The sequence below is a fragment of the Bacillus sp. FJAT-29790 genome, assembly GCF_019039215.1.
Lineage (GTDB): Bacteria > Bacillota > Bacilli > Bacillales > Cytobacillaceae > Cytobacillus.
This window is the reverse complement of the sequence record NZ_JAHNZZ010000003.1, coordinates 343,967-393,169: the sequence shown is the minus strand read 5'-3', so window position 1 is coordinate 393,169 and position 49,203 is coordinate 343,967. Positions and strand designations below refer to the sequence as shown.

The following is a 49,203-nucleotide window of genomic DNA, read 5'->3' as shown; positions in this document are numbered from 1 at the left end:
TGGTTAGAGCGCACGCCTGATAAGCGTGAGGTCGGTGGTTCGAGTCCACTTAGGCCCACCATATATAAATAATTTCTTTTGTTCTGCAATAGATTGCGGAAGCTTGCAGTCCAAAGCATTACATCCCCGAATAAAGCTGTAGTAATCTGCAACAAATCACTCAGGGATTTGCAGCACAGTTTGACCACAACCAATCTTAAAAATTACACTAAATATCCGTAAATAATACTAACTATTCCGCAGTAGCTCAGTGGTAGAGCAATCGGCTGTTAACCGATCGGTCGTAGGTTCGAATCCTACCTGCGGAGCCATTTTTATGTTTATGGGGAAGTACTCAAGAGGCTGAAGAGGCGCCCCTGCTAAGGGTATTGGTCGTGTAAACGGCGCGACGGTTCAAATCCCTCCTCCTCCGTACATATAATGTAATGCGCCTTTAGCTCAGCAGGATAGAGCAACGGCCTTCTAAGCCGTCGGTCAGAGGTTCGAATCCTCTAAGGCGCGTAAAAAATTTAAAATATAACGATTATCAAGCATCCTTCGGGATGCTTGTTTATTTGCAGGAAATCATATCCTTTTATCGAATAGTAGTGGTAATAAGGAGATGAGAATATGGAGTACGTTGAGGAATCTATTACAGTTCAGCAATGGCAATGCTCTAAATGCAAGCAAGTAATTATGGATGAGAATGAGTATATTGATAACAAAGGTGTTTGTGATGATTGTTACAGCATACCTATAAAAAAGCGAATTGGTAAGGTTAGATGGTAATCAAAAGCTATGCGTCATTGCAAAGAAGGAATCAACATTTCTAAGAAGAAACGTTGATTCCTTCTTTTATGTTATATCTAAAATATCCTTTCCCACATTCTGCCGATCTAGTAGGCCAAAGGGTGATAGTTTTCACTTCGTATTCAGATACGCACTCTGATTGCTGATTGTTTTTAACTTTATTCAAAGATGATCACCAATTTCGAAAGTAGAGCTGCAAGTGATTCGGAAGTGATCTCCCGACTTACTTGGGAGGAGGTTCACGGTGATATGGTGATTGCAGGTGGTTTTCCTGCAATGTTCAGCAGCCGAATGACTTGAGCGTTCCACTTTCAAAGACACACGGTGTTATTTTCATGAGCAAAAATGGATAATCGTCCTGAAGGCAATAGATTATGGTCTTAGGGCATCTTTTTGTTCCTATAAATATTCTTCATAACTCGTCCCCTTTTTTCATATATTGAATTAGGCAAAGGCATCTCTAAATTGCGGGATGTTTTTTTGGTTTCTAAGAGGAAAATAAAGTAAGTTGAAGAAGTAATAGATACCGGTGTACAGCGGGTAGAAAGGAAGATGCAGATGAGCAGGAAATGGATTCCCCTGTTAATGACCGGTTCTCTGCTAGCCGGTGCTGGTGGCACTTATGCAGGAATGCAATGGGTAAATGACAGTGCGCCGGCCCAAACAGAAGCAGGAAAATTACCTGTTACGACAAGAGACGGAGAATTAGTAAAGGTTGAACAGGCATACAGACTCATTTTAAACAGTTATGTTGAAGCAGTGGAAGAAAATCAGTTAGTCGAGGGTGCTATTCAAGGAATGCTTGCTACTCTTGCTGATCCCTATTCAGTATACATGGATAAAGACACAGTTAAACAATTTAATGAAACGCTGGAATCCACTTTTGAGGGAATTGGGGCAGAAGTGGGCAAGGTGGATGGGAAAATTGTGATCATTTCACCGTTTAAAGATTCGCCTGCCGAAAAAGCAGGTCTAAAGCCAAGAGATCAGATTCTTAAGGTGGATGGTGAAAATGTTGAAGGTTTAGATTTATTAGAGGCGACCTTAAAAATCAGAGGGAAAAAAGGAACGAAGGTGAAACTTGAAATAGCTCGTCACGGTTTGACCGCTCCGCTTACTGTTGAAGTTAAACGGGATGAAATTCCCCAAATTACCGTTTACTCTGATTTGAAAAGAACGAGCGGGAAGGCAATCGGCTATATAGAGGTTACTTCTTTTTCAGAAGATACAGCCAATGAATTTAAGGGGCAACTGACCGCATTGGAGAAAAAAGGGATGGAAGGCTTGGTGATCGACGTCCGTGGAAATCCTGGAGGATTCCTCTTATCCGTCGAAGAAATCTTGAAGGAATTTGTCACGAATGAAAAGCCTTATATACAAATTGAAAAGCGAAATGGAGAAAAGAAAAGACATTTTTCTAGTTTGACGAAAACGAAGGGATACCCGATAGTAGTTCTCATTGATAATGGAAGTGCATCTGCTTCCGAGATCTTGGCTGGTGCCTTAAATGAAGCGCAGGGGTATACACTTATCGGAGAGAAGACCTTTGGAAAAGGGACGGTTCAGCAGCCAGTGCCGATGGGCGATGGCAGCAATATTAAATTGACCTTGTACAAATGGCTGACACCAGATGGGAATTGGATTCATAAAGAGGGCATTAAACCGACGATTGAAGTTAAACAGCCTGCAATCTATCGAACTCATCCGCTTCAAATTGAAAAGGTATTAGTGAAAGATATGAATAGCGAACAGGTGAAAAATGCCCAGGATATCCTAGACGGGTTAGGCTATTCACCAGGGCGGACTGACGGCTATTTCAGTGAATCAACGACGATCGCAGTAAGAGCTTTCCAACAGCAAAATGGGCTCAATCCAAGTGGAGAAATTGATCAAAAAACGGCATCCTTTCTCGAACAGGAAATCCTAGCCGAAATGAAAAAAGAAGAAAACGATATCCAACTGCAAACTGCCTTACGCTTTCTCGCTCGGTGACACAGACCCCACTCGAATTTAGTCGAATTATCGGGGTGATACAAATCTCACTCATGATGCCTGTCCCCAAAAATAAGCAGTGAATCTATGGATTCTCTGCTATTTTTTATTTTCAAAAATATAGCAATAGGTTTTGGGTGGCGGTTTTGGTAAAATAAAGAGTAATAGATTGTAATATGAAGAATAGGGCGATTTTACATATTAAAGATAGTCCAAACGTTCGCGAATAGATCATTCGCTTGCTCCATATTCGGTTGGTTCGGTTTTGAAGCTGAATCATTAATAGAAAATAGTAGTATAAATACGCGGTTTTCGTTTTTTAAGATTCATAATTTCTAATGAAACTTTATTGATAGAGGGTTGGTGGCTAAAGTGGCTTACGATTGGTTGTTTGAATTTTTAAAGGGAACGGGTAAGTTTTTCCTCCATCCGGTGTTCTATTATCTCTTCTTTATCGTTGCCGTATTGGGTGTTTCCCGTGTGAAACGGGAGAGAAGTCATTTCCATGTCCGGGCAGAGAATGCTTACTTTGAACTGCGACAGTTACTCCCGCTCGGAATACTAATTGGGTTAAGCCTGTCTCTTATTTCAATCGCGGCAGGACTTGTTATTCCGATGGAAACGATCCTGTTCACCGCAATCTTTACATTTTTATGGAGTTTAACGACGAGAATCCGATTAATGTCACCGGTTTATACACTAGGCTTTGCCTTTTTTGCGACCATATTTGCCATCGAGCAAAAGTGGCCGTTGCCTGCCTTTCTGAAAACGGTATCCACATCGGAACAAACGATATTTCCTTCGATCGCAGTTTTGCTTGGGCTGTTAGTAATTGGTGAGGGCATACTTATTTTCCGAAATGGAAGAAAGGGAACTTCCCCGAAATTGGTCAAAAGTAAGCGTGGGCAAAATATAGGCGTACACGAAGTGAAACGGCTGTGGATGCTCCCGTTGTTTTTAATTATTCCAGGAGAAGTCTTGCAGACTCCTTTTGAATGGTGGCCTGTTTTCTCGATGGCTGGAAACAAATATTCGATCATACTTGTCCCTTTTTCCGTTGGCTTTTACCAGCAGATCCAAGGAAAACTGCCGAAAGAAGCAGTGGAAACGGTGGGGCAAAGGGTAATCGGACTGGGGATTTTGGTTTTACTTCTGTCTGTTTCAAGTTATTGGTACCCGCTTGCATCCATTGCAGTAATCACAATCGCCATTATCGGCAGAGAGATCATTACTTTTAGGCAAAGCCTGGCAGACGAGAATCTTCCTTTTTATTTTTCGAAAAGAAACGAGGGGGTCATGATTTTGGGTGTCATCCCAGATTCCCCGGCAAGCGGCATGGCCTTACAGGTTGGTGAACTTATTACAAAAGTAAATGGCATGAATGTCCATAATAAAAAGAGCTTCTATGAGGCACTCCTAAAAAATCGGGCTCATTGCAAACTTGAGGTAATTGATGTAAATAACCAAATTCGCTTTACACAAAGAGCTCTGTACGAAGGAGATCACCATGAACTTGGTATCCTTTTTGTTCAGGATGAGAGAAAGAAGGATAGTGAGGCAGTGTGATGTAAATTTTTATAAACATCTAGAATAGCACCAAAATCTTACGGAAGGCTATTCGAAATTATCCGGAATCAAATTATTATTTTTTTGGAATTAAAACTTCATTGATGAGCGGAATTAAAAAGGAGGGATGATAAATCTCTTCTTTTTTCTTTGTGCCCCAGTTTTCATTAACATATATGTCAAATATCATTTGAATTATTTCTGCTTCTTCGGGAACTATTATTTCATTCATTACATGCGACCTTCGACTGGATTTCTAAATATTATAGTAAAAAAATATTTTTTAATAAATAGAAGTTCTTCTATCCTGTTTCAGTATATTTAGAATAATGAAGTATAATGCTCGTTTAAATTAATTTATTTTGATTGTTTATTTGGCAAAACATTGCTGCTACAGTGCTTGAATACTATTTCGTGACTTTAGGACCGTTGCTAATCTCGTAGTTTTTGTTGCTGCTCTGTAATTAACAGTTAATACTCCGTAATTAACGGATAATACTAGTGTAATAGTTTTTCTCTATACTAATAAACCTAATAGTTAGTAAGGGAGAGATAAGATGATAAAACGAATTAGTTCAATTTTTTTGACAGCAACGATCTCCATGTCTACGTTAGTAATTCCTGCTAATGCGATGAACGGTGGAACGGAAGGGACTAGACCCTGGATGAACACCCAGCTCCCTGCTGAGGAGCGCACCGAGATGCTTCTCGATGAGATGACGATGGAACAGAAGATCCAGCAAATCGCTATCTCGCGTTTCAATGAGAATGACACCGGTGAGACGTTCGTCATGAAATATGGCGGTAATAACAAGTACATGAGTGGCGAATTCGCGCCCCAGGGTACCCTGCCCGGGTGTGAGTATCAGGACACCGGCCGGCAGATCCGTGGGATCGAGGATCTGGGCATCCCCACAATCCGCATGACCAACGGTGGTACGGGTGTGAAGGGCGGATCGTGTGGCAAGGACCCGGAGGCGACGGGCTTGCCGTCCACACTGTCCATGGCCGCGACCTTCAACCGCGAGCTGAACCATGAGGCCGGCCGGATCCTCGGCGAGGAGACCCGGGCCTTCGCACATCACGTGCTGCTCGGACCAGGCTTAAACCTCGTGCGTCACCCGTACAATGGCCGGAACTATGAGTACTTCAGCGAGGACCCTTACCTGACGGGTACCCTTGCGACTGAGCAAGTCAAGGGCATCCAAGAGCAAGGGGTCCAGGCCCAGCTTAAGCACCTTGCCGGCAATGAGCAGGAGACCGAGCGCTGGACGATGGGTGTCCAGGTTCCCTCAAAGGCCATGAACGAGCTGTACATGCTGCCGTTCGAGATGACCGTAAAGGATGCTTACCCGGCCTCCGTGATGTGCTCGTTCCCGGATGTCAACGGTACCTTTGCCTGTGACAGCTCTGAACTGCTCCAAGAAGCTCTGCGGAACAAGTGGGGCTTCGATGGTTACGTCATGAGTGACCGTCGCGCGATTCACGACACGGTCTCTGCCATTAAGGCGGGTACGAATGTCGAGCTCGACTGGGCACCACAGTACTACACCCAGAAGAAGATCCAGGAGGCCCTCGACTCGGGTCAGGTGACCGAGGACGATATCGACAATCTGCTTCGTCCGCGGTACGTTAAGATGATCGAGTTCGGCCAAATGGATAAGCCTTACGACAAGTTCTTGCCGGAGATTGTCGATCCGATGGTCAACGGTGCCAACGCACGGAAAATGGCCGAGGAAGGCTCCGTGCTGTTGAAGAACAGTGACGGCTTCCTGCCGCTGAACGGCAAGACGAAGTCGATCGCGCTGATCGGCGTAGATTGGTTCGCCGGTAAGGCCAAGATGTCCCCGCGCTCCATTCGGGACAACAATGAGAACGTCGTGACTAAATACACGGTCACTCCGCAGAAGGGCTTAGAGAATGTCATCAAGGAGCTAGGCTACGACACAAAAGTGACTTACAACGATGGCCGTGACCCAGAGGCTGCAGCCAAGCTGGCCGCTGAGTCCGACGTCGTACTACTCATGGTCGGCGACAACCCACATGAGACCGTGGACCGCAAGACTCTCGGCTTCCCGGCCATCGACCTCGACCCGGATCCGGTCCGAACGAAATGGGTGGAGCAGGAGCCGCTGATCGACGCGGTTATGAAGGCCAACGCGAAGAACACCGCTGTGGTCCTGAAGACCTCCGGTATGGTGCTCATGCCGTGGCTGGATAAGGTCCCTGCCGTCCTAGAGGCATGGTTCCCGGGCATGGAGGATGGCAATGCCGTCGCTAATCTGCTCTACGGGAAGGTCAATCCTTCCGGCAAGCTGCCTATGACGTTCGGTGCCACGGAGCATGAGGCCGCCTTTGCGACCAAGGAGCAGTACCCTGGAACCCGTCAAGACACTGGCAAGCCAGGTGGCCCGGGCCCGTACGGTAACGGTTCCGACCAGCTAATCGCCAAGTACTCCGAGGGCCTAGAGATGGGCTACCGCTGGTACGAGGCCAACAATGTGAAGCCGGTCTTCCCATTCGGGTACGGCCTGTCGTACACGACCTTCAAGTATGACGACCTGAAGGTGAAGAAGATCCAGAACAAAGGCTCGTTGTCTGGTATTGACGTGTCCTTCACCATCACGAACACCGGTGACGTTGCCGGCGCCGAAGCGGCACAGGTCTACCTGACCCTGCCGAACGAGGCGGGAGAGCCGACCAAGCGACTCGTCAACTTCGATAAGGTTTACCTTGAGCCAGGTGAGAGCAAGCAGGTGACACTAAAGATTAACCAGGCCGACTCCAACCACCCGTTCTCCTATTTCATTCCGGAAGACCCGGACAACCTGGAGAACTGGGCTCATGGCGATTGGGCAACCGTTGACGGAAAGTACCGCGTGCATGTCGGTGGTTCCTCGGCAGACACCCCGCTGGAAAAGGACGTCCCGTTGAACTTCAAACTCAGCAAGGGCAACGGAAACAACGGGAATAACGGAAACAATGGAAACAATGGAAACAACGGGAACAACAACTCCCAACGTTAGGCCTTAGGGCCATGGGATGACATCGGCAACCCGGTAGGGGTCGTCAGGCATCCCGAAAGTAGTGAGCCCGCGGGCTCGGTGAAATAAGCCGAGGCCTGCGGGCTCACTGCTTTTCTCGACGCCTCCAAGGGTGACGAGAGTGACGGAAAGAGTCAAGGAAGGACGTGAGAAGTCTGATGAAGGGATTCGTTCGGAACAGCCGGCGAGGTCCGGCGCATTCGTGGTGGGTGGCCCTTGGCCTGGTGGTCCTCTTGACCGCATGCACTGTCGAGGAATCCGACGGGCCGGTCGGGAGCGATGACGTCGTGGAACCCGCCCCGTCCGGGCACGGCGACTGGCAGGTCCCGGGCTTGGTGGATCGGTCCGGCGCGCCGATCGAGGTACCGGCGCCGGGTCCGACCACGGGCAGGACCTTGGACGTCACGGACTTCGGGGCAGATCCGGATCCGAACTCACACGACGACGCACCAGCCATCCGGGCGGCCCTGGACGCGGCCAAACCAGGTGACGAGGTCGTGCTGCCGGCCGGCACGTATGACCTGCGCTCCACTGATCCGGCCGACGAGTCGGCGAACATCGTGTTGCGCAGCGGCGTGAATCTGCGCGGCGAGGGCCAGGAGCGCACCGTACTGCTGACCTCCCTCGACGGCGAGGATGACAGCCGGGTGATCCGCGGCTCCGGCGTCCACGACGTCATCGTCGCTGACTTCACCATCACCTCCCGTCATAAGGGTCCACTTGGCGACGCGACTGGCGGCCCGATGTACGGGATCTACCTCGGAGCCAACGAAGGGCAGGCTAGCTCCCGGGTCCTGGTGAAGAACCTGGGTATCCGCAGGTTCGAGCGCCACGGCATCTCCGTCAAGGCCAGCCGTGAAGTGACCCTCTCTGGAAACTACATCAGTGAGGCAACTGCCGTCGGTCCCGGCGGACAGGGCTACGGCATCGCTATCGAGGGCTCAGCGGACCAGCACGACCCGGATGCCACCAACGATTCCCGGCACAACCTCGTCATCGGCAATACCTTCGATGGCAGGCATCTGCGGCACGCCATTCTGCTGCAGTTCCCCACGCACAACAATCTCGTGGCAGAGAACACCATCGTCGGCAGCCTTCTCGACGCCATCGACTTGCATGGCGAGGGTGAATACCTAAACGAGATCCGGGACAACACGGTTATCGGCGGGCAGCAGGCGGGCATCGCGCTGGGCAATCCTGGCGGATCCAAGAATAAGCACGACGCCTCAGGACGTGGAAACTGGGTGCATTCCAACGACCTGATTGGAAACCGTCAGGGAGTACTCGTCATCCTGGGAACTCCTGACACCCTCATCGAGGACAACTGGATCAACGCCGGGGAGGATTCGAAGGCCGGCATCGAGGTTCGCAATGCGCCGGGCACAGAGTTGCACGGTAACTACATCACTGGAGGGACTGACGGGTTCTGGGCCATCCGGCTCAGTGAGGACCGCGGTACTGACGGACGGGGCACAGGAATCCCCTCAGGCATCAGGATCGAGTACAACGTTATTCGACAGGCCGCTAACGGCATCAGGATTGATGCCGGGGAGGACTTCAGCGTGGTTGAAAACGTCATCGACGGAGCCGAGCTGAGGGTGGCTGACGGGATAGAGGTGAGCCACATTAGATGATTTAATATTCTATCCACATTTGGGATTTATCCTATCAACTCAGATAAAGGAAAACTAAATGAGTTTCTATACAATAAGTTAGAAATTGAAAGCTATATAAATAAAAATCAAAGGACAATAAAATAATGTAAAATCCTTTTTTTAATAGGCATTCTCTTTTGGAGTACCGGCATAGGAAAAATCAAATTTAAAAAGAAGCATAAAGCAGTGGATTTCACAACCGAAATCTCACTGCTTTTAACATTTTCTTAAGTGAATATATGGCAAATTCATACGGGCATATTCAACTAAACCAATTAATAGAAGCTCTGCTGTTATTCAATTTAAGGGCCAGTTTGTTGAGTAAGGCTTCATTGGTATTTTACAAAGAAACTTTGAATTCCCTTTTCTCATTTAATAAATATGTTTATTTCCCAATTTAGTTGGAGCTGTTAAATTTAGTAAATAATCAAAACCTGAGGTGAATTTATTAACATGCTAGATGACTAAACGATTGAAATTGTTCAATCAACAGTACCTGTACTGAAGGAGCATAGTAAACCAATAGGAAAAAGATTTTATGAATTACTTTTTTCGAAAGCTCCTGATTTGTACAATCTTTTTAATCAAACCAACCAAAAGAGAGGAATTCAGCAGGAAGCATTGGGCTATGCTGTCTATGCCACAGGTGAACATATTACGAATCTAGAAGCGATTATGCCAGTAATTACAAGAATTACCGAGAAACATCGTGCCATAGGGATCGTTCCTGAACAGTATCCGATTGTAGGAGAAACGCTACTTCAAGCAGTGAAAGATGTGCTTGGTGATGCAGCTACTGATGAGATTATAGATGCATGGGGAAAGGCATATGGTTATATCGCGGACGCCTTTATTGACATTGAAAAGAAACTCTATGCTGAAGCAGAGCATCAAGCTGGTGGTTGGGAAGGTTACCGAAGCTTTACCATCGATAAAAAGGTAGAAGAAAGTGATGTTGTTACTTCTTTTTATTTGAAACCGAAAGATAATAAAAACATTTCTTCCTATCAAGCAGGACAATATTTAACACTAAATGCTGAAATTCCAGGAGAGAAATATACACATATTCGTCACTACAGTCTATCGGATTCACCAGGAAAAGACTACTACCGAATTAGTGTTAAACGGGAAGATGCACATGGTGATGCTCCCCCTGGAATTGTCTCTAACTTTTTACATCAACAAATGAAAACTGGAGATACCCTTAAATTTTCTGCTCCGGCAGGTGACTTCGTACTTGATAACACAGATATGCCTGTCGTTCTTATTAGTGGGGGAATTGGAGTTACTCCATTACTAAGCATGTTAAATACCATAGCGGAAAAGCAGCCACAGCGACAGGTTGCGTTTATCCATGCAACGACCAACAGTCAAACACACGCTTTTAAAGAGCATGTGAAATAATTAGCTAATAATCATGAAAATATAAAATCATTTGTTGTCTATGATGCACCAACCGAAGCTGATCGAAGCTCTCGACACTTCGATAAAGAAGGATATGTAGATTTAGACTTCCTTCAATCTAAAATTCCATCAAAAGAAGCCAATTTTTATTTCTGCGGACCTATTCCTTTTATGGAAGCAATCAATAAGGCCTTAAGTCAATGGGGTGTTTCAAAAGACCATATCCATTACGAGGTATTTAGTCCAGTCGCTATTTTAGGAGAAAAATAAGGAGACTAAAGGCGTGAATACAGCCATAAATCTAATATTCTTTGCCTAAGCCTCACGGATAGGTACGTTCTGCCGCAGCTAACGTAATAATTTAATACCATATAAAATATTGTTGAACGGGTTCTTCAATAAGTGTGAACCGTTTTCAACACACTTTGATCTTCCACTAACGGACGCATTTCTTTAATAAAGAATGCGTCTAGTTTCATTCATGGGTAAGATTGTTGAACAACGCATTTAAATAAAATTGGATATTATATGTATAAAATATTGACTCAAATCCAGAATGTAACTTATTAAATTTTTATATGATCAACCATTATCTCCATATTCATAAAAAAGAAGTCTAGGCATTATTCCTAGACCGCTTTTTAAAATAGATTATTTTTTATTTATTTAATTAATCTAGTTGGATGGTTAAGGCTGAATTTCACTCGTAATATGCTACTGCCATACCCTATGAATCCTCCAATAATAGCAGGAATAATCCACCCTAGTCCGACGTCGTACATAGGAAGAATTGCATTAAAGAAATTATTAATAGATGAAAGGTGTATACCAGCTCCGTTTAATCCATCAAAGAAACTAATAATAAATGTTAAAAGTAAGCTTCCTTGATAAACTTCAGCTTTCCCTTTAAATAAAGAATGAAAAAATGTTAAGAAAATTAATACAATAGCTAATGGGTAAATAGCTGTTAATACAGGTACAGAAATAGCAATTAACTGTGTTAGTCCAATATTAGCAACTATTGCACTAAAAATAGTTAAACTAATAGCAATTGTTTTGTAAGGAACTTTTGGAAGTAGTTTATTGAAGAATGAAGAACAAGCTGTAACAAGCCCTATGCTCGTTGTTAAACAAGCTACTGTAATCATTAATCCTAATAATATCCCACCATAAGTTCCAAAATAGTATTCCGAGACTTTTGCTAAGAAAATACCTCCATTATCTAAGTGTCCAAGTTTTTCTACACTTGAAGCACCCATGTAAGAAAGAGCTGTATAAATGATTGCAAGGATAACGGCAGCAATTCCAGCTGCTTTTCCACAAACAATCATAATTTGCTTTTTTGTTTTTGCACCTTTTTCTTTAATAGCGTTAATGATAATGATGCCAAAAACAAAAGATGCAAGCGTATCCATTGTTAAATAACCTTCTCTAAACCCATTAAAAAATGGTTGAATTGTATAATTCTTAACAGGTGCTTGCAAATCACCAATTGGATGAATAAAAGCAACTACTATTAGGATTCCAATAAACGTTAACTTGATTGGAGTTAATATTTTCCCTACAATTTCGACAATTTTCGCGGGGTTTAGCGAAAAAAGGCACGTAATGCTAAAAAAGATGATTGAAAAAATAAGTAAAGGTATAGAGCCGGAATTTTCGGATAAAAAAGGTTTGACACCAATCTCAAAAGAAACGTTTCCTGTTCTTGGTATAGCAAATAAAGGACCAATTGCTAAATAAAGAACGGTTGTGAATACAATACCAAAAACAGGATGTACACGACTTGCTAACGACTGTAAATCATCTTTCCCCGAAAAACCAAGTGCTAACACACCAAGTAACGGTAATCCAACTCCTGTTACTAAAAACCCTGCATTAGCTGACCAGATATTCATACCTGCCGATTGACCAAGCATTGGTGGAAAAATTAAATTTCCTGCCCCAAAGAATAGAGCAAATAGCATTAAACCAATAACTACTATAAATGAAAACGGTACTTTATTAGACAAGTTTAAACCTCCATAAAATAACTAAAATTTACTATTTTAGAAAAGCGTTAAATCTTCAGAAAATTATGCAAGAGTTAAATATCTATGATGCCAACATATTATAACTAGATAAAATTATTATATCAATATAAATTTTTAGTTTTTATTATACATCTTAATGACTAGATCCGAATTTCAATCTACCCTCATCTTATCAAAACGCTCTTACCTCTTTTCATCTAACAGCAACCTACCATTCGGTTTTAAATCTTGCGGATAAGCGGGTATGCGTGAGCGTTATCTCTTAAACTGAGGGAGTTTAAGAGTTTGTACCAGAACAATTGGGTATGTGAATAGACTTCAGAAAAGAATATTTGAATTATTATTCGGGAATTGATTCGGTCTTTTTGTTTTGGTTAAAAATCAATAAATCAGTGTTATTGGAACTCAAATTATGACGAATGGAGGAAATCCCATATACAAATAATAAAAAGGATTAAATTTGGAAGGAGTAGTTTTTATGAAAAAATTATTATTGATGGGATTTATTTTGTTATTTCCGCTAAACATGTTGGTTGGATCAATTAGTGTTGTCGCTGAAACACAAGAACATCGTATTAGCCAATCTGAGGTAAAGTTTGAAAATGAATTCAGGAGACTTTGGATTGATCATGTATTGTGGACAAGTAATTATATTACAAGTGCAACAACAGCAGGAGCAAAAGACCAAAAACAGGTGTTATCAAGACTTCTGAAAAATCAAGAGGATATTGGTAATGCTGTGAAGCCATTATACGGAGAGAAAGCTGGGAACAAACTAACAGATTTGCTTAAGGAACATATAATTCTTGCCGGCAAGATTGTAGATGCGGCTAAAACGGGAAAGAAAGCCTTGGTGAATCAGCTAAACAAAAAATGGTATAGAAATGCTGATGATATAGCTGCGCTCCTTAGTAGTGCCAACCCTTATTTGAAAAATGAAAATCTAAAAAAATTGCTTTATATACACTTGAAATTTGTGACAAATGATTTATCTTCAAGCTTAGCAAAAGATTGGAATGCAAGAATTGTTTCGATTGATGATGGGATCTCACATATAATTAGAATGGCAGATACTATCTCTACGGGAGTTGTAAAGCAATTTCCTGAGAAGTTTAATAAATAATCTAAAGGGGCTGTCCAAAAAGTCAGACTAACTGACTTTTTGGAGTCCCTTCTTTATTTATAATTAAAAAATCATACAAAAAAAATCGTCCTATCTAGTAAAATGTAAGTGGCCAAACCAAGAAATGGTTGAAGCTGTGCCGGATGAACAATTATTTTCTCATTTATAAAGGAGTGTACGAGCGAATTCGAGAAACTCATTTATTGTCAGTGGGGTCTCTTCAACCTGATAGGGATTTTTTAAGTGGGAAAATTAATTTTGAAAAATTCCCCTGATGAAAAAAGTACCAATCATTCTAATTAATTTTGAAAAATATATAATGATTAAGGTTGATAAGTCAACATCCTATTCTAGCTAATTATGAATAGTCACAGATGTGAATTTTAATCATTTAGGGGTTGGGAGGGGTAATTGTAAACTCCTAATTTTTTGAATTGCTATAATAAAATTTTAATAAATTAATCTCAATTCATAAAAAAGCTTTTTATATATTGCGATAGAACTCGACATCGTGCCCGTTTTCCGCTTATACTTAGTACAATTTTACCTTTATTCAGCAGAAGTCTCTAAACGATATAAGTTGCGAGATTTAATTCAAACAGTTATCCAATTCAGTGGGGTTCAAACCCCAGCTGAATAAAGTTAAGCCTCCGGCGGATGTCTCAGATTTTTTAAAGGAATTTATCGAGCAAGCTAAGGAGAAAATCTGGGAGTAAATACGCCAAGGCGAATTTGATTTGAATAAGGAGGTTTAATAATTGCAATTTGAAGGATTCGATCAATCGGATTTTGAGACGTTCACAATAGAAGGACTTGACGCAAGAATGGAAGCGATACAAGAACGGATTCGTCCGAAGTTTCAAGCAATCGGCGATAAGTTGACGGGGGAACTTTCTATATTAGCAGGAAATGAATTGTTTTTGCATATTGCAAAACACGCTCGTCGAACCGTTAATGCCCCGAAAGATACTTGGCTTGCAATAGCGGCAAGCAAACGGGGATACAAAATGCTTCCGCACTTTCAAGTCGGCCTATTTGATGACCATGTTTTTATTTGGCTTGCATTCATTTATGAATTGCCAGATAAGAAGGAAATTGCAAAGAATTTCCTTGAAGAAATTGACAATGTATGGAAGCTGATTCCAAGTGATTTTGTCATTTCACTTGACCACATGAAAAAGGAATCCGAATCCATCGAAAGTTTAGGTAAAGAAGGATTGAAAAAAGCGCTTGAACGCTTCCGTGACGTGAAAAAGGCAGAGTTTCTTGTCGGTCGTCATGTTCACTCAAATGATCCAATATTAAAAGACGGTGACAAGTTCCTTTCATTTGTCGAAGATACGTTCAAGGCGTTATTTCCGCTTTACAAATTATCGTATCAGCAAAAAGTGTCAAAGTAATGATGAGATGATCCGGTTTTCCTGGCACTTCCCCAAAATAAACTCATATTATTGAGATAAAGGGCACAAGAAGAACTAGTTGAACACACAGACAGTTGGGCTCAAGTACAACTAATAGCTTAGGGCTAGTATGCATAGGCTGGATCCTGCGTTTCAAAAGGTGCAGTCATAGTGAATAATCGTTTTAAAAATTCCACAATCGCGCGTGATTGTGGAATTTTTATTTTTTTAACTAATTTGGCTAAAACTAAGGTGTGTATAACGTTTTTATTTTGTTCTTAAAGACATTTTTAGGAAACACTATTGTTTTTGCAATAGAATTAATCATTTTGAAAAAAGGTTATTAAAAGGGGTTATTAGTACCCGAAAGCTCCCGAAAAGTTGAAACCGTTCACGCAAGGGGCTCATGGTACTTAAAATCTCTCTTCAGGTAACACATAGTAAGGAGCAATTTTTAAAAAATACAAAGTTCCAAAGGAGGATCATATGAAAGTCACAGACGTGCTTGTTCAATACTTGGAAAATGAAGGGGTTGAGTATGTGTTTGGAATCATGGGGAAAGAAACCCTAGATCTTGTTGATTCCTTAGAGAAATCGGAGCAAATCCAGTTTGTCAATGTCCGCCACGAGCAAGGGGCAGCTTTTATGGCAGATGTTTATGGAAGATTATCGAATAAGGCAGGCGTATGTTTAGCGACATTGGGGCCTGGGGCGACGAATTTATTGACGGGCATAGCAAGTTCGAAGCTGGATCATTCACCGGTTGTAGCGTTTACGGGACAGGCTGGATTTGAGCGGCAGCATAAAGAATCACATCAATATTTGGACATTGTGAAAATATTTGAACCGGCAACGAAATGGTGCGTGCAAATCAAAGATTCACAAACGATGGCAGAGATTATTCGCAAAGCATTTAGAGTGGCGAAAATGGAGAAGCCGGGATCTGTTTTAATCGAGTTACCGGAAAATTTAGCTGCACAAATGATTCCGGCTCACCCGCTGCAGGTCACGCCAATGCCAATAAGTGTCCCTGAAGGTGCTGCACTCCAGGCCGCACATACTCTAATTAGCAAATGCAGCAAGCCGTTTATCATTGTCGGCAATGGGGCAGTCAGAGAAGAGGCGGCAGAAGCGCTCCAAACGTTTATTGAGCAGCTGCAATCACCTGTTATCCATAGTTTCAAGGCCAAAGGCATCTTGCCGAAAGACCACCGGCTTAACTTTTTCACGTTTGGGTTCAATAAGGAAGATGAGGTATTACCAGGAATCAACGAATCCGACCTGCTCATTGTCATTGGATTTGATTTTGTTGAAAAATTGCCAAAGGAATGGAACCGTAAGAAAGTTCCCGTTCTGCATATTGATGCGGCTCCGGCGGAAGCTGATGAATATTACCCCGTCCAAATCGAGTTGGTAGGAAGTATTAATAGGTCTTTGCAAATGCTCAATAAACTAGATATACCTGTAAAACCATGGGCCCCTTCAGGGAATCTGAAAGCACAGATCGAACATGCTTATCAAATAAATGAAGGAAATAGCGGCAATTTAGCAATCACACCTATTTTGCATAGCATTGAAAAGCTTTCTACCAATCAAACAATTGTAATCTCTGATGTTGGCGCTCATAAGGTTTCGATTGCCCGTACGTATCAGCCGAAACAACCGAATAGACTTATTATGTCAAACGGACTTGCCTCAATGGGAATTGCTTTGCCAGGCGCAGTTGGGGCCAAATTGGCTTGCCCGAATGACCCGGTTATTTGTATTACAGGGGATGGAGGGGCTTTAATGAACATCGCTGAAATAGAGACTGCGAACCGGTTAGGGCTCTCGTTTGTCATGATTATCCTAAATGATTCTAAGTTGAAATTGGAAGAAGAAATGATGATGACGGAGTTTGGAAAAAGCTATGGAACAGCTTTTGGAAACCCTGACTTTGTCCAGCTTGCGAAAAGCTTTGGTATACGTGGCGTGAAACCTGCAAATTTACTTGAATTCGAAGGAATGCTGGAAGATGCGCTAAATCATCCAAATAAAATGACGCTTATTGACGTTCAGCTTGAAGAATAAGAATGGCCAGCCTGTCATTATGACGACCCCTCATAGAATATATAAGAAGAGAACCTAAAACATTTACTAATGAGGGGGACTGCATGGCACGACCTGAAACATTCAAGCGAAAAACGAACTCGGAAGGATCAGTCTTCAACTAGGTTATCAGATAGAAGTTTTTGCAGAAGGATTAACGACACCGATCAATACCATTTTACGGATGATGGAGAAATGCTGATTGCTGATGCGGGAATTACAACTGGGAATGGCAGGGTATTAATGCTCACTAGATCTAGATTAAAAGTAGTAGCAGAGGGGCGGAAAATCTATTCCGAATATCGGTCACCGTGTGTCAATAATCAATGTCGAAAATCGCACCATCCGAACATTCGTTGTCAATAAAACAAGGAAGCCTGCTTCAGCTACGGACGGGGGCAGACTTGAAAGACCGATTGATATTACTTTTGGCAAGCAAAATGAAATGTATATCACTGATTTTAGGGTAGAGAATCTTATCTCGAAACGGGCGTCATCTGGAAAGTAATTAAAAGATAAATTTGACGAATCTTTTTATCAGAATTTTGCTTAATCCAACCCAAAGCCAACTGTAAAAAATAGAGAATACGAACACACACACGACAACAGAAAAACTCAAGGTTTGAGATACAGTAGGACCTAACACCGGAAAATTAAAACCATATAGTAAAACGTAAATACCAATGGCTAATCCCACGCCACCACTCACAATAATACTCAATTTTTTGTGCAGCAGATGAAAAGAAACACCAATAGCTAACCCTAAAAGCCCTGTTGTAAAAGGAAAAACAATCAGTTCACTCGGCTGTAAAATCAAAAGTAGGAGGGCTGTTAACACATAGGCGAAAAAGCCAAATCGAATCGAGAAAATCGCACAAACGATTATTGGGGCGGTTGACAAAGGGCTAATAAAATAGCCGACCCCTGGTAAAAAGCCCCCTGCCGATTGAAATAAAGCTGCCAAACTGCTTAAGAGAGCAACATACACAATCTTTTTCGCATTAGGCAAATTCCCAAAACCGACTTTCATTTGTTTCATTTTATTATCAAACGGATCATTATGATTCATTTGCATTCCTCCATTTTAGACCTCAATCCCATCGATGAGGCCACAATCCGCGAAAAGATAAAAAACTCAAACTCATATACTATATGCAAAGGAAAATTTTATTATTAGTACCATCCCAATCAAGCGCTTTTCCCCTAGGATTCCGTTTAGCGCCAATATTTAACATTATCATGCGAACGTTCAAATGTTCTTACTTGATTAGTACGCTGTCACTCATTTTTGTGGTAGGCTAAAGGTGATTGTTTTTGATTAAAAGGAAAAAGTAGGTGTAGTCTTTGTTGTTAAAATACTTATCGGCTCTACTGATTCCTGGTTTGTTGGTAGTGCTGTTTACGAGAGTGGCTTACAATCGAGTGATAGGTCTTGTTTTGACGGTAGCCTTAATTGCAGCTTCTGTTTATAAAGGCTATACAGATTCGATATGGCTTATTATTGTGGATGCTTTTTCATTAACAGTTGGCTTTTGGTACGCTCAAGGAATGAAACAGAAATCACAGCAAGTTCACGAAAAATAGATCAGATAATTAGAATTGATAATGTTGTCCCGTTCTGTGAATAATTCACTGATAAAGTAGGAAGTCGCTGATAAACACTGAAAGTGGCTGATATATCTGAAATGTCGCCGATAAAACGCCGATATATTTAAAAGTGAACGATACGGAGTCTACAGATTTAATAGGAGGGTGGTAATTTCCTTTTTTTCTTGGCTCCGTTAGTGATAATGTTGATAAACTAAGACTAGCGGGGCGATTTTGCCTGGTCGACAAAAACGCCACGTCCTGTGGCATTGTCGACACTAGCACGTCCTGTGCGTCGGAGAGAACCTTTTGAGCGATAGCGAGAACCGCTTCTCGGAAGGTAAATCGAACCAGCGTGTCTATCAACAACATTGTTTAACAAAGCCTTTTCTTAATAAGGCATCAGCAAAATCAATCAAACGTTTGATTAATGAGTGAAAATACTAAAAAAAGGCGTCTCTTCTTAAGTAGAAGAAACGCCTTTTTTATATGATTAGAATTTTTCCTTCACTTGCGGATTAGAATAGCTTCCTTTTTTTAACATACTTAAAGGATATCCTAGCAAACCACCGACGATTGCTGGCACGACCCAGCCTAATCCTACTGAATATAGTGGAAGTGCTGTGAATAGGTCATTGATTGCTTGGACCTGAATGCCTGCTGCACCTAATCCGTCAAATAAACTGACAACAAAGGTAAGTAATAAACTAATTTGATAAACCTCTGATTTCCCTTTAAATAGAGGATGCAAGAATGTTAAAAACATTAAACAAATAGCAAGTGGATAAATGGCGACTAAAACAGGAATTGAAATAGCTATTAATGTTGTTAAGCCAAAGTTTGCAAACACTGTGCTAAAAATAGAGAAAATGATCGCCCATTTTGTGTAAGAAATGCTTGGAAAAAGCTTGTTGAAATAGGCAGCACATGAAGTAATTAGCCCAATACTTGTTGTTAAACAAGCAGCGATAACAATTAGTGCAAGTAAAACCTTGCCATATGATCCGAAATAATAATCAGACACCGCAGCAAGAATTTGACCGCCATTTTCTAAATGACCAAGTCCAGCAACACTCGAAGCCCCAATATAGCCAAGTGCTGTGTAAATGACAGCTAAAAGTCCTGCAGCAATAAGCCCAACCTTCATACTTGAAGCCATAATTTGTTTCTTAGTTGTTGCTCCTCTATCTTTCATTGCGTTGATAATAAGAATTCCAAATACGAATGCAGCGAGTGCATCCATTGTTAAGTAACCCTCTTGGAACCCTTTGAAAAATGAATCATTTACATAGCTTTCAGTAGGTGCTTGAATTTGTCCAATCGGATTAACAAACGCTGTTACAATAAGAATACCGATAAAAATTAACAATAATGGCGTTAATACTTTTCCAACAATATCGACAAGTTTCGAAGACTTTAATGAAAAAAATAATGTAACTCCGAAAAAGATTAACGTAAAGACGAGCAACGGCAAAAAGCTATTTGTTTCACCTAAGAATGGTTTAAGTCCAATTTCATAAGAAACTGTGCCCGTTCTAGGAATCGCAAATAAAGGGCCAATTGCTAAATAAAGTGCAACTGTAAAGACAACACCAAAAACTGGATGGACCCGGCTTGCTAATGATTGTAAATCACTTTTACCTGAAAATCCTAATGCTAAAATCCCGAGTAATGGAAGTCCGACTCCAGTTACGATAAATCCGGCATTGGCGGCCCAAATATTCGTTCCAGCCGTTTGCCCAAGCATAACTGGGAAAATTAAGTTACCAGCTCCAAAGAATAGGGCGAATAACATAAAACCTACTGCAATGGTATATGAAAATGAACCTTTCGACGACATAATAAATCCCTCCAAAAATTATTCTGCTTAATATGTGTTATTTCTTCTATATTTCTACCATTCTAGAAATATATGGAATAATCAGAAGATTAACTATAATAAAATAATAAAAGCGCCTTTTTCTAAAGCTACCTCCTCTAAACATAAATAATATTAATATAATTTTTAGAATTAACTTAAATTATAAGTATGCAATATATTACTAAGTTAAAAGTACCATAGTAATTATATTTATGCAATATATTTCTGAAAATAAAGTTATATGGAAATATTATTAAAATAATAATTCACAATAATAAATATATTGTGGTAAAATGCAATATATTGCGATTATTATATTGAAACAATATAATAAATTCATTATCAAACAAAATGTTGTTGTATCGTTACCGGTTCAAGGATTCTTAATCGGAAAACAAGTATACATATTACAGGAGGTCAGATAATGCCCGTACCTTCCAATTTTTCAACACCAACTCGTATGAGTGCAAAGAAACGTGCTTTTTCACAAATTCTCGAATGGATCATTGACGGCACCCTTCATCCGAAGGAAAAGCTGAATGATGCGGATCTTGCCCAAGCCTTAGGAGTAAGTCGGACACCTATTAGGGAGGCTTTGCAATTACTTAATTTCCAAGGCTTTGTTGAAATGTATCCAGGCGTGGGTACTCAAGTTACTTCTATAAAAAAAGAGGATATTTCCAAAATCTTGCCGCCGCTAGGTGCATTACAAGCATTGGCTGCAGAACTTGCCACACCGATCATTAGCCAAGAAACGATTGATTCGCTGCGGGAACTTAACTCGAAATTTGCCCAAGCTATTAAGAATGGCGATTCTTATTTATCTTTAAAGCTAGATGAGGAATTCCATCAAAACATTGTAGACATTATTCAGAACCCATATATCGCAAATACAGTTTCAACACTTCAATCGCATGTTCGCCGGCTTAATTTTCATAACTCAATCATTATGACGCCGGATTCAATAGAAGAACACGAGGCAATTCTCCAGGCATTTGAGGAAAAAAATAAAGAAAAAGCAGCGAGTATTTCACGAACGAATTGGCTTCGAGCGATTGAATTATTCTATGCCGAACAAGGACTAGAAAAAAATTAGTAATCGCTTCTCTATATTTAAGGCTGTTTGCGCAAATTATTGTTGTTTTAGCCTTGAAATTTTGCCCGTTGATTTGCGCTGCGGGACTTGCTTCCGCGGGGAGGGACGGGAGCCTCCTCGGCGTTAACTGCCTGTGGGGTCTCCCGCTTCCCTCTATTCCCGCAGGAGTCAAGTGCCCTCCGCTCCAATCAACTCAGATTATTAAATAAAAATCACATTATAAAAGCAAAACACTTTACGAAAATACCCATATTTAATTACAAAAGACATGAGATAAAAAACCTGCCGAGCGATTCGACAGGTTTTTTTCATGCAATTACAGAAATAGCTGCTTCCGTAAGGATTCAATCAAACGTTTAATTAACAATATTCGACTAGATTCCCTTTCTTACATTACAAAAGCGCAATTTAATTACAATTTTCAACATAGGCCCATTTGAAAATGTTTGTAAATTAGATTCACTGAAAAAACAAAACGAATACTCGTTCGCATATTAGTGGTTTGTTTTATTGTCTTTGTGGTAGAATGGTAATAAGGATTTAAGTTAAAAACTTACAAATCAGCATCCTTCTGGTCATGATATTACAGTCTTTGCTGATTGATCATATAGGGAAAAATTGAACGGGAGGCTTTTCAGTGAACGACCAATTTAAACTAGTCTCAAAGTACACACCTCAGGGTGATCAGCCTGAGGCAATTAGACAAATTGTTGAGGGGATTCAATCCGGTAAGCGGCATCAAACGCTTTTGGGCGCGACGGGAACTGGGAAGACCTTCACGATCTCAAACGTAATAAAAGAAGTGAATCGGCCGACACTTGTCATTGCCCATAATAAAACGCTTGCCGGCCAGCTTTACAGCGAGTTTAAAGACTTTTTTCCGGATAATGCGGTCGAATACTTTGTGAGTTATTATGACTACTACCAGCCGGAAGCCTATGTTCCTTCTACAGATACATTTATTGAAAAAGATGCAAGTATTAATGATGAGATCGATAAGCTTCGCCACTCGGCAACGTCCTCATTGTTTGAACGCAATGATGTCATTATTATTGCCAGTGTTTCATGTATATATGGGTTGGGTTCTCCAGAGGAATACAGGGAGCTTGTTTTATCCCTTAGAACAGGAATGGAAATGGAAAGAAACCAATTGCTTCATAGACTAGTTGATATTCAATATGAGCGAAATGATATTGATTTTCAGCGTGGTACATTCCGGGTTCGGGGAGATGTCGTAGAAATTATCCCTGCTTCACGGGATGAACGCTGTATACGTGTGGAATTTTTCGGGGATGAAATTGACCGTATTCGAGAGGTAGATTCACTTACTGGTGAAATTATCGGGGATCGTGATCATGTAGCCATTTTTCCGAGATCCCACTTCGTTACACGTGAAGAAAAGATGCTTGTGGCCATTCAAAACATTGAAAAAGAACTGGAAGTACAACTGACGGAATTAAGATCCCAAAATAAGCTTCTAGAGGCCCAGCGCCTGGAACAGCGGACCCGTTATGATCTGGAAATGATGAGGGAAATGGGCTTTTGCTCGGGGATTGAAAATTACTCAAGGCATTTAACATTAAGACCTGCAGGCTCTACTCCGTATACACTTATGGACTTTTTCCCTGAGGATTTCCTTATTGTTATTGATGAGTCCCATGCTACATTGCCGCAAATACGCGGAATGTATAATGGTGACCAAGCGAGGAAAGCGGTCCTTGTTGACCATGGATTCCGTCTGCCTTCTGCATTAGATAATCGGCCACTAACGTTCCCAGAATTTGAAAAGCATATTAATCAAATTGTCTACGTTTCCGCAACCCCTGGTCCATATGAGTTAGAGCATACGCCAGAGACGGTTCAACAAATCATTCGTCCGACAGGGCTGCTTGATCCGACCATTGAAGTCCGACCAATTGAAGGACAAATTGATGATTTGATCGGTGAAATTCAAGATCGGATTAAGAAAAATGAACGGGTGCTTGTCACGACCTTAACAAAAAAAATGTCTGAGGATTTGACGGATTATTTAAAGGAAATCGGCATTAAAGTTCAATATTTACATTCTGAGGTTAAAACACTGGAGCGAATTGAAATTATCCGTGAGTTGCGCATGGGTACATACGATGTGTTAATCGGGATCAATCTTTTAAGAGAAGGGCTTGATATTCCTGAAGTATCACTCGTGACGATTCTTGATGCGGATAAGGAAGGGTTTCTTCGCTCGGAACGGTCACTAATTCAGACAATTGGGCGTGCTGCAAGAAACGCGAACGGTCATGTGATTTTATACGCTGATCGGATGACCAATTCAATGGAATTGGCGATAAGTGAGACGAAACGCCGCCGCACCATTCAGGAAGAGTACAATCAAAAACATGGTATTACGCCACAAACGATCCAAAAAGAAATTCGCGATGTCATACGTGCTACGCATGCAGCAGAGGAACAGGAAGAATACAAGACTTCTTTCAAGATTGGCAAGCTGAACAAGAAAGAACGCGAAAAGCTGATCGGCAATATGGAAAAAGAAATGAAGGAAGCGGCAAAAGCGCTCAATTTCGAACGGGCGGCCGAGCTGCGTGACTTAATTTTAGAGTTGAAAGCGGAAGGATGACGAACAAATGGCGATGGATAAATTAATTGTAAAAGGCGCCAGAGCCCATAATTTAAAGAATATTGATGTCACCATTCCGAGGGATAAGCTCGTTGTGCTGACGGGTCTTTCCGGCTCAGGAAAATCATCGCTTGCCTTTGACACGATCTATGCTGAAGGACAACGAAGATATGTAGAATCTTTATCTGCATATGCTCGCCAATTCCTTGGCCAAATGGATAAGCCGGATGTGGATGCGATCGAAGGCTTATCTCCAGCGATCTCGATTGACCAAAAAACAACGAGCCGAAATCCCCGTTCCACAGTAGGAACAGTGACGGAAATATACGATTATTTGCGACTATTATTCGCTAGAGTCGGGCGACCAACATGCCCTATTCATCATATTGAGATTACATCGCAAACGATTGAGCAAATGGTCGATCGAATTCTCGAATACCCTGAACGGACAAAGCTGCAAGTGCTCGCGCCGCTCGTTTCTGGAAGAAAGGGAACGCATGTAAAAGTTCTTGAGGATATAAAAAAACAAGGGTATGTGCGTGTCCGAATAGATGGAGAAATGCATGATCTTGGAGAAGAAATCGAGCTTGAAAAGAATAAAAAGCACTCCATAGAAGTGATCGTCGACCGGATTGTTGTCAAAGAAGGCGCCGCTTCACGCCTGGCAGATTCAATGGAAACAGCCTTGAAGCTTGGGAATGGAAAAGTACTTGTTGACGTAATTGGCGAGGAGGAGCTGCTTTTCAGTGAAAATCATGCCTGTCCACATTGTGGTTTTTCCATAGGGGAGCTCGAGCCGAGGATGTTTTCATTTAATAGTCCATTCGGTGCCTGTCCGGATTGTGATGGACTTGGCTCTAAATTGGAAGTGGACGTGGATTTAGTGATTCCAAATTACGACCTTTCGTTAAAGGAGCACGCCATTGCTCCATGGGAGCCAACTAGTTCCCAATATTATCCTCAGCTTCTAGAGGCAGTTTGCAGCCATTATGGGATTGATATGGATGTTCCCGTTAAAGACATACCAGAGCATTTCCTCGACAAAATTTTATACGGTTCAAAAGGAGAAAAAATCTTCTTCCATTATGAAAATGATTTCGGTCAAGTAAGGGAGAACTTGATTGAATTCGAAGGCGTTATTCGAAATGTAGAGCGCCGTTATAAGGAAACAAGCTCTGACTATATTCGCGAGCAAATGGAAAAGTATATGGCCCAGCAGCCATGCCCTGCATGTAAAGGCTATAGGCTCAAAACGGAAAGCCTCGCTGTTTTAGTATCAGGTCAGCATATCGGGAGGGTGACCGCTTTATCGATTGCTGAAGCCCATCAATTTTTTGATGACCTTTCTTTATCTGAAAAAGAGATGCAAATCGCGAATCTTATTTTTCGTGAAATAAAAGAGCGGCTAGGCTTCTTAGTGAATGTTGGGCTTGATTATTTAACATTAAGCCGTGCGGCTGGAACGCTTTCTGGAGGGGAAGCGCAGCGCATTCGGCTTGCGACCCAGATTGGTTCCAGGCTGACAGGCGTTCTTTATATTCTTGACGAGCCATCGATTGGCCTGCATCAACGGGACAATGACCGCTTAATTGAAACGCTAAAGAATATGCGTGAGATCGGAAATACGCTCATTGTTGTTGAACATGACGAAGATACGATGCTTGCTGCTGATTATTTAATTGATATTGGTCCTGGAGCTGGTGTGCATGGCGGTGAAATTGTCTCGGCAGGCACTCCAAAGGAAGTAATGGATGACCCGAATTCTTTAACGGGGCAATATCTTTCTGGGAAAAAGTTTATTCCGTTGCCAATTGAACGCAGAAAAAATGACGGTCGTTTTATTGAAATTAAAGGAGCAAAGGAAAATAACCTGAAAAATGTGAGTGCAAAATTCCCGCTTGGTACTTTCATTTCCGTCACAGGGGTTTCCGGATCAGGTAAAAGCACTTTAATTAATGAAATTCTCCATAAAGCCTTAGCGCAAAAACTTTATAAATCAAAAAGCAGGCCTGGGGAGCATAAAGAGATAAAGGGGATTGAGTATTTAGATAAAGTCATCGATATTGATCAGTCCCCGATCGGAAGGACGCCGCGTTCTAACCCTGCTACTTATACGGGGGTGTTTGATGATATTCGCGATGTCTTTGCGTCGACGAATGAAGCGAAGGTGCGCGGTTACAAAAAGGGCCGCTTCAGTTTTAACGTAAAGGGCGGGCGCTGTGAAGCATGCCGTGGAGATGGAATTATCAAAATTGAAATGCACTTTTTGCCAGACGTTTATGTCCCGTGTGAAGTGTGTCATGGAAAACGCTATAACAGAGAAACCCTTGAAGTTAAATATAAAGGAAAAAACATTGCTGACATTCTCGATATGACCGTAGAGGACGCGGTGGAGTATTTCGAAAACATCCCAAAAATTAGCCGTAAGCTTCAGACGATTTTTGATGTCGGACTTGGGTATATCAAGCTAGGGCAACCGGCTACAACCCTATCTGGCGGAGAAGCGCAGCGTGTGAAGCTTGCCTCTGAGCTACACCGGCGTTCGAATGGCCGCTCGCTCTATATTTTGGATGAGCCGACTACTGGATTACATGTTGATGATATATCAAGATTACTTATCGTCCTTCAGCGGCTCGTGGAAAATGGGGATACTGTTTTAGTCATCGAACATAATCTGGATGTCATTAAGGCCTCAGACTATATCGTTGACCTCGGCCCTGAAGGCGGGGATAAAGGCGGAATGATCATCGCTGCCGGCACCCCTGAAAAAATCGCCGAAGTGCCTGAATCCTACACAGGAAAATATTTGAAACCAATATTAGAGCGCGACCGCCTGCGCATGCAAAAGCATATTGAAGAAAAAGAGGCTAGTGTAGCGAATACTTAACTAGCTTGGAAGCAGTGCCGATCGGTGCTGCTTCCTTTTTTTTTCGCTAAAATTCTAATTTTTTCACTTGGTAATGAAAATCCCTGTTAGGGTATCCCCCTTTATGCGTTGTAAAAGCAATGAAAACACATTGTAACTTTATAGAAACCTAGGTGTAAACCAAGTAAGCTATAATGTCGCAAAGGACCGTTTGTTTTTGGTGTAGCAATCGAGTTAAGGAGGCTCAAATGGAAGCATATTTAGAAAAGTCTTTGGAAGAATGGAAAGAGGATATTTCAGAAGTCCTTGCCCAGATCAATCATGAATATGAAGAAGTGGCGCGGGAATTAAAGGTTTATACATATAAATACGGAATAACAAAGCAAGTGATCCAATCGACAGTGAATGAAGAAATCATCGAAAATATTCGGGAAATGTATCATAAGCCATTTGAAGAAAAGTATACGGACCTGAAAGAGTACATACGCGATCTTGATGAAAAAAGAAAAGTGTTTCAAATGTTCGTAAATAAGATTGATGAAGTAAAAAGAAAAGAATCTCCAAGGACTAGCCTTGCGGATGACTTTAAGTAAACTGAATGAAACTTTAACAAATGCCGTCTATATAAAAAGACGGTTTTTTTGTATTAAAAATTGAAACCTTATCGCTCCTTCTCCGTAAATAAAGCTAAAGGAGCCGATGGAAATGGAAACAAGTAAGGTGCTTTCAGCTTTAAGCTATTTTAGTATTTTGTTTGCGGGATTTATTTTTCCATTAGTGGTTTTCCTTGTGACAGAGGATAAAGTAACAAAGGATCATGCGAAAAAGGCATTCTTGTCGCATCTGATTCCACTCTTTTCAGTTCCGTTTGTTTTCATTCCATTTATTTTTCAAAATGGAATGAATCACAGAGAAATACCGATCTTTTTTATCGTCGGCATTGTCCTTTATATTCTTTTAAGCTTATTTGTGCTAATTTGGAATATTATAAAAGGAGTCAAAGTCCTCGCGAAAGAATCAAATTAATTTTATCTGGAGGGATTAGAATGAAGGATGAACGTAAACGGATCCTTAAAATGGTTGAAGACGGGAAGCTGACTGTGGACGAAGCCTTGTTATTAATGGAGGAGCTCGATAAAACAAGTAAGACAGTAGAAGAGAAGCAGCAAGAACTGATCCAAGAGCTTTCAACGGCTGTCCATTTTGAAGAGGCAAAAAAGGAAGAACCTTTTAACTATAAATTTCAATCCGCAAAAGATAAAATCATTGATTTTGTTGATTCTGCTTTAAAAAAAATAAAGGATTTCGATTTGGATCTCAATTTTGGCAAATCCGTTGAGATCTCACATATTTTCCAACATGCAGATGTGTATATGAGAGATATTGATATTGATGTGGCTAATGGGGCGGTTAAAGTTCTTCCATGGGACCAAAAGGACGTCCGAATTGAATGCCAGGCAAAGATTTTTCGAGTTGAAACACAGGAAGAGGCAAGGAGCCAATTTTTAAAGGATGTTATACTCACAATTGAGGGTCCGAAGCTTCGATTTGCTACACAGCAAAAATGGATGAAGCTCGAGGCAGTCATTTATATTCCACAAACGGAATATGAAAATGTGAAAATTCGTATGTTTAACGGCTCGATTGAAAGTAAAGGCTTAATGATAGAAAGCTATAAAGCGAAAACAGCCAATGGAAAGATCACTTTTCAGGATATAAGAAGCAAATATGTGGAAGTGGAAACAGCGAATGGGCAAATCACTATTCAAAAAAGCATGATCGATAATCTTGAAGCAGAGACGCTTAACGGTGCCATTACTGTTGATGGGGATTATCGAAAAATAGATCTTCAGTCTTTTAATGGGGATGTTTTCTGCGCTGTCAGCGGGGATAGATGCGAATTCTTGGAAACAAAAGCAGCTACCGGTGGGATCGAGTTACAGTTACCGCATTATGTGGCTGTTAATGGTGAGCTTAAAACAAATCTTGGCGGGTTTAATGTAGAGCTTGATGGAATTCAAATCTTAGAAGAAAAAAGTGAAGTGATTCAAAAGGTGCTTCGCTTTAAATCTGTGAAAGATGCAGACAAAGGACTAAGGCTTATTGCGGATACGAAGACGGGGACTATCCATGTAGGTAAAGGAAAATCGGTGTCATTTTAAGGAGGAAAGCTAAGTAAAAAAGCTTGCTCTTGTGACAAGGCGGTATCGCCCAATAATCGGAATCGAATGTTGATATATTTGTTGTACGAAAAGAAGAGGTGTCTCGAAAATGAGATGGATAATCGGAATATTAATCAATGCAATCTTGTTCGTCGCAATTGCCGGCTTCTTTGGAGATGCCTTTTATATATCGGGCTTCGGAGCAGCCGTGGGGGCAAGTGCGATTCTTTCGATATTAAACATCCTTGTTAGGCCGATATTAATTATCCTCACACTGCCGATCACTTTAGTGACGTTGGGCTTATTTTTGTTCGTCATTAATGCGATTACGTTATTAATTACGGATCGAATGATGGGGAGTTCTTTTGAAATTGCAGGATTCGGTACAGCTTTTCTTGTGGCGATCATTTTGTCTTTTGGTAACATGATCATTCAGAAAGCAGTTTTTGAACCGGCAAAGAAAAAATAATCTACACAGAAAAGCGAGCCAGCACATCTTATAGGGCCCGCTTTTTTGCTATTCAAAATGAATAAATGCATCATATCCAAGCGATTTTAGGGCATTAGCCAGATTTTCTGCACTTTTTCTATCATTAAATGCACCTACTTGGACTTTGTAAAGCCCTTTCTTTGAAAGTGGTTGTGAGGTTGAATTGGAAGGCATCGTTTCTGGATTTGTATTTTTTCTAATTAGTTTGTATTGATCGACAATCGCTTTAACAATGGCTTCAGCGCATGTTTTTTGGAAAGTATCTGACCGCATAAGCTTTGCTTCATTGGGATTTGTCATAAAGCCGCATTCAGCCAATACAGCTGTCATGCGCGTTTCCCTTAAAACGTGGAAATCAGCGGTCTTGACTCCGCGATCACTTAAACCTGTTGAAATAACTAAGTTTTTTTGGATTTTTTGGGCAAGCTCGTAGGCTTCCTTTGGTTTTGGAGGGTGTACATAGGTTTCGATTCCGCCGGCATTGTTCCAGCCTGAACCGTAGGCGTTTGCATGGATGGACACATAACAGTCGACCTTAAGCTGATTCGCTTTGTCTGTTCGTTCTTTCAAAGGGACGTCCCGTTCATCTGAATGTGCAAAATACACAGTTACGTTTTGATAGTTTTCAAGAAAATTCTTTGCGTAATTTGCAGCACCCCTGTTAAATTCGTATTCAGGCATGCCATCCGGGGTACGCTTCCCTGCTGTATTGTACCCGTGTCCAGCGTCCAGCATGATTTTCATACTTCCACTCCTTTCGAAAATAATGTTGTCTATTTCCGCCTCATTAAATTGGATAAAAAATTGTTCCCGTGTTTTTTATTAAACAGCGGTGAAATTTCGACGAAAATTCTATTCATTTTTTATCATATGAGCGGAGCTTCAAAAAGGACATGGACACGGGGAAAAAAGAGAAGGCTGTATAATCTATGATTTGGCTTTTTTTTAGATGTTTTCATGGATTTTTCCATTTTGGATTTCTACAATTATTATAGCAGCTACATAAGCGGATGGGCGGTTGACCATCTTCCGAAAGAGGGGAGGTGGGAAAAATGACGTTAAGTACTTGTAAATGAACTAGCACCTGCTGTTCTCATCGTCAAAGAAACAGAAAAAAGTAACCGCCGCCTCCAACCGAAGAGTAAGGTAGTTACTGTTTTTAAAACATGATCAGCCGCACTTCATGCGGCATGTAGTTGCTTTGATCGAGTGTTCCCGCACTCGATCATTTTTTTATTATATAAACAATTATACGGTATTTTACCATAATTTGCGAAGTTTTAAGCGCGAAAGAAAAGATGACACCTCCTAGTCCTGGTTCAGAACGATCCTTTAGTTTTTCTTAGAAATTTGGTTCTGGCTTAAAAAGTGCTAAAATAAAGTGAAACTTATTTTGAGAGGTATTTTCTTCTGAAAATCAATATACTTCCATGGCCGCCATAATAATTTATGAAGTGTTTCCAATAGTGTTAAGCTTTAAGAATAGGCAGTTCCCGTATAAAAGGAGGAAATGAAGTTGGCTAAGGTACGCACGAAAGACATTTTGGAAAAATTTGATCTGGAGCTTGTCAGCGGAGAGGATGGCATTAACCGCCCGATTATTACTAGTGATATTTCTAGACCAGGGATTGAATTGGCGGGCTTTTTTGATTATTATCCGGCTGAAAGAATTCAGTTAATCGGAAAAACAGAGCTTACATTTACAGAGAAATTAAACGACATCGATCGGCAAATCCGACTTGAACGCTTATGTTCAGATATTACTCCTGGAATTATTATTACAAGGGGTTTGGAAGTTCCATATGAATTAATCGAGGCTTCAGAAAGAGAAGCAGTTCCAGTTATAAGAACGAAGCAAAAAACAACCCGTTTTTCGAGTTTGTTAACGAACTTTCTTGAAAGCAAGCTTGCGCCAACAACAGCCGTCCATGGCGTGCTTGTTGATATTTATGGGGTAGGGGTGCTGATTACAGGAAAAAGCGGCGTCGGTAAAAGTGAGGCAGCTTTAGAGCTTGTGAAGCGTGGGCATCGGTTAGTTGCCGATGATTGTGTAGAAATAAGACAAGAAGATGAAAATACTCTTGTCGGAACTTCACCAGAACTGATCGAGCATTTATTAGAGATTCGCGGTTTAGGGATCATCAATGTGATGACATTGTTCGGTGCTGGTGCTATTCGCAGCTTTAAGCGGATTTCTATTGTCATGAATTTGGAGCTATGGGATCAGAACAAGCAATATGACCGACTTGGACTTGATGAAGAAAAGATGAGGATTATCGATACGGATATAACAAAGCTGACAATTCCGGTTCGTCCAGGCCGGAACTTGGCTGTCATTATTGAAGTAGCGGCCATGAATTTCCGCTTGAAAAAAATGGGCATGAATGCAGCTGAGCAATTTTCGAGCCGTCTCTCTGATGTCATCGAGGATGGGGACCACGAAGATCGGTAAAAATTGTTGAAAAAAGAGAAAAAGAAGGAGCAGTGATTATGGAATCGACTATTCAGCCGCTTAACCCGATTGCCATTGCCCTCGGCCCGATCGAAATCCGGTGGTATGGGTTAATTATCGGTATTGGCATTGCTTTAGCATTGATGCTTGTTATGCGGGAAGCAGAAAGACGGGGACTTGAAAAGGATTTATTTGCTGATTTGATGCTTTGGGCCATTCCGATCGCGATTATCTCAGCCCGAATTTATTATGTTATTTTTCAATGGGACTATTATTCACAAAACCCAATGGAGATTCCGAAAATATGGGAAGGCGGAATTGCCATTCATGGCGCCTTGATCGGTTCTGTGATCACCACTTATGTATTTGCGAAAAAGAAAAACGTTTCTTTCTGGAAAATGGCAGATATCGCGGCCCCAAGTATTATATTAGGGCAGGCAATTGGCAGATGGGGGAACTTTATGAATCAGGAAGCGCACGGCGGGGAAGTAAGTCGAGCGTTTTTAGAGAATCTACATCTTCCAGAGTTCATTATTAATCAGATGTATATCAATGGAACTTATTATCATCCTACGTTTTTATATGAATCCATCTGGAATATCGTTGGTTTTTTCATTCTGATTTTATTAAGAAGGGTAAATTTACGTCGTGGCGAGATGTTCCTTACGTACGTGATTTGGTATTCTGTGGGCCGCTTTTTCGTTGAGGGGCTGCGGACAGATAGCTTAATGCTGACTGAACACCTAAGAGTTGCCCAGACGATTTCGATCGTGCTGATTATTGGAGCGTTGATTCTTCTTGCTGTAAGAAGGATGAAGGGCTATGCAGATATACGTTACTTAGATAGAAGTGTTTAACTTTTAGGCAATTTTCGTATATATTGTCATTATCCTTCAAAGTTTGCCCGTTGTTTCCGCTACGGGCACTTGATTTCCGCGGGGAGGGACGGGAGCCTCCTCGGCGTTACCGTCTGTGGGGTCTCCCGCTTCCCTCTTTTTCCCGGGAGTCAAGTGCCCTCCGCTCCAATCAACTCAGATTGTTATATAAAATCACACTAAAAAAGAAACTTAACGAAAATAGTCAAATTTTTTACAAAGGGAGAAAGAAAAATGTTGTTAGAATCGTCAAAGAGGGGGATCATGGTTGGCTTAAAAACGACTTGGGCGCTCGGAAAAATTATATTCCCTGTGACGCTAATCGTTGCCATGCTTCAACATACACCTGTGCTGCCATGGGTTATCAATTTAATCACTCCGCTTATGAATTTAATTGGCTTGTCAGGGGATGCGGCCATCCCGATTGTATTAGGGAATTTCCTAAATATATATGCAGCAATCGGAGCGATATTATCGCTTGACTTGACTGTAAAAGAAGTTTTCATTACCGCGGTCATGCTTTCATTCTCGCATAACTTGTTAATTGAATCGAGTGTGGCTGTAAAAGTTGGTGTTAAGATTTGGATCATTCTCGCAGTAAGAATCGGTTTGGCTGTTATTTCTGCCGCTATTATTAATCTTGTTTGGCATGGTGGTTCTGAAATTGCGAAGTATGGGATTATTCCAGCAAAAGTGGAAGAGGTTACGGGCTGGACCCCTATTTTAATAAACGCCTTGCAAAAAGCGGGACTTGGCATTTTTCAGCTAGCGATCATCGTTATTCCACTAATGATCGTGATTCAGATCCTAAAGGATTTGAAATGGCTGGCTGTTTTTTCAAAATGGATGGCGCCGGTGACAAGAGTTTTAGGGATGAAAGAGAACACTTCCACGACTCTGGCGGCAGGTTTATTATTTGGCTTGGCATTCGGCGCAGGGGTTATGATTCAGGCTGTGAAAGAGGACGGGGTCAGCAAAAAAGATGTGACCATTGCTTTTATTTTTCTCGTGGCATGCCATGCGGTTGTTGAAGATACACTGATATTTGTCCCATTAGGTATTCCGGTTCTTCCGCTGCTACTGATCCGTTTAGGCGTAGCGATTCTGCTGACACTGATTGTCGCATTTATTTGGAACCGGATTGATTTTGGTAAAAGAAAGGAAGCAGCTTATGAGCACTCAAATTAATACGTTTTTATTCGATTTAGATGGCACGTTAATAGATACAAATGAATTGATTATTTCTTCATTTTTACACACATTTGATAGTTACTGTCCTAATCGCTACAAACGGGAGGATATTCTGCCTTTTATGGGTCCGACTCTTACTGAAACATTTGAGTCAATTGATCCGGAAAAGGTAAACGAAATGATTGCGACTTACCGAAAATTCAATATTGAAAATCATGATCTTCTTGTGACGGAATTTGAGGGTGTTTTTGAAACGGTTCGTACATTAAAGGAATCTGGTTATAAAATAGGCATTGTGACGACGAAGGTTTCTCATGTTACTGAGATGGGATTGAAGCTGACAAAGCTGGATCAATTTTTTGATGTCGTTGTCACCTTGGATGATGTTCAGAAACCGAAGCCAGATCCGGAACCAATTTTTAAAGCATTGGAGCTTTTGGGATCAAAGCCTGAAGAAGCGATTATGGTCGGCGATAATTCACATGATATTCTCGGCGGCAGAAATGCGGGTACGAAAACAGCGGGTGTTGCTTGGAGTGCGAAAGGAAAAGAGTTTTTACTGGGCTTTGAGCCGGATTATATGCTTGAGAACATGGCTGACTTGCTTGATATCTTCAAGGTTGAAGGAAAATGAGGAATACCGAGCGATTTCCGGTAGAAGGGGGCAATTCTCTCTGGCATGTGTACAAAACTGTTCCCTTCTGGAAAGTGGTGAAGAATTTCGCTGTTATTCAAATGGCTCGGTATACCCCATTTCTAGGGATGAAAAATTGGCTGTACCGGACTTTTTTAGGTATGAAGGTTGGGGAGCGAACATCTTTTGCGCTTATGGTTATGCTTGATGTCATGTTTCCTGAAAAAATTAGCGTTGGACGTAATACGGTCATTGGCTATAATACAACGATTCTTGCACATGAATACTTAATTAAGGAGTATCGGCTTGGAAAAGTGGAAATTGGCAGTGAAGTGATGATTGGTGCCAACTCCACGATCTTGCCTGGGGTGTCGATCGGGGACGGTGCGATTGTGTCTGCGGGTACGCTCGTTCATAAAAATGTTCAGCCTGGAGCCTTTGTTGGCGGCAACCCGATGAAGGTAATCTATACAAAAGAAGAAATGGCTGAACGCTGGGCAGATGACCCGATTTATGGCGTAATCAAGGAATAGCGATTGAAGCTCTGTTTGCATTTTGCAGACGGAGCTTTTTTGGATTCAATTTTCGTCAGAGTGAAAACAGAATTGTGTTAAAATTCCAATGGATTGAACGGAAATCTCAATAGCGTACAGTCTGTTACCATTTGAAATAACCAATTCCGTAAAAGGACACACTAAATAAAATACCTTCTACCTATTATTTTCGGCATCTTTTTTGTTGACGAAATTTAAGATGCGCGTTAAACTACATATATCTTTAATTTACTACCATATTAGCGAACTAAAGGATTCGGAACTTTTAGTTATGAGGTGAATTTCATTGAGCCGTTTATTTATGTTTGAAAAGCCGTTAGGCATGAGGGATACATTACCAGACTTATTTGAAATGAAAAGCACGGTCAGGTCTTTGATTGAAGGAGAGATGAAGCTGTGGGGATATCAGTTTATTGAGACACCTACACTTGAATATTACGAAACGATTGGTACAGCATCAGCGATTTTAGATCAGAAATTATTTAAGCTGCTTGATCAGCAAGGGAAAACGCTTGTGCTGCGCCCTGATATGACTGCGCCGATTGCCCGGGTGGCGGCTTCGCACTTGTTAAAGGATGAATTACCGCTAAGGCTAGCTTATTCCGCAAAAGTATACCGCGCCCAGCAAAGGGAAGGTGGGCGTCCGGCTGAATTTGAACAGATCGGAGTCGAATGCATTGGCGATCATACGATTAGTGCTGATGGCGAAGGAATCGCTTTAATGATTTCTTCTTTAAAAGAAGCAGGACTGGAAGATTTTCAGCTTTCAGTAGGGCATATTGGATTTGTCCGTGAATTTTTCCTGCATGTTCTTGGAACGGAAGAAAGAGTCGATGCCCTGACAAGATATCTATATGAAAAGAACTATGTAGGCTACCGAGAGCATGTTAAGAGTCTAGCCCTTTCCTCTATTGATAAGCAGCGCCTTCTAGATTTTCTAAAGCTTCGTGGCGGGGAAGAAATCATAGGCCAGGCCTATAGTCTATTAGAAAACGGTTTAGGAAAAGAGGCGTTGATTCAGCTGCAGCAACTTTGGGAAATTATGACTGATTATGGGCAAGAGGAAAAGGTGAAATTTGATTTAACACTCGTGAGTCATATGAGCTACTATACAGGGATTTTATTTGAAGTATATGCAGGCAATGTAGGCTTTCCGATTGGAAACGGAGGCAGGTATGACTTATTGCTTGAGAAGTTCGGTAAATCAGCGGCGGCAACTGGATTTGCGATCCGGGTTGACCGCCTTCTAGAAGCACTCGGGGATATAGGGGAAAATGAGCCATCTTATTGTATTTTATTTAGCCAGGAGCGAAGACAAGAAGCATTCCGATATGCAATAGAGCAGCGGAAATCCGGTAAAAAGGTTGTCCTCCAGGATATTAGCGGGGTTAAGGATATTGATGCTTGTACGAGCCAATACGAAGATATCGTCTTTTTAGTCGGCAAAGCTGGAAAGGAGCCTGTCAGATGAATGGTTTAATAACGATCGCTATGCCAAAGGGGCGTATATTTAATGAAGCGGCCGATTTACTTCGCAAAGCAGGCTTTCAATTGCCGCCCGAATTCGATGATTCAAGAAAGTTAATTATTGATGTTCCAGAAGAAAAGTTCCAGTTTATTTTAGCGAAGCCAATGGATGTTCCGACATATGTCGAACATGGCGTTGCTGACCTTGGAATTGCCGGAAAGGACGTCATGCTTGAGGAAGAGCGGGATGTATATGAATTACTGGATTTAAAAATAAGTGCCTGTTATCTTGCAGTTGCGGGCTTGCCTAATACAAAAATGAACGATGTGGCTCCAAAGGTTGCATCAAAATATCCAAATGTCGCGGCAGCTTATTTTCGGGAGCAAGGAGAGCAGGTCGAAATTATTAAGCTAAATGGTTCAATTGAGCTAGCTCCTTTAATCGGCCTTGCAGACCGAATTGTTGATATTGTTTCGACTGGACGAACATTAAAAGAGAACGGTTTAATCGAATACGAACAAATTGCGGAGATCACGTCAAGATTGATCGTAAATCCTGTCAGCTACAGGATGAAGGATGAGCGCATTAGTGAACTTGTCGATCGCCTAAGCGAAGTAATAAATGCTGGGGTTACGATAGAGCCTTAATGCTTTTGAGAGGGTGAACAGCGGGTGAGGATTTTAAAAATAAGTGATCAGATTTCGATTAAGCGATCGGTTGATAACGGCACGGAAGAGCAGCGGATCGTTGTTAAAAAGATCATTGAGACTGTCCGCCGTGACGGCGATCAGGCTGTAAAAGACTATACGGAAAAATTTGATGGAATTTCTTTAGTCGATTTAGCCGTAACAGCTGAAGAAATAAAAGAAGCCTATCAAGAAATTGATGATGAAATACAATCTGTGATCAAGGAGGCGGCAGATAATATTCGCTTTTTCCATGAAAAACAGCTTCGTCCTTCATGGATGACAACAGATGAGAACGGTACAATTCTTGGTCAAAAGGTAACACCGCTTGATTCAGTAGGACTGTATGTGCCGGGGGGAACGGCTGCTTATCCTTCATCGGTTTTAATGAATGTGATTCCTGCTAAAGTAGCAGGGGTCAAAAGAATTGTGATTACTTCCCCAGTTGATAAAAAGACAGGAAAAATCCCTCCCGCTGTTTTAGTGGCGGCCAATGAAGCTGGTGCTAAAGAAATCTACAAGGTCGGCGGTGCCCAGGCGATCGCCGCACTTGCATATGGAACAGAATCAATTGCTCCTGTTGATAAAATTACAGGTCCCGGAAATATTTATGTTGCACTCGCAAAACGGGAAGTTTTCGGTGATGTTGATATTGATATGATTGCAGGACCAAGTGAAATAGCTATTTTAGCAGATGAAACGGCAAAGCCGGATGAGGTCGCGGCAGATCTATTATCTCAGGCTGAACATGACACGATGGCAAGCAGTGTCCTTGTCACTCCTTCAGAGGAATTGGCTAGGGCAGTTGCGGAGGAGGTTGAAAAGCAGCTGGCAGAGCTTCCCCGTCAGGAAATCGCTAGACAATCGATTGAAAACTTCGGTGCCATTTATGTTAGCAATACAATGGAAGAAGCTGTTGATATCATCAATCGCCTCGCTCCAGAACATTTAGAAATCATAACGGAGAATGCGATGGAGCTGCTCGGGCAAATCCGCCATGCTGGAGCGATTTTTATCGGCCGTTATAGTCCTGAGCCTGTGGGAGATTACTTTGCGGGGCCGAATCACGTCCTTCCTACAAACGGAACGGCTCGTTTTTCAAGTCCGTTAAATGTAGAAGATTTTCAAAAAAAATCGAGTATCCTTTTTTACAGTGAAAAAGCGCTTATGCAGAACGGGGAAAAAATAGCTGCTTTTGCCCGCTTAGAAGGGCTTGAAGCACATGCACGTGCGATTGAAACAAGAATAAGAAAATAAGTGATGGAGGATGTCAAATGACAAGAACTTCTGAAGTAACACGAAAAACAAGTGAAACGCAAATACAGCTTTCATTAAATATAGATGGGGAAGGCAAAAGCCAATTGGAGACAGGGGTGCCATTTTTATCACATATGCTTGACCTGTTTGCCAAGCACGGTCAGTTTGATCTGACTGTAAATGCAAACGGCGACACAGATATTGATGATCACCATACAACAGAGGATATCGGCATTTGCCTTGGACAAGTTCTGAAGGAAGCGTTGGGTGACAAGAAGGGAATTAAGCGCTATGGGAACGCTTTTGTTCCAATGGATGAGACTCTTGCTCAAGTGGTAGTGGATTTAAGCAATCGTCCTCATTTGGAAATAAGAGCTGATTTCCCGAGCCAGAAGGTTGGCACTTTCGATACGGAGCTTGTGCATGAGTTTCTTTGGAAGCTTGCACTTGAAGCAAGGATGAATTTGCATGTCATTGTTCATTATGGAAAAAACACGCACCATATGATTGAGGCAATTTTTAAAGCACTCGCCCGTGCATTAGACGAGGCGACGACAATTGATCCACGGGTTAAAGGAGTTCCGTCATCGAAAGGGTTGTTATAAATGATCGGCATGGAGCTTTTACGTAATTTTACAGAGTTGGCAGGGGAAAGGATGAATAGTCGATGAGCTTTACCATTTATCCAGCAATTGATATGAGGGGCGGCAAATGTGTTCGTCTGTTGCAAGGGGATTACGATCAGGAAACGGTTTACGGAGATTCTCCTTTTAAAATGGCAAAGAAGTTTGCTGATGAGGGAGCCGAATGGATTCATATGGTTGATCTGGACGGGGCGAAGGATGGAAAAAGAGTGAATGATGCTTCTGTTATACAGGCTGCTAAAGAGCTAAAGGCTAAGGTACAAATCGGCGGCGGAATCCGTATAGAAGAGGATATTGTTCATTATCTTGAAAACGGAATTTCCCGTGTCATCATTGGAAGTATTGCTGTTTCTAATCCGGCGTTTGCAATCGAAATGATTAAAAAATATGGCAGTAAAATCGCCGTGGGGCTTGATGCAAAAAACGGATATGTAGCTACACATGGTTGGCTGAATACATCTGAAGTAAAGGCGGTAGATTTAGGAAAGCGGTTTGCTGATGCAGGAGCGGAAACGTTTATTTTTACAGATATAGCTACAGATGGAATGCTTTCCGGTCCGAATGTTGAAGCTGTACGTCTACTGGCAAAGGAAACAGGAAAAAGTGTAATCGCTTCAGGGGGAGTTAGTGAGCTTGCTGATTTAACGCGATTAAAAGGATTCTCAAAAGAAGGAGTTGCCGGAGTGATCGTCGGGAAAGCCATTTACGAAGGGCGCTTTTCGGTAACAGAAGCATTAAGAGAGGTGGACACATCATGTTAACGAAACGGATCATTCCCTGTCTGGATGTAAAAGAAGGGCGGGTTGTAAAAGGAGTTCAATTTGTTCAGCTAAGAGATGCTGGCGATCCGGTTGAGCTTGCGCGTTTTTATGACGAGCAGGGTGCTGATGAGCTTGTTTTTCTTGATATCTCTGCCTCGCTTGAAGGCCGAAAAACGATGGTCGAAGTGGTCAAGGCGGTCGCTTCTGAACTAGCCATCCCATTCACAGTTGGCGGTGGAATTAATACGCTCGAAGATATGAAGCGGATTTTAAGAGCTGGGGCTGATAAGGTTTCTCTTAATACGGCTGCTGTAACGAATCCGGATGTAATAACAGAAGGTGCCAAATTTTTTGGTTCACAGTGTATTGTTGTGGCGATTGATGCAAAATACGATGAGGAACTTGGATCTTGGCGGGTGTATACACATGGAGGCCGCACGCCAGCTGATCTTGAAGTCATTGAATGGGCGAAAGAAGCAGTCGAGCGTGGAGCGGGAGAGATTTTACTTACGAGCATGGATTCCGATGGCGAGAAAAATGGCTTTGATATTGCCTTGACGAAAGCTGTAAGCGAAGCCGTTTCTGTTCCGGTTATTGCTTCCGGAGGAGCAGGAAATGCGGAACATTTTGCGGAAGCCTTTATCGAAGGAAAAGCGGATGCTGCTCTGGCTGCTTCGATTTTTCATTATAAAGAAACATCCGTTTCGGAAGTCAAAGCTTTTTTAAAAGAAAAAGGGGTGACTGTCCGATGAATATTGAAGCAATCAAATTTGATGAAAAGGGCTTTATCCCTGCTATTGTTCAAGATGCGGGAACAAAAGAAGTCCTGACACTCGCGTATATGAACCGGGAATCCCTTGTGAAATCTGAAGAAACCGGTGAAACATGGTTCTTCAGCCGTTCAAGACAAGAGCTTTGGCATAAAGGTGCGACGAGCGGGAACACACAGAAAATTGTTGAAATGAAATTCGACTGCGATAAGGATGCAATTGTAGTGTTGGTGGATCCAGCGGGGCCAGCCTGTCATACAGGGACGACAAGCTGTTTCGCGGAAAGTTTTTACGAAGGAAAAGCGGTTGTTGATGCTAATCTGTCAGACTACCAGATCCTTCTCAATCTTGAAAAGGTCATCAAGGAGCGAGAACAAGAACGTCCAGAAGGGGCCTATACGACCTATTTATTTGAAAAAGGCGTAGATAAAATTTTAAAAAAGGTCGGCGAAGAATCAGCTGAAGTCATCATAGCGGCTAAAAACCGTGATCAGGAAGAGCTTAAATGGGAGTCTGCTGATTTGTTGTATCACCTCCTCGTTCTATTAAGAGAACAGGAACTTCCTTTTAAAGAAGTTCTGAAAGTATTGAAAATCAGACATGATAAAAGCGAAAATCCGGCTGAATAACGGCCGGTTTTTTGTTGAGTTACTACTCAATTTTCGAATTCGTTGATAAAGTATATTCTTAATGAAAAGGTATCAGATATTATGAACCTATTTTTAACAGAAGGTTGTTTTGTTAAGTTTATTGCTTTTATAATGTGATTTTTATTTAATAATCTGAGTTGATTGGAGCGGAGGGCACTTGATCCTGCGGGAAATAGAGGGAACGGGAGACCCCACAGGCGGTAACGCCGAGGAGGCTCCCGTCACTCCCCACGGAAAGCAAGTGCCCGCAGCGGAAATCAACGGGAAAACTTTGAGAGCTAAAACAACAATATGTGCGAAAATAGCCTAACAGAATGACTGAAAATACATGTTTTAAAAAGATAATAAAAAAGCGGTTCAATTGGTAACTTCTTATTATTCTCCAATCCCTTCTCGAGAAGCTTGCTCATATGATATACTACTGGAGTTAATTAAGAATGGTGGAGGATTTCATGAGCAAAGACTCTAAAGCTAGACAACCAAAAGGAAAATTATTGTCATTTAACCCGACTGGTGAGTATTATTTTTCAAAAGGAATAAAGGCTTACCATAGAAGGGATCTTTATAAAGCAAAAAAATATTTACAGCGTGCGATGCAGCTTGAGCCAGGCGAACCGATGATCGTCTGCCAATTAGCGATTATTTGTTCGGAAATGGCCGAATATCAACAAGCGAATCAATATTTGCATCTGATTCTTGACGAACTTGATGAAGAAATGGTGGAATGTCATTACTTTCTCGCTAATAATTACGCCCATTTAGGGTTTTTTAAGGATGCTTATCATCATGCGAACTTATACATGGAGCTAGAACAGGATGGGGAATTTCTTGAAGATACGGAAGATCTTCTTGAATTGTTAACGATGGAAGCGGAAGAGTTTAACGAGGAACTTTATGAACAGGATGATCTCATTACGAAGCAGGAGCAAGCTCGGGAGCTGCTTGAATCTGGTCATTTTCCGAAAGCCGTTGAAGTTCTCAATTCCGTCATTGAGGAGTATCCTGAATACTGGTCTGCCTACAACAATCTGGCACTTGCATACTTTTACCTAGGTGAAATCCAAAGGGCTTCTGATATTTTAGATAAGGTCTTCGAAGAAAATCCAGGAAATCTGCATGCACTCTGCAACAAACTCGTTTTTGCCTTTTATCAACGCGAGTTTAAAGAAGTAAAGGAAATGAAGGAAATCTTGAAAAAGATTAAGCCGATATCGACCGAGCATCAATTTAAGCTCGGAGCAACACTAGCGTTGACGGGCGAATATGATGAAGCCTATTCATGGCTTCGCAAGCTGCAGAAAAAAGGATTTGACGGAGACGGTGCCTATTATTATTGGCTCTCCTATGCGGCCTATTTTACAGGCAAAGAAAATATTGCAAGGTCAGCCTGGAAAAAAGCTGTTGAAATGAATCCTGAAAAAGAGGGATCTGAGCCGTGGAATGATGAAAAATCTCCTTATGACGGGTTTGAGAACCATCATTCAACCATTTTAAAAAAATTTGACAGTGATTATATGGAGGAACGCCTTTTTGCCATATTTTTAACTGCTATGTCCAATGGGAAGGAAAAGATATTAGCCTCTAAAGAAATCAGTCAAAACGATAAATTGTCCCATTTTGAAAGGGAGTATTTGGCTTTCGTTCGATCTGGCAACGATGCAAAACAGCTGAAAATGAGACCAGTGCATGAAACCGCGGCACTGCTATATCAAACCTATCACCCGATTGGAACCGTAGAAGCCGGTTTATTTTTAATGTGGTTTACGGTTGTTGCTGAAATCGTTAAAAATAATCAATCGATAAAGAATCATAAAGCATGCGCGGCTGCAATTGAGTATGTCTGGATGAAACTGAGAGGGGAAAAAATATCTCAGCAACTCATCGCCGGCAAGTACGAAATGTCTTCTTCGACCTTACAGAAATATGTGAAATTGGTGAACAATTTCATTGAGTAAGCAGATATTTGGACGAAAGGTTCTTATTTTTATAGGATGAATGTAGGAAGGTTATACTATAGAATACGTTCACTGATAGAAGGAGTGGTGCAACATGACTGAAGAAAAAATTTATGATGTCATTATTGCAGGTGCCGGGCCAGCTGGAATGACAGCTGCTGTATATACATCCCGTGCCAATTTATCAACATTAATGATTGAACGCGGGGTTCCAGGCGGGCAAATGGCTAATACCGAAGAAGTTGAAAACTATCCGGGATTTGAGCATATTTTAGGTCCTGATTTATCAACGAAAATGTTTGACCATGCGAAAAAATTTGGCGCAGAATACGCTTACGGTGATATAAAGGAAGTAATTGACGGGGAAGAATATAAGACAATTATTGCTGGTTCCAAGCAATATAAAGCCCGTGCTGTCATTATTTCCACAGGTGCCGAATATAAGAAACTTGGCGCTCCTGGAGAGAAAGAGCTAGGCGGTCGGGGTGTTTCTTATTGTGCAGTTTGTGACGGAGCATTCTTTAAAGGAAAAGAGCTTGTTGTTATCGGCGGCGGGGATTCGGCTGTTGAAGAAGGCGTTTATTTAACTCGCTTTGCGACTAAGGTAACAGTCGTGCATCGCCGCGATGAGCTGCGCGCTCAAGCTATCTTGCAGAAACGTGCATTTGATAATGAAAAAATGGATTTCATCTGGAATCATACTGTAAAGCAAATTAACGACAAAGACGGCAAAGTAGGAAGTGTAACCATCGCATCTACTGAAACAGGCGAAGAACGGGATTTCGCAACAGATGGCGTCTTCGTTTATATCGGGATGGTCCCACTATCAAAGCCGTTTGAAAGCCTAGGGATCACGAACGAAAATGGGTATATTGTGACGAATGAAGTGATGGAAACGAAAGTTCCAGGTATTTTTGCAGCTGGGGACATTCGCGAAAAATTGCTGCGCCAAATTGTGACAGCAACCGGAGATGGAAGCATTGCTGCACAAAGTGCCCAACATTATATTGAAGAATTAAAAGAAAGCTTAAAAACGAAAGTTCAATCCTAGAATGTGCGTCTTTACTCTAAACTCACAAAAAGTAATTTTGTTTTAATTTTCCTGTAACCTTAATGAAATAAAATTCGGGTATGATAGAAATAGAAATTGACCCCCTTTTAAAGATATATTCTTTAGTAAAGCACAGAGAACCTGTGCTCTTTTTTTTGCCTTCATCCGTAAAAATGATCCTCAGACTGAACAATGTTTTTCTTTCGAAAAGTTGAAAATTCAATTCATTGTGACCCTATGACAAAAATAGTATAATGAAATGAATTAATGCAGGTCAGTCTAGAAAACTGAGGTGAAGGATGTTGCAGCGAGTCACTAACTGTGTATTATTGAAAGATGATCAAGTTTTGCTTTTACAAAAGCCAAGCCGGGGCTGGTGGGTAGCTCCTGGCGGCAAGATGGAGCCTGGAGAGTCAGTTAGGGACTCATGCATCCGTGAATTCAGGGAGGAAACGGGGATTTATTTGCGCAATCCGAATATAAAGGGGATTTTCACCTTTATTATGAAAGATAAAGACCGGGTTGTTTCAGAATGGATGATGTTTACCTTTTTTGCAACGGAGGCCGATGGATTAAACCAGGATGAGACGGAAGAGGGGAAAATTCTTTGGCATCCGTTTGCGGACATAAAAAATCTCCCGATGGCCGCCGGGGATTATCATATTCTAGAATATATGATTCATGGAAAAGGAATTATATACGGAACCTTCACCTACACGCCAAATTTTGAGCTAATCAGTTATCGACTAGATCCAAGCTGAATTTAGGATCTTTTATATTCTAAAGTTGTGTTTGAAGTTGATTGAAGCAGAAGGTGCGAGACTCCTACGGGAGAAGCGGGACAGGTGAGACCCCACAGGCGCAGTGCGCCGAGGAGGCTCACCGCCTGCCCCGCGGAAAGCGAGCTTCCTCGAGCGGAAATCTACTATACCACTTTTTACTTAAATAGCAACAAAGTTTGGAAACAGCTAATTTCTTAGATACAGGGGGAAAACGAATATGAGTACGGGTGCAGTGAATGAAACGCAAATAGTCATTATTACTGGTATGTCAGGTGCGGGAAAAACAGTTGCCATTCAAAGCTTTGAGGATCTTGGTTTTTTCTGTGTCGATAATCTCCCGCCTACTCTGTTGCCCAAATTTCTTGAACTGATGAAGGAATCAGGGAATAAGATGAATAAGGTTGCTTTAGTTATGGACCTTAGGGGCCGTGAGTTTTTTGATCACCTGTTTAAAGCACTTGATGACCTTTCGGAAACTTCATGGGTAACGCCGCAAATTCTTTTTTTAGATGCGGATGATTCGACATTAGTGCGTAGATACAAAGAGACGAGGAGACGCCATCCCCTTGCTCCTTCAGGTCTCCCTTTGGAAGGGATAAAACACGAGCGTGAGCTTTTGGAAGAGCTAAAGGGGAGAGCCCAGCTCATTTATCATACAACTAAATTGAAACCAAGAGAACTCAGGGAAAAAATCTTAACGGAATTTTCTTTAAATAAAACTACGATGTTTACGATTAATGTCATGTCCTTTGGTTTTAAGCATGGACTCCCGATTGATGCCGATCTTGTTTTTGATGTGCGGTTTCTGCCAAATCCTCACTATATCGACCACATGCGGCCAAAAACGGGGTTGGACGAAGAAGTTTCCACCTATGTGCTTAAATGGACAGAAACGAATAAATTCCTTGAGAAGGTAACAGAGCTGTTAAGCTTTATGCTCCCTCATTATAAAAGAGAGGGCAAAGCCCAGCTTGTTGTTGCAATCGGGTGTACGGGCGGGCAGCATCGTTCTGTCGCTTTAGCTGAATATATTGGTGATCATTTTAAGAATGATTATCATACGCAAATTACACACCGTGATATCGAGAGGAGAAAGGATAAAGAAACATGAACAGGACCAGACAACCAAGAATAGTCACAATCGGTGGCGGAACTGGATTACCAGTTCTATTACGCGGGTTAAAACAATATCCTGTTGATATCACAGCTATCGTGACTGTAGCCGATGATGGAGGCAGCTCCGGAAGACTAAGAAACGACTTGCACATCCCGCCTCCAGGTGATATTCGGAATGTGCTGGCGGCTTTGTCTGATGTGGAGCCGCTGATCGAGGAAATGTTTCAGCATCGTTTTACAACATCGAATGAGTTATCGGGGCATTCGCTGGGCAACTTAATTCTTGCAGCGATGACCTCAATTACTGGTAATTTTGTTCATGCGATTCAAGAAATGAGCAAAGTTCTGAACGTCAGAGGCAAAGTGCTGCCGGCAGCAAACCAAAGCGTTATTTTACACGCTGAGATGGAAGATGGTACAGTTGTTTCAGGAGAATCTAAAATTCCATACTCGGGGAAAAAAATTAAAAAGGTATTTTTGACACCGCAAAATATTAAACCTCTACCTGAAACCATTTCCGCGATCAGAAGGGCTGATTTGATCATTATTGGTCCGGGAAGTTTGTATACGAGCATTTTACCAAATCTTCTCGTCCCTAAACTTGGGGCGGAAGTTTGCCGATCAAGGGCTAAAAAGGTGTATATTTGCAATTTAATGACACAAGCAGGTGAAACTCACAACTTTACAGCTAGTGATCATGTAAAAGCTATTTATGATCACATGAATTGTTCTTTTATTAACACGATTCTTGTTAATAATGAGGATATCCCTGCACATGTTCAGGAACGGTACAAGGAAGAAATGGCTCAACCGGTCTACTTTGATACCGAGCGCCTTCATGAACTAGGACTAGAAGTCATTCACGGAGAAATTGTTAGTCTTAAAGATGGTAAGATTCGTCATGATACACAAGAGGTTGCAGCAATGCTACATTCTTTACTCATCGATGAAATGAATAAACGAATGAAGAGTAAGGACTAGATGCGTGCACCTTTAGAAAGTGATTATTAAGGTGAACTCTTAGAATATATATTAGGAACAATCTGCTTTTGGATTGTTCCGAAGGCGCTTGCGCTTTTTTATTGGATGTAATTAGTGAATGTTGTTGATATTAAAGTATGATTTTTTATAAAAATCTGAGTTGATTGAAGCGGAGGGCACTTGACTCCTGTGGGAAATAGAGGGAACGGGAGACCCCACAGGCGGTAACGCCGAGGAGGCTCCCGTCACTCCCCACGGAAAGCAAGTGCCCGCAGCGGAAATCAACGGGCAACCTTTTTATAGCCAAAAATAATAATTATGCGAAATGAGCCTAATTTATCAGCGCTTTTCTATTAAGGGGGTGAAGGAATGTCTTTCGCTTCAGAAACGAAAAAGGAATTAACGAATCTTGAGGTAAAGGATTGCTGTGGGAAAGCGGAATTGTCGGCGCTTATTCGGATGAATGGGTCTGTTTCTTTTTCCAACAGAAAGTTAGTTGTCGATATTCAAACTGAAAATGCAGCGATTGCAAGAAGGATTTATATCTTAATTAAAAAGAATTACAGTGTACAAGTGGAGCTTCTTGTCAGAAAAAAAATGAGATTAAAGAAGAACAATGTGTATATTGTCAGATTGTCGGAGCAAGCAAGCGAAATTCTGGATGATTTGAAAATACTAAGTGAAGGCTTTGTTTTTACTCACAATATTTCGGAGGAATTAATCAAAAAGAAATGTTGTAAGCGCTCTTATTTGCGAGGGGCATTTTTGGCTGGGGGTTCGGTTAATAATCCTGAAACCTCTTCTTACCATCTTGAAGTTTTTTCACTTTATAAGGAACATAATGACTCTCTATGTGAATTAATGAATACATTTGCATTAAATAGTAAGACGCTTGAGCGGAAAAAGGGATTTATTACGTACTTAAAGGAAGCAGAAAAGATTACAGATTTTTTAAGTGTGATCGGTGCCCATAACGCCCTGCTTCGATTTGAAGATATCCGGATTGTCCGTGACATGAGGAATTCTGTTAACCGGCTAGTTAATTGTGAAACAGCGAACTTAAACAAAACGATTGGGGCGGCATTGCGTCAAGTTGAAAACATCCGTTTTATTGACCAAACGGTGGGTCTGCATGTTTTACCTGATAAATTGAAGGAAATAGCAGAGCTGCGCGTTGCCTATCAGGATGTCACATTAAAAGAGCTTGGGGAAATGGTCTCGGGCGGAAACATCAGTAAGTCGGGAATTAACCATCGTTTAAGAAAGATAGATGAAATCGCAGATAAGCTGCGAGCCGGCGAGTCAGTTTTATAATACAAAACGATTTTATAGGGAGGAAAGAGAGAATGGTCGAAAAACAGGTTGAAGTCAGGTTAAAGACGGGTTTACAGGCACGCCCGGCTGCGTTATTTGTTCAAGAAGCAAACCGGTTTTCATCGGATGTCTTTCTCGAAAAGGACGGAAAGAAAGTAAATGCGAAAAGCATCATGGGTTTGATGAGCCTAGCAGTTAGCACAGGCTCCGTCATCACCTTAATCGTAGATGGAAAAGACGAGACGGAAGCTCTCGAAGAACTATCCGAATATATTCAGCAGGTGAATTA

Annotated in this window: 42 protein-coding genes, 3 tRNA genes and 1 pseudogene; 40 read left to right on the top strand and 6 right to left on the bottom strand. The window is 41.6% G+C overall.

Features of this window, described 5'->3' with window-relative positions; genetic code table 11:
• Positions 1–236 precede the first annotated feature (236 nt).
• The 6 genes from BGM26_RS18610 (at position 237) to BGM26_RS18585 (ending at position 4,347) form a co-directional block, all read left to right on the top strand.
• Positions 237–311: transfer RNA gene (locus BGM26_RS18610), tRNA-Asn, on the top strand.
• Between the two features lie 13 nt (positions 312–324).
• Positions 325–412 (top strand) — tRNA-Ser (locus BGM26_RS18605).
• Positions 413–427: 15 nt separating this feature from the next.
• Positions 428–501 (top strand) — tRNA-Arg (locus tag BGM26_RS18600).
• A gap of 108 nt (positions 502–609) precedes the next feature.
• Entirely contained in the window at positions 610–768 is a 159-nt protein-coding gene (locus BGM26_RS18595) for a hypothetical protein (RefSeq protein WP_217041785.1), read from the top strand.
• Between the two features lie 579 nt (positions 769–1,347).
• Positions 1,348–2,781, top strand: coding sequence for a S41 family peptidase (locus BGM26_RS18590; RefSeq protein WP_217041784.1), 1,434 nt, complete (start codon positions 1,348–1,350; stop codon positions 2,779–2,781).
• A 372-nt stretch (positions 2,782–3,153) separates the two neighbouring features.
• Entirely contained in the window at positions 3,154–4,347 is a 1,194-nt protein-coding gene (locus BGM26_RS18585) for a PDZ domain-containing protein (protein ID WP_217041783.1), read from the top strand.
• A 76-nt stretch (positions 4,348–4,423) separates the two neighbouring features.
• Here BGM26_RS18585 and BGM26_RS18580 read toward each other — a convergent pair whose 3' ends face one another.
• Together BGM26_RS18580 and BGM26_RS21760 are read right to left on the bottom strand one after the other, a co-directional pair.
• Positions 4,424–4,579 carry a hypothetical protein gene (locus tag BGM26_RS18580; RefSeq protein ID WP_217041782.1) on the bottom strand — a complete coding sequence of 52 codons (156 nt, stop codon included), beginning with the start codon at positions 4,577–4,579 and terminating at the stop codon, positions 4,424–4,426.
• A gap of 306 nt (positions 4,580–4,885) precedes the next feature.
• A complete protein-coding gene (locus tag BGM26_RS21760) occupies positions 4,886–5,020 on the bottom strand; it encodes a hypothetical protein (RefSeq protein WP_302053265.1) in 135 nt (44 codons plus the stop codon).
• 28 nt (positions 5,021–5,048) lie between these two features.
• Between BGM26_RS21760 and BGM26_RS18575 the strand changes: the two genes are divergently transcribed.
• The 3 genes and pseudogenes from BGM26_RS18575 to hmpA all read left to right on the top strand — a co-directional run bounded on the left by BGM26_RS18575 (position 5,049) and on the right by hmpA (position 10,720).
• On the top strand, positions 5,049–7,373 hold the full coding sequence (locus BGM26_RS18575; protein WP_217041781.1) for a beta-glucosidase: 2,325 nt from the start codon (positions 5,049–5,051) through the stop codon (positions 7,371–7,373).
• Positions 7,374–7,549: 176 nt separating this feature from the next.
• Positions 7,550–9,025: a right-handed parallel beta-helix repeat-containing protein gene (locus BGM26_RS18570; RefSeq protein WP_217041780.1), complete on the top strand. Its 1,476-nt coding sequence runs from the start codon at positions 7,550–7,552 to the stop codon at positions 9,023–9,025.
• A 492-nt stretch (positions 9,026–9,517) separates the two neighbouring features.
• A pseudogene (hmpA, locus tag BGM26_RS18565) lies at positions 9,518–10,720 on the top strand (NO-inducible flavohemoprotein).
• Positions 10,721–11,112: 392 nt separating this feature from the next.
• Here the strand turns inward: hmpA and brnQ (BGM26_RS18560) are convergent.
• Positions 11,113–12,462 (bottom strand): branched-chain amino acid transport system II carrier protein, encoded by a 1,350-nt coding sequence (gene brnQ, locus BGM26_RS18560; RefSeq protein ID WP_217041779.1) that lies wholly within the window; start codon positions 12,460–12,462, stop codon positions 11,113–11,115.
• Positions 12,463–12,961: 499 nt separating this feature from the next.
• On the opposite strand from brnQ (BGM26_RS18560), the gene BGM26_RS18555 reads away from it, so the two are divergent.
• The 4 genes from BGM26_RS18555 (at position 12,962) to BGM26_RS18540 (ending at position 17,602) form a co-directional block, all read left to right on the top strand.
• A complete protein-coding gene (locus BGM26_RS18555) occupies positions 12,962–13,606 on the top strand; it encodes a glycosyltransferase (protein WP_217041778.1) in 645 nt (214 codons plus the stop codon).
• 758 nt (positions 13,607–14,364) lie between these two features.
• A complete protein-coding gene (locus BGM26_RS18550; protein ID WP_217041777.1) occupies positions 14,365–15,006 on the top strand; it encodes a YktB family protein in 642 nt (213 codons plus the stop codon).
• A 486-nt stretch (positions 15,007–15,492) separates the two neighbouring features.
• Complete coding sequence (locus BGM26_RS18545; RefSeq protein ID WP_217041776.1) at positions 15,493–17,076, top strand: acetolactate synthase large subunit; 1,584 nt, start codon at positions 15,493–15,495, stop codon at positions 17,074–17,076.
• Positions 17,077–17,407: 331 nt separating this feature from the next.
• Positions 17,408–17,602: a hypothetical protein gene (locus BGM26_RS18540; protein ID WP_217041775.1), complete on the top strand. Its 195-nt coding sequence runs from the start codon at positions 17,408–17,410 to the stop codon at positions 17,600–17,602.
• Here BGM26_RS18540 and BGM26_RS18535 read toward each other — a convergent pair whose 3' ends face one another.
• Positions 17,603–18,163 carry a hypothetical protein gene (locus BGM26_RS18535; RefSeq protein WP_217041774.1) on the bottom strand — a complete coding sequence of 187 codons (561 nt, stop codon included), beginning with the start codon at positions 18,161–18,163 and terminating at the stop codon, positions 17,603–17,605.
• Between the two features lie 275 nt (positions 18,164–18,438).
• Between BGM26_RS18535 and BGM26_RS18530 the strand changes: the two genes are divergently transcribed.
• On the top strand, positions 18,439–18,678 hold the full coding sequence (locus BGM26_RS18530) for a CsbA family protein (protein WP_217041773.1): 240 nt from the start codon (positions 18,439–18,441) through the stop codon (positions 18,676–18,678).
• A 496-nt stretch (positions 18,679–19,174) separates the two neighbouring features.
• On the opposite strand, the gene brnQ (BGM26_RS18525) is transcribed toward BGM26_RS18530, so the two are convergent.
• Positions 19,175–20,521, bottom strand: coding sequence for a branched-chain amino acid transport system II carrier protein (gene brnQ, locus BGM26_RS18525; RefSeq protein ID WP_217041772.1), 1,347 nt, complete (start codon positions 20,519–20,521; stop codon positions 19,175–19,177).
• 445 nt (positions 20,522–20,966) lie between these two features.
• Here brnQ (BGM26_RS18525) and BGM26_RS18520 point away from each other — a divergent pair, with 445 nt between their 5' ends.
• The 7 genes from BGM26_RS18520 (at position 20,967) to BGM26_RS18490 (ending at position 29,752) form a co-directional block, all read left to right on the top strand.
• Positions 20,967–21,638 (top strand): GntR family transcriptional regulator, encoded by a 672-nt coding sequence (locus BGM26_RS18520; protein WP_217041771.1) that lies wholly within the window; start codon positions 20,967–20,969, stop codon positions 21,636–21,638.
• A gap of 637 nt (positions 21,639–22,275) precedes the next feature.
• Positions 22,276–24,255 (top strand): excinuclease ABC subunit UvrB, encoded by a 1,980-nt coding sequence (uvrB, locus tag BGM26_RS18515; RefSeq protein ID WP_217041770.1) that lies wholly within the window; start codon positions 22,276–22,278, stop codon positions 24,253–24,255.
• A gap of 7 nt (positions 24,256–24,262) precedes the next feature.
• Positions 24,263–27,142, top strand: coding sequence for an excinuclease ABC subunit UvrA (gene uvrA / locus BGM26_RS18510; RefSeq protein WP_217041769.1), 2,880 nt, complete (start codon positions 24,263–24,265; stop codon positions 27,140–27,142).
• 227 nt (positions 27,143–27,369) lie between these two features.
• Entirely contained in the window at positions 27,370–27,714 is a 345-nt protein-coding gene (locus tag BGM26_RS18505; RefSeq protein ID WP_217041768.1) for a hypothetical protein, read from the top strand.
• Positions 27,715–27,826: 112 nt separating this feature from the next.
• Positions 27,827–28,147: a magnetosome magnetite crystal formation protein family gene (locus tag BGM26_RS18500; protein ID WP_217041767.1), complete on the top strand. Its 321-nt coding sequence runs from the start codon at positions 27,827–27,829 to the stop codon at positions 28,145–28,147.
• Between the two features lie 20 nt (positions 28,148–28,167).
• The gene (locus BGM26_RS18495; protein ID WP_217041766.1) at positions 28,168–29,283 is read left to right on the top strand and encodes a DUF4097 family beta strand repeat-containing protein; all 1,116 of its coding nucleotides are present in this window, start codon (positions 28,168–28,170) and stop codon (positions 29,281–29,283) included.
• Positions 29,284–29,392: 109 nt separating this feature from the next.
• Positions 29,393–29,752, top strand: a complete 360-nt coding sequence (locus BGM26_RS18490) for a phage holin family protein (RefSeq protein WP_217041765.1) — start codon at positions 29,393–29,395, stop codon at positions 29,750–29,752.
• Between the two features lie 48 nt (positions 29,753–29,800).
• On the opposite strand, the gene BGM26_RS18485 is transcribed toward BGM26_RS18490, so the two are convergent.
• Positions 29,801–30,517, bottom strand: a complete 717-nt coding sequence (locus BGM26_RS18485) for an N-acetylmuramoyl-L-alanine amidase (protein ID WP_217041764.1) — start codon at positions 30,515–30,517, stop codon at positions 29,801–29,803.
• Between the two features lie 772 nt (positions 30,518–31,289).
• Between BGM26_RS18485 and hprK the strand changes: the two genes are divergently transcribed.
• The 19 genes from hprK to BGM26_RS18390 form a co-directional block, all read left to right on the top strand.
• Positions 31,290–32,225: an HPr(Ser) kinase/phosphatase gene (gene hprK / locus BGM26_RS18480; RefSeq protein ID WP_217041763.1), complete on the top strand. Its 936-nt coding sequence runs from the start codon at positions 31,290–31,292 to the stop codon at positions 32,223–32,225.
• Positions 32,226–32,263: 38 nt separating this feature from the next.
• Entirely contained in the window at positions 32,264–33,082 is an 819-nt protein-coding gene (lgt, locus tag BGM26_RS18475) for a prolipoprotein diacylglyceryl transferase (protein WP_217041762.1), read from the top strand.
• A gap of 252 nt (positions 33,083–33,334) precedes the next feature.
• Positions 33,335–34,288 carry a nucleoside recognition domain-containing protein gene (locus BGM26_RS18470; protein WP_217041761.1) on the top strand — a complete coding sequence of 318 codons (954 nt, stop codon included), beginning with the start codon at positions 33,335–33,337 and terminating at the stop codon, positions 34,286–34,288.
• Positions 34,272–34,925 carry a pyrophosphatase PpaX gene (ppaX, locus tag BGM26_RS18465; protein WP_217041760.1) on the top strand — a complete coding sequence of 218 codons (654 nt, stop codon included), beginning with the start codon at positions 34,272–34,274 and terminating at the stop codon, positions 34,923–34,925. Before BGM26_RS18470 ends, ppaX begins: the two co-directional genes overlap by 17 nt.
• Positions 34,922–35,458: an acyltransferase gene (locus BGM26_RS18460; protein ID WP_217041759.1), complete on the top strand. Its 537-nt coding sequence runs from the start codon at positions 34,922–34,924 to the stop codon at positions 35,456–35,458. Before ppaX ends, BGM26_RS18460 begins: the two co-directional genes overlap by 4 nt.
• Before the next feature lie 307 nt (positions 35,459–35,765).
• Positions 35,766–36,950: an ATP phosphoribosyltransferase regulatory subunit gene (locus BGM26_RS18455; RefSeq protein ID WP_254119696.1), complete on the top strand. Its 1,185-nt coding sequence runs from the start codon at positions 35,766–35,768 to the stop codon at positions 36,948–36,950.
• A complete protein-coding gene (gene hisG / locus BGM26_RS18450) occupies positions 36,947–37,594 on the top strand; it encodes an ATP phosphoribosyltransferase (RefSeq protein WP_217041758.1) in 648 nt (215 codons plus the stop codon). The genes BGM26_RS18455 and hisG overlap by 4 nt, the downstream gene beginning before the upstream one ends.
• 24 nt (positions 37,595–37,618) lie before the next feature.
• Entirely contained in the window at positions 37,619–38,890 is a 1,272-nt protein-coding gene (hisD, locus tag BGM26_RS18445; protein ID WP_217041757.1) for a histidinol dehydrogenase, read from the top strand.
• A 17-nt stretch (positions 38,891–38,907) separates the two neighbouring features.
• Complete coding sequence (hisB, locus tag BGM26_RS18440; protein ID WP_217041756.1) at positions 38,908–39,495, top strand: imidazoleglycerol-phosphate dehydratase HisB; 588 nt, start codon at positions 38,908–38,910, stop codon at positions 39,493–39,495.
• A 62-nt stretch (positions 39,496–39,557) separates the two neighbouring features.
• On the top strand, positions 39,558–40,295 hold the full coding sequence (gene hisA, locus BGM26_RS18435; RefSeq protein ID WP_217041755.1) for a 1-(5-phosphoribosyl)-5-[(5-phosphoribosylamino)methylideneamino]imidazole-4-carboxamide isomerase: 738 nt from the start codon (positions 39,558–39,560) through the stop codon (positions 40,293–40,295).
• Positions 40,289–41,047, top strand: a complete 759-nt coding sequence (gene hisF, locus BGM26_RS18430) for an imidazole glycerol phosphate synthase subunit HisF (protein ID WP_217041754.1) — start codon at positions 40,289–40,291, stop codon at positions 41,045–41,047. The genes hisA and hisF overlap by 7 nt, the downstream gene beginning before the upstream one ends.
• Positions 41,044–41,694 carry a bifunctional phosphoribosyl-AMP cyclohydrolase/phosphoribosyl-ATP diphosphatase HisIE gene (gene hisIE, locus BGM26_RS18425; protein WP_217041753.1) on the top strand — a complete coding sequence of 217 codons (651 nt, stop codon included), beginning with the start codon at positions 41,044–41,046 and terminating at the stop codon, positions 41,692–41,694. The genes hisF and hisIE overlap by 4 nt, the downstream gene beginning before the upstream one ends.
• Before the next feature lie 473 nt (positions 41,695–42,167).
• Positions 42,168–43,670, top strand: coding sequence for a tetratricopeptide repeat protein (locus BGM26_RS18420; RefSeq protein WP_217041752.1), 1,503 nt, complete (start codon positions 42,168–42,170; stop codon positions 43,668–43,670).
• A 94-nt stretch (positions 43,671–43,764) separates the two neighbouring features.
• Complete coding sequence (gene trxB, locus BGM26_RS18415; RefSeq protein WP_217041751.1) at positions 43,765–44,721, top strand: thioredoxin-disulfide reductase; 957 nt, start codon at positions 43,765–43,767, stop codon at positions 44,719–44,721.
• Between the two features lie 302 nt (positions 44,722–45,023).
• Entirely contained in the window at positions 45,024–45,482 is a 459-nt protein-coding gene (locus BGM26_RS18410; RefSeq protein ID WP_217041750.1) for an NUDIX hydrolase, read from the top strand.
• 238 nt (positions 45,483–45,720) lie between these two features.
• Positions 45,721–46,614: an RNase adapter RapZ gene (gene rapZ, locus BGM26_RS18405; RefSeq protein ID WP_217041749.1), complete on the top strand. Its 894-nt coding sequence runs from the start codon at positions 45,721–45,723 to the stop codon at positions 46,612–46,614.
• On the top strand, positions 46,611–47,600 hold the full coding sequence (locus BGM26_RS18400; protein WP_217041748.1) for a gluconeogenesis factor YvcK family protein: 990 nt from the start codon (positions 46,611–46,613) through the stop codon (positions 47,598–47,600). Before rapZ ends, BGM26_RS18400 begins: the two co-directional genes overlap by 4 nt.
• A gap of 369 nt (positions 47,601–47,969) precedes the next feature.
• Positions 47,970–48,914: a DNA-binding protein WhiA gene (gene whiA, locus BGM26_RS18395; protein ID WP_217041747.1), complete on the top strand. Its 945-nt coding sequence runs from the start codon at positions 47,970–47,972 to the stop codon at positions 48,912–48,914.
• A 32-nt stretch (positions 48,915–48,946) separates the two neighbouring features.
• Positions 48,947–49,203: HPr family phosphocarrier protein (locus BGM26_RS18390; RefSeq protein ID WP_217041746.1), on the top strand; the 257-nt coding region annotated here is incomplete at its 3' end.

Bases quoted from the DNA above. Each gene is read 5' to 3' on its own strand.
- BGM26_RS18595 (WP_217041785.1), top strand. From the start codon at position 610: ATGGAGTACGTTGAGGAATCTATTACAGTTCAGCAATGGCAATGCTCT.
- BGM26_RS18590 (WP_217041784.1), top strand. From the start codon at position 1,348: ATGAGCAGGAAATGGATTCCCCTGTTAATGACCGGTTCTCTGCTAGCC.
- BGM26_RS18580 (WP_217041782.1), bottom strand. From the start codon at position 4,579: ATGAATGAAATAATAGTTCCCGAAGAAGCAGAAATAATTCAAATGATA.
- BGM26_RS18575 (WP_217041781.1), top strand. From the start codon at position 5,049: ATGCTTCTCGATGAGATGACGATGGAACAGAAGATCCAGCAAATCGCT.
- BGM26_RS18570 (WP_217041780.1), top strand. From the start codon at position 7,550: ATGAAGGGATTCGTTCGGAACAGCCGGCGAGGTCCGGCGCATTCGTGG.
- BGM26_RS18555 (WP_217041778.1), top strand. From the start codon at position 12,962: ATGAAAAAATTATTATTGATGGGATTTATTTTGTTATTTCCGCTAAAC.
- BGM26_RS18545 (WP_217041776.1), top strand. From the start codon at position 15,493: ATGAAAGTCACAGACGTGCTTGTTCAATACTTGGAAAATGAAGGGGTT.
- BGM26_RS18535 (WP_217041774.1), bottom strand. From the start codon at position 18,163: ATGAATCATAATGATCCGTTTGATAATAAAATGAAACAAATGAAAGTC.
- brnQ (WP_217041772.1), bottom strand. From the start codon at position 20,521: ATGTCGTCGAAAGGTTCATTTTCATATACCATTGCAGTAGGTTTTATG.
- BGM26_RS18520 (WP_217041771.1), top strand. From the start codon at position 20,967: ATGCCCGTACCTTCCAATTTTTCAACACCAACTCGTATGAGTGCAAAG.
- uvrA (WP_217041769.1), top strand. From the start codon at position 24,263: ATGGCGATGGATAAATTAATTGTAAAAGGCGCCAGAGCCCATAATTTA.
- BGM26_RS18505 (WP_217041768.1), top strand. From the start codon at position 27,370: ATGGAAGCATATTTAGAAAAGTCTTTGGAAGAATGGAAAGAGGATATT.
- BGM26_RS18500 (WP_217041767.1), top strand. From the start codon at position 27,827: ATGGAAACAAGTAAGGTGCTTTCAGCTTTAAGCTATTTTAGTATTTTG.
- BGM26_RS18495 (WP_217041766.1), top strand. From the start codon at position 28,168: ATGAAGGATGAACGTAAACGGATCCTTAAAATGGTTGAAGACGGGAAG.
- BGM26_RS18490 (WP_217041765.1), top strand. From the start codon at position 29,393: ATGAGATGGATAATCGGAATATTAATCAATGCAATCTTGTTCGTCGCA.
- BGM26_RS18485 (WP_217041764.1), bottom strand. From the start codon at position 30,517: ATGAAAATCATGCTGGACGCTGGACACGGGTACAATACAGCAGGGAAG.
- lgt (WP_217041762.1), top strand. From the start codon at position 32,264: ATGGAATCGACTATTCAGCCGCTTAACCCGATTGCCATTGCCCTCGGC.
- BGM26_RS18470 (WP_217041761.1), top strand. From the start codon at position 33,335: ATGTTGTTAGAATCGTCAAAGAGGGGGATCATGGTTGGCTTAAAAACG.
- ppaX (WP_217041760.1), top strand. From the start codon at position 34,272: ATGAGCACTCAAATTAATACGTTTTTATTCGATTTAGATGGCACGTTA.
- BGM26_RS18460 (WP_217041759.1), top strand. From the start codon at position 34,922: ATGAGGAATACCGAGCGATTTCCGGTAGAAGGGGGCAATTCTCTCTGG.
- hisG (WP_217041758.1), top strand. From the start codon at position 36,947: ATGAATGGTTTAATAACGATCGCTATGCCAAAGGGGCGTATATTTAAT.
- hisB (WP_217041756.1), top strand. From the start codon at position 38,908: ATGACAAGAACTTCTGAAGTAACACGAAAAACAAGTGAAACGCAAATA.
- hisA (WP_217041755.1), top strand. From the start codon at position 39,558: ATGAGCTTTACCATTTATCCAGCAATTGATATGAGGGGCGGCAAATGT.
- hisF (WP_217041754.1), top strand. From the start codon at position 40,289: ATGTTAACGAAACGGATCATTCCCTGTCTGGATGTAAAAGAAGGGCGG.
- hisIE (WP_217041753.1), top strand. From the start codon at position 41,044: ATGAATATTGAAGCAATCAAATTTGATGAAAAGGGCTTTATCCCTGCT.
- BGM26_RS18420 (WP_217041752.1), top strand. From the start codon at position 42,168: ATGAGCAAAGACTCTAAAGCTAGACAACCAAAAGGAAAATTATTGTCA.
- trxB (WP_217041751.1), top strand. From the start codon at position 43,765: ATGACTGAAGAAAAAATTTATGATGTCATTATTGCAGGTGCCGGGCCA.
- rapZ (WP_217041749.1), top strand. From the start codon at position 45,721: ATGAGTACGGGTGCAGTGAATGAAACGCAAATAGTCATTATTACTGGT.
- BGM26_RS18400 (WP_217041748.1), top strand. From the start codon at position 46,611: ATGAACAGGACCAGACAACCAAGAATAGTCACAATCGGTGGCGGAACT.
- whiA (WP_217041747.1), top strand. From the start codon at position 47,970: ATGTCTTTCGCTTCAGAAACGAAAAAGGAATTAACGAATCTTGAGGTA.